We start from the raw sequence: 55258 nt of genomic DNA, 5'->3' as shown, positions 1-55258 counted from the left end.
GGTGTGGAGTGCGATGCTCGTCCACACCGTGTCTGCATCGTCTTCGCCGATTCCGTGGGAGCGGAGGAAGGTGCGGGCCTCGTCGGCGCCGTCGATCTCGAATCGCTGATCCGCGCGGCGGTACTTCGCCGTGAGGCCGAGGTCGTGGAACATGGCCCCGACGTACAACAGCTCGGGATCGAACGCGAGTTTCTGATGTCGGGCTCGGAGTGAGCCGAACAGGAACACACGCCGGGAGTGGTGGTAGATCAACGGGTTCGCGGCCTCCCGCACCAGTTCCGTTGCCTCGTTGACCACGACGGTGTCGGGAATCTCGATGCCTGCGACGGTGTCGGTCATGCGTTTCTCGCTTCCGGAAGTTCTGGTCCGCGGGGGTGCGGCTGATCTACTTCACAGTGACATTGTCAGGCGCGGCGGAAACCGCCGTTCCGGCCCACTTCCGCACAGATCGGGACATGTCCGGTCGGCTGCTCTCAGCGACGGGTGGAGTGGAATTGCTGCCGATACGCCCGCGGCGACACCCCGAGATGCTGGATGAAACTGCGTCGCAAGGTCTCCGGGCTGCCGAATCCGCTGTGCTGCGCCGTGGAAGTCACGGTGTGTCCTGCATCGAGCATGGCTTTGGCGGTGTCGAATCGGATCAGCTCAACGTACTTGGCCGGGGTGGTCCCCAGCTCGTCCTGGAACAGCCTGGTCAGATGCCGAGGACTGACGTTGGCGCGCGCGGCGAGCCGGGTGATGGAGTGGTCACCGGTGGGATCCGCGGCTACGGCATCGACCACCTCGCGGAGCTGTCCGGTGCGTGGCCGCGGCCCGCGCAGGCTGGGGGAGAACTGGGACTGACCGCCCGGTCGCTGCAGGAACACCACGAGTGACTGGGCGACCGCTCGTGCCAGTTCGGTGCCGTGATCGCGTTCGACGAAAGCCAGGGCCAAGTCGATGCCGGCGGTGACACCTGCCGAGGAGAAGATGGTGCCGTCCTCGACGAAGATGGCGTCGGGTTCCACGGTGATCCGGGGATATCCGCGCGCGAGGGTATCGGCGTGCTGCCAGTGGGTGGTCGCGCGCCGACCGTCGAGGAGCCCGGCCGCCGCCAGGATGAACGCACCAGTGCAGATCGAGGCCATCCGGTCGGCGTTGCCGGCCAGCGTGGTGGCCGCACCGGCGAGTTCCGGGCTCACCGGCGTCGACGGAAAAAGGTCGCCACCCATCACCAGCGCGGTCGACAGACGACCTGTGTTTGCGGCATCGACATCGACGGAAATCCGCATCCCGGTGGACGCGGTCACGTCGACTGCCCCGACCGAGCACAACACCAACTCATACGTGGCGCCGAGTCGATTGGCCTCCGTGAAGACCTCGGATGGACCGGCGACGTCGAGCATCTTCACGCCGTCGAACACGAGCACACCGACACGGTGGGGCACATCCATGAGCTCATCTTCCTCGCATCATGTTCTCAATGGACCGCCGGCGCGGACCCGCCACCGACACGTTGGGGGGCTATCGAGTGTTGCCGGTGATACTCGAACATCTGTACAGCAAGACTATTCGGCCTACGGGCAGTCTGCCTCACATCACCTGTCCGACGAGGTGTGCTGATGTCCGGGGTCCTCGTGGTCGTGGACCGGGGGACACCCCGAGGACGGAGAGTGTGCGACGCTCTTTGTCCGGCAACGCGTCGGCCCTCCACTTCTTCACCGCCCGGTAGAGCCACTGGCCCACCTGTTCACCGTCTGCGGTGACATAGTTCGCGGGAACAAGTGCGTTGCCGTGCTCTTCGCGGTAGGCGGCGATGGCGGTGAGCATCCGTCTCCGCTTGGCGTCGGTACGTGACACGGCCGGAAGTGGGACGTCGTCATCGCTCCACAGAAACCCGATCGCGTCGAGTTGCTCGATGCGCTGGGGCGGCAGTGTGCCGAGCATGCGGGCAATGCGCTGGCGGTCCTGCCAACGTCCCAGTCGGAAACCGCATTCGGTGACGTAGTCGGCAGGGACCGGAGTTCGGGGGTGCTGGTGCTGAAAAGCGCGGTAGAGCTGCAGGGCTGAGGCTGCGGGCCTGTTATCTCGCATCGAGATCGCATCCTTGTGAAAGCCGTCTAACGTTATCCGGATAGTCATCACTTCAAGTATGTCAACGAGTTTGACGATCTGTCACGAAAGTAGGCTCGTGTCGCCCCAGGAATGCAATCTCTGTCGGGGAAGCGAGTGCCCGGATGTGGCACTAGTCGTGGATGTCGACGGCGATCCTCGCCGGTTCCGTGAGTGTCGTGACCTGGAACTGCGGGTAGTCGGTACCGAGGCCGACGAACCACTGGGTCCCCCTTTCGTAGTTCGGTGTGAGGTGTACCTCCACGACGCTGTGCGCCGCGGGCTCCGGCAACGGGTTCGGTCCGTTGTACGCAGCGATCCCGCTCTCGGCCGAGGAGTCCGTGTCGAAGAAATAGATCTGCAGGATCGATCGACCGCTGATTCGTGTCGCGGTCTCCTTGCCGCGTTGTGTTGCCTCGGCGACGTATTCGGCGCGCCAGGGCGGCGCGTAAGTGCCGCCGAAGTCGGGTCCGTCGGTGGGGGAGGATCCGGTCGTTGGGGCGGGGCACCTCCGCCCGACTGTGCGCTGGGGACCCTGCTCCACGGGATCGTTGTTCCTTCGACGGATCCCGTGTGCTCGCTGGTCGACTGGCAGCCCGCTGCCAGGGCGATGCATGCCATCATTGCCACGATTGGGATCCGTGTGCGCGTTTCGCCCCTCACGGTCTGGTTATCGCGCGGCATCGACGAGATGTGACTCGGGCGAAGCTAACGAGCAAGTAGCTGGTTCGTGACGCACGCGGTGGCGGAACCCAGTACGGCACGGCACTGGCCGCGCCGGTCGGGCGCATCGACTCGGCAGGCGCGGAAACCTCCGACATCTGGAACGGCTACATGGACGGCGCAATCCGCTCCGGCCGCCGCGCCGCCGACGAGATCCTCGCCGAACCGTCCTGAGCTCCGAGATGGCCCTGCCTTGCGCGGGACACAGTGCCGACGGCCGTCGCCCCCAACTCCTCAGGTGGGTAGCTCCGCCCCGGACTGTTCGGCGGCCATGTACTCGGCGTACCAATCGGGCCAGTTCGGGTCTTCTTCGCCGGTGCGCTCTTCGTGCCCGCCGTGGGCGGCCGCCGCGCGCCGGAGCGCCGCCGCGAGGTCGCGTGCAGAGCCGAACGAGGTGACGGCGGTGTCGATACGCCCGGGAAGCCTGGTGGTGACCTCCTGCAGCACCCAGGCGTTGCCGTCGGGGTCGCTGAACGACGCCAGCGAGAAGTAGCTGCGACGGTCCGGGTCCAGCCCGTCACCCGGGCCGTCCGGGCCGAGGTGGAACAGGGTCACCTCGATGTCGGCGGCGACCAGCTGGTCACGGGCAGCCTCGATGTCGGAGACGATGAGGTATCCCTTGGCGGAACCGGGTGCGGCCGTGGTGAGGTCGGCGCCGAAGTGGATCGAGGCGTCAGCACCGGGCGGGGTGAACTGGACGACGCCGGAGCCCGGCGGTGTGACGTCTTGTCTCCAACCGAGCCTGGTGTAGAACTCGGTGGCCCGGTCGACGTCCGTGACAGGAATGACGACGACCTCCAGCTTCATGTCGACCGACGCGACATGCGTGCGGGTCGAATCGTTGGTCTGAACTTCGTTTGTGCTCACGGGTTGCCTCTCGGGTTGTGTCGGGAATTGATCGGGGTGGGTCCGTCGAGCCACCCACGTTTCGTCGTGTGGTCATCACGAGACGAACTGCTGCCCACCGTCGATGTCGTATGTCGCGCCGGTGAGCGCGGTGTTGCTCATGATGTGGACGGCCAGTGCGGCGACGTCGGCGGGGCCGACGACCCGGCCGATCGGAAGCGTTGTCCGCAATTCGTTCCTTCGCTCGTCCAGTCGATCTCCGAGCAGCGATGCCGACAGTGGGGTGTCGACGAAGCCGGCGGCGATGAGGTTGACGCGAACCGGCGCGAGCTCGAGCGCGAGGGCCGCCGTGAACGGGGGCAGTGCCGCGGTGGCGGCGGAGGCGATCCCCAGTCCGTGACCGATGCGCCGCCCGCCGGTTCCGCCCATGAGTATCAGCGTGCCGCCGGGCCTCATCTTGCTCGCCGCGTTGCGCGCGACCTCGAGCCCCAGCACCACGTGACCGCTGAGTTGTTCGCGCACCTCATCGGAGTCCATCTCGAGCAGGGGCGCGTAGCGTGGGCCCCCGGCCGTGACCAACACATGGTCGATCGGTGTCGGCAGGTCGTGGAAGAACTTGGCCAAGGAGGCCGTGTCGTTGGCGTCGAAGGCCGCGGTGCGTCGCGTGCCGACCTCTGTCGCTGCTTGGGCGAGCCGGTCAGAATTGCGGCCGGTGAGGATGACCTCGGCGCCCTCGGCCCGGGCGCGTCGAGCTGTTTCGAGCCCGATGCCTGCGCTGCCGCCGATCACGACGACGGTTTGTCCGGCCAGTTCCGGTTCGCGCTGGATGGAGACTGGAGTGGTTTCGGTGGTCATAGTTTCTCCGTCGGTAGCGTCGGCTGCCGATGGCCGGGATGGTTGCGAGCACAGCTCCCACGCTTCCTCCTCGGACCTGCCGCAGCCGTCGGCAGGACTGATCGCGACCTCAGGGGACACCGTCGCGACAGCGGCCGCTGGTCGGCGTCCGTCTACGGAAATGCTTCTACAGTCGTCGCGGCCGGGCAAGGGTGGACGCGGAGTGGGTGGATGCGACGACCGTCGTCGCGCGGTGGGTTGGGCTTCCGGGTGTGGGGAGGTCGAGAGCCTCGACGCCTCACGGGTGAGGGAGCGGTCTCGCGTTTCGGGTGTCGAGTATGGCAGTCATTACTGCGATTTCATTGCTCTGGTCACGGATCATCCCGCGTGCGATGCGGCGGATCGGTTCGGATGCAACCACGTCGGTGGCGGCCTCGGCCATGTCGACGCCCCCTTGGTGGTGCCGAATCATGAGCTGCAGAAACAGTGTCTCGGCGTCTGAGCCGCGCAGGCCGGCGAGCCGGGTGATCTCGCTGATACTCGCTGCTCCCGGCATGGGCGCGCCGCCCTGGTCACCCATGGCGTGATCGGATCCGTGGATCCACTGCATCGGATGCGGGGTGGTGAACGGCTCGTCGAAGAGGTTGAACCAGCCGCGCATCGCCGCGATCTCGGAGGTCTGTGAGACGACGATCTGGTCGGCGATGACCCGGATCTGCGGATCGACGTCCCGCGGCAGCGTCTGGGCGATCAGGACGGCCTGCTCGTGGTGCACCGACATGTCCTGTGCGAAACCGATGTCCGCTGATGACAATTGGACCCCGCCGGGGTTCGTGGCGCGCTCAGACTGCAGCCACATTCCGGCGGAGACCCCGGCGGCACCGACCAAGACGGCGCACAGCAACAGGACGAGCGGACGGCGGAACGACGAAGGCGTGGTGTCACTGCCCATAGGTCGAAACCTGATTCACCGGTGGTTGATAAACGGCGTCGTCGAGCTGCAACGCCATGAAACCATTGTCGCTGCACGAGGTCCAGATCTGGTTGCCGTGGAACTCCGGAGGCGAGAAGCACCAGTCCGCGGACAGGTCGCCGAACGCCACCATTCCGGCGCGCGGGCCGAACGCGACCCGCGGATCCGTCTTGCCCTCGAAGACGGCGCGGGCGAGCGGAACGAAATTGAAGAGTGAGACACCGATCAGCGAGGACAGTGCGTGCGGTGAGTTGGTGAGCTGAACGTTCTTACCGGTCTGTGCCGGCGGGTTGTAGTAGGCGATCTCGCTTATGCGGCTCAGATCGCGAACATCGAACACGCGGATCCCGGACGATTCCCAGGAGCACGCGAGCGCGGTCGGGTCGGCTGGGCGGTCGACCACGCAGTAGTGCGGATCGTAGGAGAACACCGAGCCGCCTTGCGACGACCGAAGGTTCGCGGCGGTATTGGCCGGGAGCTGGATCTCGAGCTTGATCTTCTGCACGATCTCGGCGTGCGCCGGGTCGGCGACATCGAAGACCTTGATCCCACCGCCGCCGGTTTCGTCGACGGTGAAGATGTAGGGCTTGTCCCCATATGTGACCGGGATGCTGTGCTGATTGAAGAAGCCGTCGGTCCACAGATAGGTGGCGATCTGCGGGACGGTGGGATATGGGTCGCCTCGTTGCACCGCGCTGATGTCGAGGACGGTGATCCCACCGAGATTCGACAGGTACATCCGGTTCCCGTCCGGGGTGATGCCGAATCCATGTCCGCCGAGTCCGTGCAATCCCTGCCAGATGATCCGCGGCTCGGCCGGGTTTCTGATGTCGATGGCGGTGAGGAATCCCGGTGCGGGGCCGGACACCCAGTAGGTGTTGCCGTCCGGGGAGAAGCCGCCTTCGTGGGAGATGAACGGCAGCGGCATGGTGACGTCGGTACCGGCACCCCGGTTGAGCAACCGGGGGTGGGCGCAGTCGGAAATGTCGTAGACGGAGAAGTAGCCCGTGCCGGCAGCGATCGGCACCGCTGTGGCCGCGAGCAACTTGCGTGCCTTGTTGACCTTCAGACTTTCCCAGGTTCCGCCCAGCATCGCCGGTTCGTTCAGGGTCGTGGACAACGCCGGCTGCGCGGGGTTCGACACGTCGAGCACCTGTACGCCCGGCGTTGTGGGGTTGAGCAGGTTCCCGGGGAAGAACGTGCTGGTGTAGGAGCAGTGGTCGTAGGTCACGGACAGCAGGCCGCCACCGCGATCCTGCAAGCCTCCGACCAGCGACATGTTGCATCGATAGCCCTGGGTGCTACGGCCGTTGTTCCGGTCCTCGGCCGGAACGTCGCCCTGCATACCGGTCTCCGGCAGCGAACCAGGACCGCAGTTCGCCCGCGGAACGGCCGTCGAACCGACGTCGTCGAAGAAGAACGTCTCGGCTGACGCGATGGCAGGCATCGGGCTTGTCGCGACGCCGAGAACGACCGATACCGCGAGGGCCGCGGTAGCCACACCTCGCCGGGCACTTCCTGGTCGCATCCGCGCGATCCTCATCGAGATCTCCCCCTGCAGTGTGGTCTCAATCACGGGAACGCTAGCAACCCGTACTCGAGTTCACATACAAATTGGCCAACTCCGCAGAACTGGCGGACGGCGAGTGGAAGGTATGGCGAGATTCGATGCGTCGGTCGGATCCCTACACTGTCACTCGTGCGAATCGCGACCTTCAACGTCAACGGGATCCGCGCGGCGCAGCGGCGCGGCTTCGAGGACTGGCTGGGCGACCGCGGCCCCGATGTGGTCGCGCTTCAGGAGGTGCGCGCTCGTGCCGAGGCCATCCCGCCGGGGGTGTTCGGCCACTATCACCTCACGTACGACGAGGGCGACGTCGCGGGCCGCAACGGTGTCGCGGTTCTGACCCGGCGTGCGCCTGTCGCAGTTCGGACGTGGAGTGGTACAGCGCTGATGCGTGCGCCGGGTGAAATGCACACCGACAGAGTCGAATTGGATCCGGAGCCGTTGGCTCGGGGTCTGGGAGAGTTCGCGAACCAGGGCCGGTACGTCGAGGTCGACCTGGCCGAGGCGCCGATCACCGTGGCATCGATGTACCTGCCGAAGGGCGGTCTTCCGGCCCACCTGCAGAAGCCCGGACGCATGCGGGAGGCGCCCGACGGCGGAGCACGCTACGACCGCAAGATGCGTTTCCTCTCCGCGTTCGCGCGACAGCTGACCCGCTCGCGGCGCACGGCACGCGCACGGGGAAGGGAGCTTCTGCTGATGGGTGACCTCAACATTGCGCACACCCGTAGCGACGTACGGAACTGGCGGCGCAGCAATCAGGCCGAGGGGTTTCTGCCGGAGGAGCGCGAGTGGTTCGACTCGATCCTGTCGCCGCGCACCCTCGTCGACGTCGTTCGGCGGCAGCATCCAGGCGTCGACGGCCCGTACTCGTGGTGGTCGTGGCTGGGGCAGTCGTTCGTGAACGACATCGGCTGGCGCATCGACTACCACCTCGCGACGCCGGACCTGGCTCGGGCGGCGGTCACGGCCGGCACCGATCGGGATCCGGTGGCCGACCGCCGGATGAGCGATCACGCTCCGGTCGTCGTGGATTACGACTTCTGAGCGGCCCGGGCTCCTCGCACGGCGAGGACAGCCGGAGACTCAGGTGGTCAGTTTCATGGACAGGAAGGCCAAGGTCGCCCCGAACTCTCGGATCTCGCTGGGCTGGTCCGGCTGACATGCCCATTCGATCAGGTCTCGATCGGCCACCAGGTCGGCGGCGCGACGGCGGGATTCTTCGGGGTCGGGCGGTGTTGCCCGGAGCGCATCACCCAACCGGCTCAGGGGTTCGACAAGAGGGATCAGCTCGGAGGGAGGGCGGTTCTCAGGCGTGAAAACCCGCTGAGCGCTCTTGATCACCGTCATCGCCGCGAGCCACGAACCTTCCCAGGTACCTGCCTGGTCATTCGGTGGGTGCATAGCGTCAGCGTAGACATCGTGCGTCGAGTCTCGCGGCGACTGATCTGAAATCGTGGGTTGATCGGTCTACGGCTGGGCGACCACGGTGTTCCCGTTGTCGTCGGAGCAGTTGATCGTGTAACCGATCTCCGCGGATTCCGGGTCTCCCGCGAGGCGGCATTCCCACCCGTCGAAGCTGTACACCGGTTCGCTCTTGTCCGGTGCCGCGAAGTACTTCGTGAGCATCGTGTGCGCCTCGTCGCAGCGGAGTGTGCCCTTCACGATGACCACGGTCGCAGGTTTACCCGTCTCCGGATAGACAACGGGGCCACACTGATTCGATCCGCGGGCCTGCTGGGGGAGCGGGGCCGGGGTGGGCGCGATCTGCGGTGGGCTCGCGCTGGGGAGGCTCACGGGTAACGGGGTGAACTCGAACGCGTAGCCGCTGGTGGAGATGGTGAATCCCTTGTCCGTCGCATCCTCCCTGCAGGAGACGCCGGAGAACTGCACATTGCAACTGAATCCGTCGATCGCCAGCGTGGTGTCATAGGGAAGGACGTTGGCGTTGCCGGGAAAGACAGCCTGGTTCCAGTTCTGGAAGCTCGGCTCCTTCCCCGCCTCGACCGCGATGAGGTTCGCCTCCGCCAGCGGGCCGCCGTCCGGCGAGGCGATCTGTGGAGTCCCCGGCACTCCCAATGGCCCCGCTGTGGGATGAGAGACGCATCCGGCCAGATTCTTCGTGGGAATGATCGCGCACAGCCATTTCCCTGACGGAGTGACGAAGCCGTAGGAATCGGCTTCTGCGTCGCTGGAGGCGTACTCCTTCGCATCGACACCGTTGACCGGTGCCTCCGTTGGCGGTGCCTCGCTGGAGGCACTCGGCGCGGCCGATTCGGTGCCCTCGGTCGACGATGCGTCCTGGGTGCAGGCCGCGAGAAACAGGGACGAGACACCGGCGATCGATGCCAGCGCCACCGCGGGCCGAAGTCGAATCCTGGTCATGCACCACACCCCTTTCTCCTCAGTCTGCCGGATCGATCGGATGAGATGTTCCCACGAATACCGGTGTGCCGCGTGGCATCGATCGATCCGCGTCGACCACTGCAGGCGATAAGGGGCCGGAGGTGTCGAGAAGGTCCACCCAGGTGTCACATCACCCCACCCTGTGGTGATGGTGCCGAATCCGGATCCCTGCGAGGATCGATCCCGTGTTCCTCGAACTGTCCGGACTCGCGGGCGGCACCCGGTGAGTCTTCGCGCGCAGAGCGCGACCGCCTTGGTGACCGCCGCACTGGCTGTCGCGGTGGTGGCATCCGTCGACTGGCAGTTGTGCCGGGGCGTGTTCAGTCCGACGGAATTGGCGTTGTTCGTGATCGTCGGAGTGGTGTTCGTGTCGGCCGGCCTGGTCGCCAAGTGGCACCGGCCGCAGGACAACCTGGGGTGGCTGCTGGTTTTCGCCGGGCTGCTGTGGCTGGTGAAGGGCTTTCGGCTGTCGACGGTCCCGGCCCTGTTCACGGCCGGCGCGGCGCTGACCAACATGTATATCCCGGTACTGATCCAACTCGTGTTCAGTTTTCCCTGGGGGCGGTTGCGTCACCGGTGGGAGCGATGGTTCGTCGGCGGAAGTTATGCGTATTACGCGGTCGCCGTCGTCTCCGAGCTTGCATTCCTCGACACCCACCGCGTCAGCCCGGCCCATCCGCCGTCGTTGAACCTGCTCCTGGTGCGTGACGACCCGAGGGTCTTCGCGGCGCTGCAAGTGATCTTCGGTGCGGTCGGGATCGCCCTCGGTGTCGTTCTGATCGGGGTGGTGGTCGCCCGGTGGAGGTCGGGTTCACCGGCCTACCGGGCCGCCGTGGCGCCACTGTGGATTGCCGCGCTGCTCGGGACCGCCGCCACCGCCTGGACACCGCTGGTCTCCGTGTGGGTGCACAGCCCGCAGCATGCGTGGACGCTGCTTCTGCGCTATCCGTCGACTGCGCTGATCCCGCTTGCGGTGCTGGCCGGGATGTGGCGCTACCGAGTCGCCCGAGCCGCGGTGCGCAACCTGATGATCGAGATCGGTACCGCTCCACTCGGTGACGGCTTCATCGAAGCGCTGCGGGCGGCGTTACGCGACCCGGACCTGGCGTTGTGGTCGTTCTCCCGCGCCCGCGACGGGTATGTGGACGCGCAGGGTCGTCCCCAGGTTCTGCCACCGAGGAACGATCCCCGCGAGGCCACTGCCCTCATCCGTGACGGCGTCCTGGTGGGGGCGTTGGTGTACGACCGGGCGGTCGCCGACCTGCCGAGGCTGCTGGCGGCCGTGCGGGCCGCGACCACCCTGGCGCTGGACAATCAGCGACTGCACGGCGAACTCGAGGCGCAGTTCGCCGAGGTCCGCAGGGCCCGCGAGCTGACCGCCGAGTGCCAGGGGTCATACACTCGCCGGTGCTAGAATCTTGGGCATTGTCGCAGGTCCGGCAGTTGATGTCCTCGCATCTTCCTGTCGGAGTCGCCCGGCCGAGGAGGCCGTCCCATGGCTGAGTCATCGGTACTACCCGCGGATCTCGGCGGCAGCCCAGATCTCGAACGCATCATCCTCGAGCACGCCTATCGCGGCGCGTATCTCCAGCTCGCACTTCGTGGTGTTCTGGTGCTCTTCATCGCGTTGACGCTGGCGTTCGTCCCGCCCATGAACGACGCGGGCGTGTGCGTCGCGGTCCTGATCTGCTACGCACTCTGGTCCGGCGGGCTCGCGCTGTGGACTCGGCGAGGCGGTCCCGGGCCGGTGAACGCGATGTGGCTCGCCCTGTTCGTCGACCTCGCGGTCCTCGGTTGCCTCACTCTGTTGACTGGTATTGCGGCACAACAGAGTTGGACCGCAGACATTCTGAGCAACGGTTTGTTCGTGATCCCGCTGCTGGCCTCCACGCAGCTGCGCCCGGGGGTCTGTGCGTCCGTGGTCGTGCCGACGGTCCTGATATTCCTGGCCGCGAGCTGGGCGACGATGGCGTCGAACGAAGAGCCCTGGTCCTCCATCCTGCTCAGCACGATGGCCCTCGCCGTCCTCGGTGCGGGCGCCGTGATGCTCAGCAGAATTCAACGGTCCAGGGTGCTGACGATCGGTCATCTGGTGCGCGACCGTACCGCCCTGCTCGCGGAGTTGATGGGTCTCGAACAACGCGAACGACGTGCGTTGTCAGAGCAACTCCACGACGGGGCGCTCCAATTCGTCCTGGCCGCGAAGATGGACCTCGACGACCTCACCGGCAGTGCCGACCCCGAGGCGGTCGCTCGCATCACCCACGCACTTACCGAATCCGCAACCCTGCTCAGGGCGACCGTCTCCGAGCTGCATCCCACTGTGCTCGATCGCGTCGGTCTCGCTCGCGCCCTCGGCGATCTCACCCGCTCGGCCCAGGCGCGTGGCGGTTTCGAGGTTCAGCTCCTGACCTCGGAATGGGTCGACGACCTTCGCACGTCGGCTGATGATGTGCTGTTCAGCGCGGCACGCGAATTGCTCAGCAACGTGGTCAAACACGCGCAAGCCGGTACCGTTCGGGTCGAGCTGGCGCGGTGGGGTGAGCATGCCGTCCTCGATGTCACCGACGACGGGTGCGGCATCTCCCGAGAGGCGATCGACCGCAGCCTCAGCAGAGGCCATATCGGATTGACATCGCACGAACTCCGTGTCGTCGCGGCGGGAGGCAGCTTCTCCGTCCACCCCGGACCTCGATCCGGAACGGTTGCGCACATCGAAATGCCGTTCGAGATCGTGACAGCACCCGATTTCCTCACCACCTCGGCGCACTAGCAGATCGCGGGTCGCCGAGGCCGGGATTCGGGCTACTCGACGCCGAGCATCACCTCGGTGGATTTCACGAGCACCGTCGCACCTACCCCCGCCTTCAGGCCGAGTTCCTCGACCGCCTCCTTCGTGATGGATGCAGTGACGATCTGCTCGCCTCCGTCGAGCTTCACTTTCACCGTGGCCATCACACTGCCGAGAGTGACCTCGGTGATCGTTCCGGCGAGCTGGTTCCTCGTGGACAAACGCATCGTGAACCTCCATGTCGGGGCACGTCGTTCCGACGCTAGCCGCAACCACTGCGGAAAGGGAGAGGACCGAACCTTTCGGATCAATCGGATGTGACAGCGGACGGGCTGGGTTCGAGGAGGGCCGTGACACAGGTCGGACCGAGACCGATCTCCGGCCACCCCGCCGAGATCATGATGTCGTGCGGGCGTGTACACGTTCCGAGCCAATAATTCGGCTCCGTGCGGTACGCAGGCACCCCACCCCACTTCAGCGGCGAGCCGGAGCGCGGAAGGTAGGGGTCGGCTTCGCCCGCCACGGAACCCAGCTGCAGTAGCACCGACAAATACGACCACTGGGTGTCGGGATCGGTCGGATCGGACAGCGTTCGTGTCTCGTGATGCGCACGTTCGGCGGCGCGCCCGGTCGCGGTCAGCGCGAGCCGGACATGGATTCCGGACGAGAAAGCGATGATTCCCAGCAAGTCGAGGGTGATGTGCGTTTTGGACGCGAGAATGGTGGGACCGTGCACTGCGGTCCCACTGGCTGCCGGCGGCGCGAATGCCGGCCAACGCACTCTGCGCATGCCCACGATCGTGCACCTCCATCGAGGCGGAATCAACGTGCCACGCCCGCAGCGCCGCGGTGTTGTCGACGCCGCTTATCGTGGATGGGGTCACAGGCGGTGTGGGACGGGTCAGAAGGCGGCGAACTCGCCGTGCTGGCCTATCGGGGACCCGAGCCCTCGCCGACGACGTTCGCCCCGGGAAGGGGTTCGCAACCCGGGTATGCCGCCGCCATCCGCCGCATCGAGGCCGAAGCCGCGTTGGTGCAGGTCGTCAACGAGCGCCTCGGCCATGCCGGCGACGACGCACTTATCGTTCTCGCCAGGCATAGTCGGCGGTGCGCCCGGGCGACACCGTTGCCCGCCTCGGCGGTGACGAATTCGTGGTGGTGTGTGAGGACGTCGCAGGTGCACCGGAGGCGGGGGCAATTGCCGCCCGGATCACGGGAAGCCTCGCCGACCTGAACCGGGCCGAATCTCTCGACTGGCCGATCAGTGCCAGTATCGGTGTCGCACTGTCCGATCCGGAGTGCACCCGCGAAGAACTCGTCCGCCGGGCGGACTCGGCGACGTATCGGGCGAAAGCTGCGGGGCCGGGCGGCTACGCGCTCTACGACGGCACCTTCTAGGACGGCAGCAGAGCCCGATCGGTGCACAGCGGCCGACGTGGCAGGAAGTCGCGGCCGCCGATAGGCACCCTAGGGAGGGGAAATTGTCATCTTGACGCGGATCCCGGCCCGTCGAATACTTTCTGGACAGGGCGGATCCCGTCGACCTACGACGAAAAGACTCCGCTTCGCCCTTGTGACAGAAAGATATTCGCGTCGTCGACTGCTCGTGAACGCATCGGCGTGTCTGGTCGACCTGCATCAGAGGTGAAAGCGATGAACACGAGTGTGCACATGGGCACGAAGCCTGCCCGGCTCGGCGGGCGTCGCCGCGACGTCGTGGACGTCGGACGGAATTGAGGCGCCCGATGGCCGATTTCGACCCAGATGCGACCCAGGCGGCGGCGGTCCGTGCAGTCGGCCACGGGATCGTGGCCGAGTTGGACGCTGCCGGGTTCGCAGGTGCCGAGGAAGTCGGCCGGGGCGGGTTCGGTGTCGTGTACCGCTGCCTGCAGCGTTCACTGGGGCGAATCGTCGCGATCAAGGTGCTGACCTCGGACCTGGACCCCGAGAACCGCGAACGCTTCCTGCGGGAGGGGTACGCGATGGGTGGGCTCTCCGGTCACCCGAACATCGTCAACATACTGCAGGTTGGCGTGACCGACGCCGGTCGCCCGTACATCGTCATGCACTATCACCCCCGCGATTCACTGGCGGTCCAGATACGCCGGGAAGGTCCGCTGCCCTGGCCGGAGGCGATCAGCATCGGGGTGAAGCTGGCGGGAGCCCTGGAGACGGCGCACCGCACCGGTACGCTGCATCGCGACATCAAACCCGCGAACATCCTGCTCACCGCCTACGGCGAGCCGCAGCTCACCGATTTCGGCATCGCGCACATCGCCGGCGGGTACGAAACGGCCACCGGCGGGTTTACCGGGTCACTGGCATTCACCGCGCCGGAGGTGCTGAACGGGGAATCGCCGACCGCGAGGTCCGACGTCTACGGACTGGGCGCGACGATCTTTTCACTGATCGCGGGGAGGGCGGCGTTCGAGCGGAAGACCGGGGAGGAACTCGTTGCGCAATTCGTGAGGATCAGCAGCCAACCGGTGCCGGACCTGCGCGCCCAGGGCATCCCGGACGGCGTGTGCGCCGTGATCGAGAGGGCAATGGCGACGAATCCCGCTGCTCGGCCGGGGTCCGCCGAGGAGTTCGGACACGAACTCCAAGCCGCTCAGCGACACATCGGTCTGCGTTCGGACGCGATGGCGCTGGCACCCCTGGAGGCCGCGCAGACGACTGAGGAGCACCCGTCGGATTCCGGTGCCGATGGATACCGTCGAATCCGCTACGAAGGTTCGGACAGCGGTCAGCGTCCGTGGGGCGAACCGACCCAGCAGCTCCAGCCGGATTCCCATCCGTCGGGACCGCCGTTCTGGCCGCCGAATGGCCCGCCGCCCTGGCCACCGACCGGAGAATCGGGCAGCATCGGAGAGTCCCGCACAGGTCGGCACGCGGTCCTGACCGTCCTGGCACTGGTCGTCGCGCTGGTGCTGGCCGGCGGCGGGTACCTCGTGCTTCGAGAAACCACCGGCCCAGGCACCGCACGACCTACCGTGCAGGACGCCGGCGCTTCTCCTGCCGTCGACCCGACCGCGGCGTGGCGACCGGTCGAGGATGCCCGTGTTGCCCGCCAGCAGACGGCAACGACCGTCGCGGACGGGACGATCTGGGTCTTCGGAGGGTTGGACGAGAACGGCGTCTCCGCCCAGCAGGAGGGCTATGACCCGGCCATCGACACCTGGAAGGCCGGCCCCGACCTTCCGGTCCCGCTCAATCATGCGATGGCTGTCACCTACAACGACGAACCCGTGCTGATCGGCGGTTGGAAAGCGGAAGGTCAGAACCTGACCGCTGTCGATTCCGATCGGGTGATGGCCATGCGCGACGGCCGGTGGGTGGACCTGCCGCCGCTGAACGCACCGCGGGCAGCTGGGGCCGCGGCCGTGGTCGGCGACAAGATCGTGGTCGCGGGCGGACAGGCGAACGGTCAACTGGTGGCGACGACCGAGGTGTTCGACGGCACGAAGTGGACGACCGTCGCGCCTGTCCCCACACCACGCGAGCACCTGGCCGGGGTGTCGGATGGTACGTACTTCTATGCGATCGGTGGGCGGGATCTGGCGTCGGACCAGAACACCGCCGCGGTCGAACGGTTCGATCCTGCCGCGGGAACGTGGACGACGTTGCCCGCCATGCCCACTCCTCGCGGCGGGCTCGGTGCGGCGTTCATCGACGGCCGCATCGTCGCGGTCGGTGGTGAAGAACCGACTCGGGTGCTGTCGACCGTGGAGGCCTACGACGTGGTCGCGGGAACGTGGTCGCAACTGCCGGCTCTGCGCACACCGCGGCACGGGATGGCGGTCGGCGCGGTCGGCAACACGGTGTATGCCGTCGGCGGCGGTATCAAACCGACACACGCCGAATCCACTGCTGTGTCCGAGGCCCTCCAGCTCGCGCCACGCAAGACCCAGTGGGCGCCGGCGTGGCGTCCGCTGAAGGATGCGCCGATCGCCCGTCAGCAGACGGCGACGGCCGTCGCGGACGGCACGATCTGGGTGCTCGGCGGACTCGACAATGCGGGGTCGACCCCGAAGGTCGAGGGGAACGACCCCGCCATCGACACCTGGAAGGCGGGCCCCGACCTTCCGGTTCCCCTCAATCACGCGATGGCCGTCGAGTACGGGGGCGAGTTGGTGGTCCTCGGAGGCTGGGTGCCGGAAGGTCCGAACCTCACCGGGATCACGTCGGACCGGGTGCTCGCGCTGCGGAACGGCAAGTGGATGGATTTGGCGCCGATGAACGAGCCGCGGGCGGCGGGGGCCGCGGCCGTGGTCGGCGACAAGATCGTGGTCGCCGGGGGACAGGCGGACGGCGCATTGGTGGCGACGACCGAGGTGTTCGACGGAACGAAGTGGACGACCGTCTCGGACATTCCGACTCCACGGGAGCATCTGGCCGGGGTGTCGGATGGTACGTACTTCTATGCGATCGGTGGGCGGGATCTGGCGTCGGACCAGAACACCGCCGCGGTCGAACGGTTCGATCCCGCCGCGGCAACGTGGACGACGTTGCCCGCCATGCCCACTCCTCGCGGTGGGCTCGGTGCGGCGTTCATCGACGGCCGCATCGTCGCGGTCGGTGGTGAACAGCCGACCAAGGTGCTGTCAACCGTCGAGGCCTACGACGTCGACTCGGGAACCTGGTCATCATTACCGCCCATGCCCACGGGAGCTCACGGGATGTCGGTTGCAACGGTCGGTCACACCGTCTACGCCATCGGCGGTGCGTTACGGCCCACCCATGCGGAGTCCACCGCGACTGCACAGGCACTGGATTTCTGGTGAGAGTGCCGGCGTCGACGGGTCGATCATCCACCGGTCACGCACGCTGAATGTCTTCTGTCCGTGTAGTTGTGCTCAGTAGAGGGGGACTAGACTTGTCGTTGGAGGGGCGAGGTTCGCAGGATGCGGGCCGGGTAGGAAGTGGTTCGTGATGAAGGTGACGGCGAAGGCCACCCGTTGTGGCGGCTGGTGGGTGGTGGAGGTCCCGGGAGTCGAGGCGGCTCTCACCCAGGCGCGGCGGCTCGATCAGGTTTCTGCCATGGTGGCGGATGCTGTGCATCTGGTCGAGGATGTGCCGGCCGAGGACGTCGAGGTGGTCCTCGACTACGAGATCGGGGATTCGGCGGCGCTCATGGAGGCCCGAGCGGCCCACTTGCAGGTCGAGTCCGCCGCTCACGCGCAGGAATGTGCAGCGCGGGCCTCGCGGGCCGCGGTGGCGCATCTGCGCCGATCGGGGCTGTCGGTGCGTGATATCGGTGTCATCCTCGAGCTGAGCCCGCAACGGGTCTCTCAGCTCGACCGAGCAGACGCTCGTACTCGATGACAGTGCGAGCGGCGGGTGCATACTCCGGGCCGTGATGTCGGTCTCCGAGTATGGTCCCGGTACTCGTGCTGTCGCTGAGGATTTCGATGTCCGACACCATCAGGATGTTCCTCGCCGGCGACGTGATGACCGGTAGGGGCGTCGACCAGATCCTCCCCTTTCCCGGCGACCCGGAGTTGAGGGAGCGTTGCGTCCGCGATGCCCGCGAGTACGTCGCGTTGGCGGAGAAGCGAAATGGTCCGATCCCCGGCCCCGTCGGGTTCGGGTGGCCGTGGGGTGAGGCGTTGCCGATCCTCGACGCTGCGGAGCCCGAGGCCCGCGTCGTCAATCTCGAAACGACCGTCACCACGTGTGCTCGATTCGCGTCCAAGGGAATCAACTACAGAATGCATCCGTCGAACCTGGGGGTGCTCACCGCTGCGCGGATCGACGTCTGCGTACTGGCGAACAATCACCTACTCGACTTCGGTGCCGATGGTCTCGTGGAGACCCTCGACGTGCTGGCGCGCAACGGCGTGCGGACCGTCGGAGCGGGGCGCACCGTGGCACAGGCGTGGTGTCCCGTGGTCGTGGAGACCGGACGGGGTCGTCGGCTGCTGATCTGGGCCGCAGCACTGCCGTCGAGTGGGGTCTCGTCGCACGGGGCGGCACGCCGGGGTCGGCCGGGTGTCGCGTACCTTCCGGAACCCACGCCCGCCGAGGCAGACCATGTCCTCGACCGGACGCGGCTGATACGGAGGAACACGGACGTGGTGGCGGTCTCTCTGCACTGGGGTTCGAACTGGGGATACGACGTGCCGGACGCGCATGTCGAATTCGCGCATCGACTCGTCGACGGTGGTGTCGATGTTGTCTTCGGGCACTCGTCTCACCACCCGCGGCCGGTCGAGATCTACCGCGGCCACCCGATCTTGTACGGCTGCGGCGACCTGATCAACGACTACGAGGGCATCGGGGGACACGAACGCTTCCGCGACGATCTGCGGCTGCTCTATCTGGTGACGCTCGACGCGCGCACGCACGAACTGCTCGAGCTACGAATGGTGCCGATGAGGTCTCGGCAGATGCAACTGCACCGCGCGTCGAGACGTGACACCGAATGGCTGCGGCGGGTTCTCGACGGGATCAGCCGCGACTTCGGCACCCGCATCGATGTAGGCGACGACGTTCTCGTCGCCCGCGCGAACCACGCGAACTAAAGACCGGCGGGGTACCTTCCGCGGCGCCCGAGTCGAAATCGGGCGCCGCCGAAGAGCGGAATCAGGTTACCGATCAGCGTCGACGCCGCCGCGAATCCAGTGCTGGATCCGCCAGATCACGTTGTACAGATTCCACGGTGCGACGTCGTAGGTATCCCACGGCTGACCGACGTGTGCGGTCCATTCGGGAATCCGCCCACAACAGATCCGGTGATCGAACACGGAATAGAGGGCATTGCAGAATGCAGTACGCATCAGGTTTCTCCTGAGTCGGGGCGGTCCCGGACCGGGACTAGCCTAGGTGCGTTCTGCGCATACGAGCACACTACCGGGCTCCAACGAGAACCTATGGCCCCCACCGCCTAGAATTTCGGGTGCACGGACCCGCAGACGCGGTAATTTCGATCGGCGGAGAGTGGCAATGCAAGTTGGAGCGCTATTCGGCAGATACCGGCTGGACCGTTCGCTGACGGTGGATGTGAGCGGCGAGGTCTGGGCGGCGTTCGACACCGTCATGTTCCGGCAGGTCGTGGTGCGGGTGCTGCCGCCGGATGCTACCGAGGACGACGAATACTGCGATCGGTTCGAACGGGAAGCCGGGATCGCGGCGCAGATCCGGAACCCGCACATAGTGCCGATCCACGACTTCGGGCAGGTCGGAAACCGGCTCTTTCTCGCAACGCCGGTCACCCAGGGCACGAACTTGCGGACGATCCTTCAGTCCACCGGACCGATGGAGGTATCGCGCGCGGTCGGCGTTGTCGAGCAACTGGCGTCGGCGCTGGAGGCCGTGCGCGTGGCCGGGCTGGTCGAGCAGGAAGTGTCGTCGGCGAACGTCGTCGTGCAGGACGGGGGACTGGTCCAGCTCACGGACGTCGGGCTCCCCACGATTCTCGGGGCCGCGTCGGGCGTCTACGGTCTGACCTGCGTGTTGTACGAGTGCCTCACCGGGGAGGTGTTCCCGACCTCGGCGATCCCGACGCCACCGGTCGGCATGGCTGCCGTGATCGCACGCGGAACGGCGGCTGACCCCGCGCGGCGCTATCGGTCGGTGGGCGAACTCGCCGCCGCCGCTCGTGTCGCGGCGCCACCGCAACAGCCTGCCGTCGTGCCCGCTCCTGCGACCCCTCCGATCGACCGGAACCGCCGCCTGATCGTCGCCGGACTTGCGCTCGCCGCGATCGTCGCTGTCGCGATTGTCGGGGGCGTGATCATCGGATCGGGAACGTCATCGCCTCACGTCGCCGTGCCTACGCCGTCGTCGAGCGCGGCAAGGCCGGCATCGCCGTCGTCGTCACCGTCCGCCATGGCGAACCCGACCGCTGCCGAACAGGAGCCGCCGGTCCAAGCACCACCACCGACGGAAACACCGGTTGCGGAGGCTCCCATTCAGGAGGAAGCCATACCGACTCCGGCGCCGCAATCACCACCGGTAGTGCCGGCACCCGCACCCCCTCCGGGAGCATCCGCTCCGCAGGTGCTGCCGTGCTATCCCGGTTACGAGCACACCCCGCCCCCGGACGGCCCGTGCCTCCCACCCGGCTCGCCACCGGCGAATGCCCCGGCACCCGTGCCTGCCCCGGCACCAGCGCCCGCCCCAGCCCCGCAGGTGCTGCCGTGCTATCCCGGTTACCAGCACACCCCGCCCCCGGACGGGCCGTGCTGGGCTCCCGCGGGCCCGTGAAGTCTCACCGAAGATTGTCGGCGGCGATCCAGGTGTCGTAGACCTCGCTGACCGCTGCAGCGATCGCCGGACCGTGCAGTGTCCGCGCGGCTCGTGATTGTTCGATTTGGATTCCGCCGGCAGCGTCGATGGTCAGGCGGTTGACCAGGTTGGATGCGGATTCACCACTATGTCGTTCTCCGCGTTCGGCTACGCGAACACAGATACCGCTTCCGTCGAGTGCCTTCGCGATCGCGTTCCGGACGTCCGACTTGAGCCGCGCGGGAGCGCGGCCGCCGATGAGGACGTCGTTTCCTCGGTAGCCGTGAAACGACAGCGCCCACCGGAATCGTCTCGCCGACAGGGAGCGTAGAAGCGGAAAGCTGTGCACGCTGAGATCAGTCGAGGAAATGTGCCATGCACGATAGGCATTGCCTACCGGTCGCCACCCTTTACACACCCACAGTGTCGAATCGCGTGATCCGAGCGAAGCGACGACCTGTTCAGCTTGCTGATCCGTTCGGGTTTCGATGGCGCCACCGTGCGGTGCCAGGACCACGAGACGGTGATGTCGCCCGTCGTCTTCGAGCCGCTCGATGAACTCACCCCCCATTTCGGCCTCTTCCTCGGTCATCGCGGAGGCGGTGCACCGTCGGTCGAGTGTCACCGTCTGTCCCGGCGCCGCGCCGAGTCGACGACAGCCCCCCGCTGTTATCCGGATGGTGTCGATCTCGTCCACATCGGTATCCGGGAGCAAAGTGAACAGTGCGGTCGTTCCCCCGTGGCTCACGCGAGCCTGCTGACGCGGCTCCGCTCCCATCCGAGTCAACATCCGCGGGTGAATTCCGATACGTTCGGCGGCGGATGCCCTGGTGGAGCGATCGTGACGGACTGCGAGGCGCAACGGCATCGAAATCTGCTGAAACGGACGCTGTTCGAACACCTTTTCAGGTTAGGCTCGAATCCGTTGTGGGTGCGGTCGAAACAAAAAACCGCCACCGATCTCGAGGTGCGAATCCGGTGACTCGATGAGCCCCCTTGTCGGCAGTCCTCGCGCGGCGAAGACTCGAATCCATGAGCAATAAAGCAGTGGTCAGTCTTACCACCGGTCTCGAGGACGCCGAGAAGGTGACGGTTGCGTTTCTGGTCGCGGTCGGCGCGGCAGAACAACAGCGCGAGACGCTGATGTTTCTCACGAAAGAAGCGGTACGGCTGGCGCTCGACGGCACGATTCAGGGCGTGGCCTGCGAAGGTTGTCCGCCGCTTCCCGATCTGGCGGCGCGGTTCGCGACCGCGGGCGGCATCTACATGGTGTGTCCGATCTGCTTCGAGGCCAAGCACCTCGACAAGGACGCGCTGGTATCCAATGCCGAACTCGCCGGGACGGTACCGATGTGGAAGTGGATCGGCGACGAAGGGGCGGTGACCTTCAGCTATTGACCGGCGGAACGACCGGGAACCGGTCCAGTTACACTGCGCGCGAGGGTGATCGAGTCGATTCGATCAGGGATCACGGGGGACAGGACCGGCAGTGACCGACCGCTACGTACTCGTCGACACCGACGCCGGCGTCGACGACGCTCTTGCGCTACTCACCATTGCACAGCACGCCGGAGCCGAAATCGTCGGTGTCGGAACCGTGTTCGGTAACTGCACCGAACGGCAGGCCGCGCGGAACGCCCTCACCGTTCTGTCCGTCGCCGGCATGCGCGACGTTCCGGTGTGCGTCGGACAATCACGCCCCGGGCCACCACCTGCCACCATCTCCCCACACGGACTCGACGGACTCGGGGATCGCGGATATCGGCCGCCACCGGGTGTGGGCCCGGCGCCCGAGTCCGCCGTCGATCAACTGCTCCGCGTCGCGCAGGACCGGCCCGGTGCGGTGGACCTGCTGTGCCTGGGTCCGCTGGCCAACATCGCCGCCGCCGTCACACGCGACCCACGGATCCTGACCCGCTTCCGTTCGGTCACCATCATGGGCGGAATGGGACCCGTCTCCCGCAGAGAGGTCGAGGCCGCGGAACAACCACAATTCCTCGAGAAAGGTGACACCAATACCAACCACGATCCAGTCGCGGCCAGGGTGGTTGCTGCAGCGCCGGGGCAGATTACGTGGGTGGGAATGAGTGTCACCGGCCGGCTCCGATTGGCCTGGGCCGATCTCGTCGCTCGTTCCGCGGTGGGAAAGACGGCGACCTTCGTCCGCGACATCACCGAGGACTATCACCGGTACTGCACCGGCACATATCGCTCCGAGGACCCGATCTACACCGCGCACGATTCCGTCGCGGCCGCCGTGATGCTCGACCCCACGGTTATGCTGTCCGCCACCGACGCCCAACCTCGGGTGTATCACGACGAGGACGGCCGGGCCGCCGTGTGGGGCGTCAGTCCGGTACGGGGGCCGGCGCATCGATTCGTGACCGACCTCGATTACCGTTCGATCGGAGCGCGGATCACCGCCACGCTCGACGCAGATCCTCCCGGATCGGACCCGACCGGCTAGCAGCGCCCGTTCGTCACCTGCCGGTGTTCGACACGGCATCGACGGACCTCATGCGACGGCGTCGAGCAGATGCAGTTCCTCCGCCACGATCAGATCGACCTCTTCGCTGGTCAGTCCGGACAACAGATGTGCCGCCAACATCGCTCTCACCTCCTCATGTGCTCCTACTTATTCGTCGAATCGGCGATCGCGATATCGACAAACCCGGCACACTTTCGGTAGGTGAATTTCGGCTTCGACCGCAGGAACCCGATCTCGTCCGACGTGATGCGGAAATGTCCGCCGACGCGGTTACTTGCCGTCGACCGGAACGGCGTCCGGACCCGGTGCGGAAGGATCGAATGGCGGCGGGTCGGCCGGATCGAATCCGCCCCGCACCGTCGAGCAGGTTGCCCCCGGTTCCGGGTAGGTGTTCGGGTTCTGTCGCAAGGCCGTGAGGAAATCGGAGATCCGCGGATCGGTTACGTCGTCGAGTTTCAGTTGGTGACCCCACGACTGCAGGGACACCGCCGAGTCGAGACCGGGGTACGGCGACATCAGGGTGTACGGTTCGCCCTCGACGTTCGCTGCCAGAGCTGCGATGTCGTCGTCGTCCAGCCGGTCCGGGTCGTAGGTCACCCACACGGCGCCGTGTTCGAGGGAGTGCACGGCGTTCTCGCTACGGATCGCTTCGGGATAGACAATGCCGGTGCAGGTTGCCCAGTACTGGTCGTGGGCACCGCCGAACGGGGGACTCTGGTCGTAGGCCACTTGCTGCGGTGCCTGCACATGGTCGGCGGGCGGATAGTCGACGGTGACGATCCCTTCGATTCCCAGTGACGGGTCGGGATTGTCCGCGCTCGGCGAGAAGTCGCGGGCTTCGCGGCCATCCTCGGCTCCGGAGGTCAGCACGTAGGCGACGACGGCGACCGCTCCCACGACGACCACCACGGCGGCGAGCAGCAGCCAGGGCAGGCGCCGCCGCATTCCCGGGGACGGTCGAGATTTCGGGTCCTCACCGCGGTCGTTCGTCATTGCCGATCCTTCGTCTCACCGGGCGCCCTGACCGCGCATCCCATCTGCGAAGCATGGTAGTAGACCGTGAGGCAACGCCCGGCTCTGTGATGATGCGGCGATCTACCGTCGGGCCATTGCTGCGATACGCAGATCGCGGGTCCGCGCCTGGTGCGCGATCATCAGGATCCGCGCCTTCTCGGCGTCGCCGCTCTGCACGGCGGTCAGGATCTCGCGGTGTTCCGTTTCGATCTGCTGCAGATTGGACGAGGCCTGGGCTTCCTCCGCGTCGTAGACCCGCAACTGAGCGTCGAGCCGGTCCATCAGCTGTGCGATGGTCTGATTGTGGGCCGCGCTGCGCAGCGCGGTGTGCCACTCGTTGTGCAGCGCCAGGCTCGTCGCGGGATCGGGTGATTCGATTGCCTGCTCGAACAACCGGCTCAACCGCGCCAGGTCCAATTCGGTGTGGCGGGTCGCGGCGGAGTAGGCGATCGCGGACTCGAGCGCGATCCGTGCCTCGCAGATCTCGAGCACCTCCTCGGGTGTGCGCTCGCGCACCCGGTACCCTCGCGGCGCCTGGACCACCAGGCCCTCGTATTCGAGCCGCTGCAACGCTTCCCGCACCGGGGTACGGGACAGTCCCAACTCCGCGCCGATGGTCGCCGGGATCAACATCGTCCCGGGCCGGTCGGCGCCGCCGGTGATGCGCTCACGCAGCTGCTTGTACGCCGATGATTCTCTCTCCACCGAGCTCCCCTGTCCGGGCACGAACGCCATGCCACGGAGCAAGCCTTACCAGAGGCGAGCAACCGAAGTAAAGGGTTTGAATCCATGTGTATACAGATGCAGACAGAGATGTGCAGTCATTCGTAAGCTCCTCCGCGTCAGGACAAGGAGAAGCCATGAATATCCACTCAGCGCGGCGAGTTCGCAGCCGAGAATCAGCATCCGCCGGATCGGACGTCGTCGGGAATGACTGAGACGCAACTTGCCGCACCGCGCCCCACCCGGGCAGAACCGACGGGGGAGGATCGCCGTCGGCCGCAACGTGCCGTCACGCGCCGGCGACTTCAACCGTCGGTATTGCTGCCGTGGGTGGTGCCCGTCCTCGTGATCCTCGGCTGGCAGTGGGCGTCCTCGGCCGGGGCGATCTCACCCTCCGTCCTGCCTCCGCCCAGCAAGGTCCTGGCCACGGCAGAGCAGTTGTGGACCGCCGGTGAGTTGCAGAGACACCTGACGGTCAGCCTGCGCCGAATCCTGATCGGGTTCACCCTCGGAGCCTCGATCGGACTCGTACTCGGCTTCGTCGTCGGACTATCGAGAATCGCCGAGGGGCTGGTGGACCGCACCCTGCAGATGTTGCGTGCGCTTCCGCACCTCGCCCTGGTCCCGCTTCTGATCGCGGCGTTCGGTATCGGTGAACTCCCGAAGGTCGTGCTCGTCACGCTGGGGGTGATCTTTCCGGTGTACCTCAACACGGTCGCGGGAATCCGCACCGTCGATCCCAAACTCGTTCAACTCGGCGAATCCTACGGGCTGGGTCGAGGCGCCCGAATTCGCGACATCATCGTTCCCGGAGCCATGCCGATGATTCTCACCGGCATCCGCTACGCACTCGGCGTCGCCTGGTTGACGCTGGTGATCGCCGAGACGATTGCAACCAGTGAGGGCATCGGCTTCCTCGCCCAGAACGGCCGGGACATGCTGCGCAACGACCGCATCGTCCTCGCGATCCTGCTGTACGCCGTCGCCGGCCTGCTCGCCGATCAGATCACCCGGCTGATCGAAGCCCGTGTCCTGCGCTGGAATCCCCACTACCAGGGAGGAAATCGCTGATGCCTGCCACCAACCTCGTCGGCCTCGATCTGGTCGGCATCGGGCACCGATACCGTGACACGACGGTTCTCCACGACATCGACCTGACCGTCGAGCCCGGTGAGTTCGTCTCGTTCCTCGGCCCCAGCGGGGTCGGCAAATCCACGCTTCTGCGAATCATCGCCGGGCTCGAACAACCGACGCACGGCGTCGTCGAATCCACCGGCGGTACCTCGGGCGGAACCATGTCGCGGATGATGTTCCAGGAGGACCGTCTGCTTCCGTGGCGCAACGTCCTGGACAACGTGCAGCTCGGAACTCGGCACCAACGCGAGCGCGCACTCGAGCTACTGTACGATGTAGGCCTGGCCGGGCGTGAAAAAGATTGGCCGTCAGAGCTTTCCGGAGGGCAGCGTCAACGCGTTGCGCTGGCACGGGCGTTGCTGCATCAGCCTGACGTCCTCTTGCTCGACGAGCCGTTCGGCGCCCTGGACGCGATCACCCGCGTGGCGATGCAGCAACTTCTCGAACGCGTCCTCGCCGAGCAGCCGCGGACGGTTCTCTTGGTGACCCACGACGTGGAAGAGGCGCTCGTGCTCTCCGATCGCGTGCTGCTCCTCACCGACCAGGGCATCACCCGCGATCTGAGGATCCCGCACGCCCGACCACGACACCGCGGGGACGCCCAACTCGCGGCCTGGAAGGAGGAGTTGCTCGACGGACTCCTCCAGGCAGACAACGCCCTCTCGTCTCTCTAGCCCCACTTCCCGAGTCCCACTTCCCTGGTCCCATTGGAAAGGCCCTCACCCTCATGTCACCCCGCGTCACTTCACAACTCCGTGCCCTCGATCGGCGAGGATTCCTCAGGGCCGCCGGCGCCGGAGTCCTGGGCTTGTCGGCCCTCTCGCTGACCGGCTGCGGTGCATCGGCATCCGGCGCAGCGGGCGGTCCGCTGACCGAGGTGCGATACGCATTGATCGGCGACGGGAAGGCCGAGCCCGGCACGATCCTGCGCAACAACCTGGGCGGATTCGACCTCGCCAAGGATCTGGGCGTCCCCGTGCAGTGGCCGTCGGGTTTCCCGGCTTCGCTGCCAGTGATGGAGGCCGTCAAATCGGGAAGTGTCGACTTCTCCTTCGCCACTGCCACCGCGGTGATCTACGCCATCGGCGGTGGTGTGCCGATCGTTCCGCTGGTTGCCTATCCACTTCCCGCCAACGAGGTCGACATCCTGGTGCCGCAGGGATCGGACATCACGTCGGGTGCAGATCTGCGAGGGCGCAAAGTCGCGGATCATCGCGGCACCACCGGCACGTACAGCTTGGTGAAGTATCTGGAATCGGTCGGCCTCACGCTCGAAGACATCGAGTACGTCAATCTTCCTGCCGCAGACGCGGAGGCCGCCTTCGCGGAGGGCAAGGTCGACGCGTGGATCAGTTGGCAGCCCACCATCGAGTTGGCCAAGCGGAAACACAATGCGGTCGCTCTTCCCGACGTGAAGACGTACGACTACGCCTTCTTCGTCGCGAGTGAGGACTTCGCATTCAACCACCCGGATGCCGCCGCCACACTCGTCCGGAACGTGCGCGATGCGCAGCGCTGGATCGACGGCAACCCCGAGGTGGCGGTCTCCGCGTTCGCCGAACTGGGTGGTTTCGGGAACAGTGATCTCGAGGAGCAGGTGTATCTCGACCTGGTGAAGGCGAGACGTCTGTCCTATTCCGGTGCAGGCGAATTCACTGCGGTCGATGCGGCGGCGATCAACGGAACCCAGGATCTCGCGGACAACTTCCACGACCTCGGCGTGTACCCGGACCGAGTCGACGTGACAACCTGGTTGCAGGATTCGCGTTTCGACTCGATCAAGTCAGTTATCGCTCAGGCTCTCGCGAAGTAGGTATCACCGCACATGTCTCCCTCTCGTATGCATCTGGCCGCCTTCGTCACCGCGGGCCCCGGTCGGCCCGGCGGCTGGCGGTACCCGGGATCGGTTCCCGGCTGGCTCAGCGCCGGCTACTACCAGAACATCGCGCGCACGCTCGAAGACGCACGTTTCGATCTCGCGTTCTTCGCCGATATCCTCTCGGTGCCCGACCGCTTCGGTGGCAGCACCGATTCCCAGCTACGCAACGGTGCACTCGGCTCGATGCGACTCGACCCACTTCACGTGCTGTCGTCGATGGGTGCGGTCACTTCGCATCTCGGTCTCGCAGCCACGGTCTCCACCACGTACGCGCAACCGTTCACCGTCGCGCGGTCCTTCGCCACCCTGGACCACCTGACCGAGGGACGTGCCGCCTGGAACGTGGTGACCTCCTTCCAGGTGTCGGAAGCGCGGAACTTCAACCGGGACGAACAGTTTCCCCGTGACCAGCGATACGAGCGGGCCGACGAATTCCTCGAGGTCGCAGGGAAGCTCTGGGACAGCTGGGAGGACGACGCTCTCGTCCTCGATACCGAACAGCCGCTGTTCGCCGATCCGGATCGAGTACACCCGATCCGTCACAAGGGTGACTGGTTCACCGTGCAGGGGCCGCTCAATGTCCCCAGGCCTCCGCAGGGCTACCCGGTGGTCATCCAGGCCGGCGCGTCCGCGAAGGGAAAGGACTTCGCCGCACGGTGGTCCGACGTGATCTTCTGCAGTCACGCCTCCCTCGAATCCGCGCAGGACTTCTACAAGGAGATCAAGGAACGGGCCGCCGCTCACGGCCGCGACCCCGAATCTGTGAAGATCCTCCCGTCCATCGCGCCCGTCGTCGGGGCCACGACGGCGATCGCGCAGCAGACATTCGAAGAACTCTTCGACCTGGTACCGCCCCTCGGTGGATTGTCCACACTCGCGTACCACTTGGACGTGGACCTGTCGACGTTCCCACTCGACGAGCGACTCCCCGACGTCGAGGTTCCCGGCGTCGAAGGCCACTACCAGGAGGTCAGGGAGATGACCGAGCGGGAGGGGCTGACGCTGCGCGAGCTCGGGAAGCGCTACGGCGGTCGCGTCGAAGGTGGATTCATCGGCACTGCAACAGAAGTCGCCGACGGACTCGGGGAATGGTTCGGGCAGGGGGCCTGCGACGGGTTCATGGTGCAGGCTCCGTACCAGCCGGGAGGATTCGAGGACTTCACCCGTCACGTGGTTCCCGAGCTGCAGAAGCGAGGACTGTTCCGCAAGGAGTACGAGGGGAGCACTCTGCGCGAGAACCTCGGACTACCCCGAGTGCAGAGCGGGGAGTGGGCCAACCGGGTGCGTCGAGGCGCCGAGGCCGCACTGTGAGTTCCGGCGTCGCGGAAGTGTCCGGGCACACGGTGTCCGGGGTGCCTGGACGATTCATTCTCGATGCCCGCGAGAACCACCTCGTCTCGGATTCGAGGTTCGGCCCGGCCGAGGCAATCCAGGCCGGTGAACTGCTCCTGGCAGCGATCGTTTCGTGCGCAATGGCGAACATCCAGTCCAACGCCGAGGCCGACGACATCCGCGTCGAGCACATCGAGGTCCACGCATCCCATCGGCGGGGTACGGCCGACCCGACTCGCTACGACTTCACCGAAGTGCGCATCGAGATTCACGGGGTGGACCAGCCGACGGCCGACTCACTGGCTGCGAGATTCGAGTCGTCCTGCCCGATCTACAACACCATCAGGCGGGGAAGTGGAATCGAGTTGACCGTCACTGCCCACTCCTAGCCTGCCCGCTTCGATCGCACTTGAGTGCCGCAGAAGGTTCAGAGTGAGGGGCGCGGGCGGGAGATCGCGGTGTCGATCACGGCGACGATGTCGCGCTGTGACACCGTGTCGCCCGCTCCCGCAGTCTGGGCTGCCTCGATCAGATCATCGGTGAGGCTGTCGAACAGCAGCGCCGTGCGAGGGTCGGTTCGGTGGCCGGGATTGTCGAAGGCGTGCAGCGCATCGACCGCGTCGCGGTACCGGCCCAGCCCCTCGGGCGCCGTGCTCACCTGCATCGCTTGCACGTTCATCGTGCTCAGCTCCGAACCAAGCTGTTGGACAGCCGGGCTTCGTTCACTGCTCGACTGGCAGGATCGCAGCGGTACTGGCCGGTGGTGGTGTGCCGGTAGCCTGGGCCGTCCTTGACGACGGCGTGCCCGCAGTAGCGGCATTCGTGACCGGACTGCCCGATGCGGATGGTTTCGATGGTCGGGTACGTGTTGGTGCTCATTGTTCTCGTTCGTCGGTGTGGTCGGTGGTGTCTGTGAAAGTGGGGTTGAACGACTCAGGTGGACTTCGCGGCGCCACTGCCGTGGGCGGCCGCGTCATGCGTATTCGGCGAGGGGTTCGGCCGAACCGACGTGGGAGCGCTCCAGAGCTTCCCAGACGAGGTCGTAGCGCTTGAGGGTCATCTCGTCCGCGTTCGCGAGCAGGGCGTCGAGGAGCGAGTGTGGGTCGTCCTGCCAGGAGTGGAGCGCGGCCGCGACGGTTCTGTTGGTGAACAGACCCGATTGAGCAAGGGCGTGACTCCACTCGTCGAACAGACCGCTGTAGATGCGTTCGACGGCGTCGTGGTCGAATCCCTCGGCGACGAAATCACGCGCGAAGGTTGCCGTGACGTAATCACCGCAGGTAATCGGTTCTGCATTCATCGGTGCGAGCACCCTCCGTCAGTGGCGGCGTCGGACCAACGGGCGACCCCGGTTCGTGAGTATGAGACAGGTCACATCGTCGCCCACTACGGGGAGATGGCGCATCGGCCGAATCACCGGGGGGTATACCTATCTTCTGGTCCTCGCGGCCCTCGTCGGGCGGGGACAATGACCGTTCTTCCTGGTCACGGCCTCTCGACACCGAGCACCAGTTCTCGCTGCTGTCCGATGCCGATGCCGATGCCGAAGCCGATGCGCCGAACCACGGTGCCCGGCTCGCCGCAAGGACCGTACCGGGGTCGCGGTGGCCTTGCTGCTGCGCGCGGCCGGAGTCGAGCCCGACGACATCGTCGCCGCTACGAATCGACGAACCGGCACATCGACATGCCATTCGTCCGCGGAGATTCAGCGACTCACGGCGACTTTCGTCCGGTCGTCGTGCAGCGCATCGGTGATCCTGCTGCACCCGCCCTCGCGGCCGAGCGCCGTCCTGCCCAACAGCACCAACCCCCACGGGCCGATCACCCAGATCGGCCAGGGGTAGATCATCACGCCGGTAGCGAGCGAAACGATGCCCCAGATCGCGATGTTGATTCCTCCGGCGGCGAGCCAGGCGAGCCACTCGATCCGCTGGTGACCCGGGATGCGACGACGCGACGGGTGGGCCGTCGGTGCCCTGGGCGGCGCGAGGGCAACTGCCTGGGGTGCCGACGGAAGATCACGCAACACCTGATGCGCCTGCTGCTGGGTCGTCGACTGGTACACCTGTGCCACCCGCTGGTCGAACTCGCCGATGGTCAGTCGCCCCTCGGTGAGATGCCGTCCGAGTTCTCCGACGACCTGCTCGCGTTCGGAATCGGATATCCGGATGTTGTCCGCGTACTGCATCGGACCCTCCTCAGCGATGACATTCCACTGTGGAATGTCGCTACCACTATGATCGATATGCCACAGTGGAATGTCAACCCCCGACTGCGCGAAGGACCGTGCCATGGCTGAACGTCCCCTCAACGCCACTGCGGCATCGCTCCTCGGGTTCCTGCACGAGGGATCCAAGACCGGGTGGGACCTGGTGGTCACCGCGCAGGAACGAATCGGCAAGTTCTGGTCGATCACGACCAGCCAGGTGTATCGGGAGCTCGCCGCAATGGAGCGTGGAGGGTTGATCGAGGCGGGGGAACGGGGCGCCCGAGAGCGCAAGCCCTACACGCTCACCGAGGACGGTCGCCGGGCGTTCGCGGAGTGGATCGAGCGCGACCCCGGGCCGGAGAACATCCGGTATCCGATGCTGCTCACCGTCGCGTTCGGTGCGCACCTTCCGCCCGAGCGGTTGGCCGCGATGCTGGACTCGCACCGCGCAGCGCACGAAAGTCAGCTCGCCGAGTACGAGCGTGACGCCGCGGTCCACGGTTCCAACCGATTCGCACTGGCCACGCTCGACTTCGGGATCGTGTACGAACGTGCGGTACTCGAATGGTTCGATCGCGTCGGAAACCGTCTGGGGCAGGAAAGTCGCTGACGGCGCCGCTGCTCGCCAGGTGCGGGTCTCGGAGTCAGCCGATCACGCCGTCCTCGGCAACGACAACCGTTGGCAGGTCCACCCGTTGCGGAGCGCCGGCTTCATCGCAGATCACGGTGACGAACGCCGGAAACACGATTCGCCACGAGCCGCCGACGGGCGACAACGCGCTCGCGGCGAAGTCGGCCCACTCCCTCGGCAGCAACGTGACTGGTTCTTCCTGCAGCCATTGCGGCGTGGGGATCCGGCGATTCTGCTCTTCGGCGGGATCGACGACGAACCGCACGTCGGTGGCGGTGCCCGTTCCGACGTTGCGGAGCCGGAACCGGTCGACGGGGCCACGGATGCGCTGGACTTCGAACTCGACGTGCTCCGGCTGTGGGAATGCTCGCTGCGCGGCTTCGGCGATCCGGGTCAACGCGGTGACCTGTTCGAGCGCCACGTCCAGCGCAACTTCGGCCTCACGCCTGGCCTGATCGGCGAGGGCTGCCTTCCGCCAGGCTGCGGCTGTGGTGGCACCGAACAGCACCGCAGCCGCCGCGCCGACCCACGATGCGGTTTCCATGCGCGGAAACTTACCCGAACGCATCTCGGGGAGGTTCGCTGGTGACGTCTGCACGAGCGGCGACGCGCGGGGCGACGGTCAGGGGTTGACGGAGAGGAACACATAGGCAGCCAGCAGCACCAGGTGGACGCCACCTTGGAGGCGGGTGGCACGGCCCGGAACCACCGTCAGCATGCCCACCACCACGGTGATGGCGAGCAGCACCACCTGGGTGGGACCGAGGCCGAGCAGAAGTGGTCCGTCCAGCCAGATCGAGGCAACCGCAATGGCCGGAATGGTCAACCCGATGCTGGCCATCGCCGATCCCAGGGCCAGATTCAAGCTTATCTGGATCCGGTTTCTCTGCGCCGCCCGGACCGCGGCGAGGGTTTCCGGCAGAAGCACGAGCAGCGCGATGACCACACCGACGATGGATTGTGGCAATCCGGCATCCTCGACTGCGTCCTCGATCGTGGGGGACTCGACCTTCGCCAATCCCACGACTGCGCACAGCGCCAGCACCAACAGCGCGAGGCTCATGCCCGCCACCCTGCCCGACGGGGGTGCCGCGTTCCGGTCCTCGACGTTCACAGGTTCGTCGGGGATGACGGGCAGGAAGAAGTGTCGATGCGGTCCGGTTTGGGTGAGGACGAACATCCCGTACAGAACCAGCGAGGCCACTGCCGCGAATATCAACTGAGCCGAGGAGAATTCGGGGCCCGGCCGGCTCGTCGTGAAGGTCGGCAGCACCAGGCTCAGGGTAGCCAGCGACGCTACGGTCGCCAGTGCCGCGCCCGTACCTTCCGCATTGAACAGCGCAACCCCGTATCTTCGTGCGCCTACGAACAGCGACAACCCCATGATTCCGTTGACGGTGAGCATCACAGCCGCGAATACCGTGTCGCGGGCAAGTGAGGCCGTCGCCGGGCCACCCGAGATCATCAGCGTCACGATCAATCCGACCTCGATGACGGTGACGGCGACAGCGAGAATCAGCGATCCGAACGGCTCACCGACCTTGTGTGCAACCACCTCGGCGTGATGAACAGCGGCGAGCACTGCACCGACCAGCACCACCGCCACGACGAGCGCCAGAACCGTGCCGATGTTCCGGCCCCAGGTCACGCCCAACACCGCAACGGAGACCGGTGGAATCACCAGCGGCCACTCTGCAGTGACCGAACGCCACCCGAACGCCATGATTAGACCTTGCCAGCTCGATCCGCTCGGGAGGACCGCAATGCGGAACCCGCATCACCCATCCGCGGCGAGCCAGCGGTGGGTTGGGTCCGGGCCGACTGGCTTCGGGTGAGTGCGGCTCGCGTGGCGGCCTCAACCGTCATCACGATGAAATCGCGTCGGCGCGAGTCACGGTCGCGGCCACGCGGAAGAGGTGGCGAAAACAGTCGGTCTGCGGTCTGGAGAGCTACCCAGCCGTCGACGAGGGTGATCACGGTGATGAGCAGTTCCTGGGCGTCGCTCTCGGAAAGTTCGGGGACAGCTTCCCGCGCGCTGGCGACTATCGCCTGAGCGTGCTTCTGTCGCGATGCTTCCGCGACAGGTGCCTCGAGTTCGAGTCCTTCCCAGAACAGCAGACGGGTGAAAGTGGGGTGCTCGCGTTGGTAGTCGAATCGGCGACCGGCGTAGTCGGCGATGGCGACGACCCCGTGACCGGACAGCTCGACAGCGGCAAGCGTGGTTGCGAGTTCATGTTCGAGGACCGCGCTGAAGAAGGCTTCCTTCTTGCCGAAGTACTGGTAGATGCGCTCTTTGTTCACGCCTGCTTTCGCGGCGATCCGATCGACACGGGCACCGGCCAGCCCGAACGAACTGAATTCTGCAACCCCGGCCTCGATGAGGAGTCTCTTGGTTCGTTCGGTATCCCACGCCACGGCTGCATCCTACGACAACTCCAACTGTCTGGTTGCAATCTGCATGTCCAGCCCCTACGGTCAAGGCAACTGAATAGTTGGAGTTACGAGAAGGGCTACCTCAGGATGGAATCTCTTGCCCTCGCATCTACGGTGTTCGAACATTTCGCTCCGACGACCACGAGGCGCCGGCCTCCGCGAACGGAACGTGTCGACGGGCGCGCTCGGGATCTCGTGCCGGCGAGGGCCCCGTCCATCCACTTGCGGGTGGTCGTCACTTGGGTGTCCATCTTCCCGCTCGTCACGTTGGGTATGACCGTGATGACCTTGTCGGGCCCGATCACAAGCACCTGGCCGACATGGCTGCGGGCTTTGTCGCTCACCGGTGTCGTTGTTCCCACCGCGGTGTACCTCGTGGTGCCGCGCGTGCTTGATTTGTCAGTCCGGTGGATGACCTGGCGGTGCCGACGCTCTGCCGCTGCTGAGTCCTGTGAGAGCCTGCAGGCGGCACGCGCGATGCGCTCGCACTCGCATCAGTATTGAGCCGACCGGGTGGAGATCATGCGGTGCACTTCCTGGGTCGAATATCTGGCAGGAGGCAATCGAGCGTGCGGCGGTGCCGGCCGAGCGTCCGTCGGAAGGCCGCCGCCCTGAACGCAGTGCCGATTGCGGGCCGGTCCCGCTGCAATCAGTGGGGCGTGGCACCAGGCGTCGGACCGATGCGTTCGCCGGTATTTCCGCGTGCTGACCAGGAACGATCGCTACGATGAGGCAAGTACTTGCGTCGGAGAGGGTGCCGAGTTGTCGCTTTCGCGGACGAGAGGCTCGTGCGAATGAACCGTCGCCGATGGTCTCTTCGTAGGGCCGCTCTGGTTGTGGGTCTCGCCGCGACTCCACTGGTCTGGTGTCCTGGTGCGGCCACAGCGGCGCCGGTGTCGGCGCCGTTTCAGATACCCCGCGTGTGGGCTTCAGGGACTTTCGGCTATTGCTTCCCCGCCTGTATCGACGTCCCGGCTGCGGTTACTGGCGATGCGCCGGGGGTCGTGACGTTTCATGACCCAGCACTCATGGAAACCGTCGTGCTGTGGGTTGGCTGGACCAACCTGTCCAACGGAACATCGGGTGTTGCTTCCGTGACCAAAGACAAGCCTGGGGTTGCCCACACCGGTACCGGGGTTGTTACCGCCTCCGCCATGGGGAACCTGGTCGAGTACGTGGGAGCAAGAGGCATCTTCTACGTGCCGTAGGGGAGTCGACCAACTGCTTGTCCCTCATTTCTCGCTGCGGCCGGCTACCACTGGACGCGCGAATTCATGTCGGAGGTGCGAGGTACGTTCTCGTTGCGACGAAAGAGGTCGCCACTCACACTCAACGTAACCGAGGCAGTCCGGCTCGGGTGGATGCGAGGTGCAACCGCGCCTCGTATCTCGAGGGAGTGGCGACCTCTCTCGGCTCGCCACCATCCAGCTCGCGTGTTTCAGGCCGTTCCGCCGTGCCGGATCAGGCCGGCTCGGCGGCGATCCGCCCGGATTTCACCGCGGCGACCAGTGTTGCGTGGTCGGCTTCGGTTTGATCGGCGTAGCTGACGGCATACCGCCCGATCACCTCGTCCAGTTCCGTGTCGTTGGCGAAGTAGCCGGCGAGCACCCGCGGATCGAGCGAGCGGGTGTGTGCACGCGCGAGCAGGGCGCCTGCGAGCCGGCCGTAGTCGTCGAGATGATCTTGCTCGAGACCGGTTGGATCGATGTCCCCTTTGAGGTTTCGGAACTGCCGCACGATGAAAGGGAGGCCGTCGATGGTCGTCCAGCCCAGCAGAATGTCCGATTCCGCCTGCACCAGCCGGGCGCCGTGCACTATCCGCTTGCCCTCGTGTTTCGGCTCGTCGACCGGTAGGTACGCCGATAGTGCGGACGGCCGGGCCTGCTTCAGTTGAAGTACGAGCACCTCGTCCCGATTACCGTGCAGGAGGGCGATATAGCTGCGCAGACCCACGCTGCCGGTTCCGACGATCCGGAACGCGACGTCGGACACGGCGAATCGGGCGATCAAGTTCCTGCGGGACTCGCGCAGTGAGTCGACATACAGTTCCAGACCGTCGGTCACGGCGTCGGCGGTTGCGCGATCGACGTGGGTGAGGACCGGCGGGTCGTCGATGAACCGTCGTCGGCGGATCCCGGTCTCGTGATCTTCGAGGTGGGCGGTCCACTTCGCCGCGACCTTCTCGCTGGTATTGCGCCGCGCCTTCTGCGCGGCCTTGTCGAAGTCGTCGAGCAGAGCGTCGGCCTTGGCCCGCTCGAGCACCGACTTGTCCGGGAGCGCGTTCCACGACTGAAGGAATGGCAGTTCGGCGAGATCGCGAATGGTGCGCCGATACGATTTGACGGCGTCTTCGGCGGCCTCGATGCAGCCGTTCTCGGACACACCGCCTTCGCGTCCGGCGAGGACCAGGCTCGCGGCGAGGCGTTTGAGATCCCACTCCCACGGACCGGGGAGGGTTTCGTCGAAATCGTTGATGTCCATGACGATGTGACCGTCCGGTGTGCCGTACAGGCCGAAGTTGGCCGCATGCGCGTCGCCGCACAACTGCGCTGTCAATCCGGTAACCGGAGAGTCTGCGAGGTCGGCCGCCATCAGGCCGGCGGCGCCGCGGAAGAAAGCGAACGGGGAGGCGATCATCCGACCGATTCGCAGCGGGATCAGATTAGCCAGCCTTCCTCGATTGCTGGCCTCGACGAAATCGAGCACATCCGGCCGTCCCGCGCCGACCGCGGCGCTCTCGTGCGCACTCGACGGCACAGTGGCTCGCAACGCGTAGCCCCGCGCGAAAACGTCGTCCGCCTCGATCTGGGTTCGCAGGTCGACGGCTCGCGCTCGATTCTTCGTCACCTCGGCGACACTATCCCAGGCCCTGTCACCGTGTACCTCGTCAGCATTCGCTCGCCGCCGTCTTCGCCACACGACATTGTGGCGAAAGAGTGGTTATGCTTCGGTTTCCGGTGGTCGGCAGCATCCGGCGCCGGAGACACGTTCCGGCGGCATCCCGTGCCGCCGGGCCTTCCTTAACGGAGGAACGTCATGTCCGCTGAATCCGTCGCCGCCACCCCCGAGCCCACCGGCGGCCACATCCGATTGACCTCACACAGCGGCGGTGTCGGCGCCCTGCCGATCCACTGGGGAGCACCCACGCCGTCCGAGCGCGGACCGGTGGTCGGTACCACCACCAACCGCGCCCACCGCAACGTGATCGGAACGCACAGCGGCTCGTACAGCATCTACCGGGCACTGGCGGTGGCGTCGGGCGCGCTGTCGCGTCATCACAAGGCCGACCTCACCGACACCGCGCCCACGAACATCATCGGCCCGTACCCGCAGTGGAGCGAGCCCGGCAAGATCGTGAGCCTGGACCCGTGGGGTGCCACGGTGGCCGAGGTCTTCGCCGCCGAGTTGGCGGCCGGTCACGACATTCGCCCCAGCATCGCTGTCACCAAGGCGCATGTGATCCTGCCGGAGGTCATGGAGGCCATCCAGAAAGGTCGCCTGCACCCAGACGGCCGCTTCCTGCTGCCCAGCGGTGCTGCGCTGGTAACCAAGGCGGCGATCGAGCCGGTCTGGCACCTGCCGGGTGTGGCGGAGCGCTTTCACTGCAGCGAGACGGATCTGCGCCGCGTGCTGTTCGAGGAGACCGGCGGCATGTACCCCGAACTCGTGACGCGCTCGGACCTCGAGGTGTTCCTGCCCCCGATCGGGGGTCAGACCGTGTACATCTTCGGCGACGCTCGTGACCTGGCCGATCCAGGGGTGGAGCTGACCGCACGCGTACACGACGAATGCAACGGCTCGGACGTGTTCGGTTCCGACATCTGTACCTGCCGCCCGTACCTCACGCATGCGATCGAGGAGTGCATCCAGGGTGCGCAGCGCGGTGGCGTGGGCCTGGTGGCGTACTCCCGCAAGGAGGGCCGTGCGCTCGGCGAGGTGACCAAGTTCCTTGTCTACAACGCGCGCAAGCGCCAGGTGGGCGGCGACACCGCCGATCAGTACTTCGCCCGCACCGAATGCGTGGCCGGCGTGCAGGACATGCGCTTCCAGGAAATGATGCCCGACGTGCTGCACTGGCTGGGCGTCAGAAAGATCCACCGCCTGGTCTCCATGAGCAACATGAAGTATGACGCCATCACCGGCTCGGGTATCGAGGTCGGGGAGCGAGTGGACCTTCCCGCGGACCTGATCCCGGCCGACGCGCGCGTGGAGATCGACGCCAAGATGGCGGCCGGCTACTTCACGCCGGGCGCTGTGCCGGACGCTGACGAATTGGCGAAGGTCAAGGGCCGGGAGTTGGACGGATGAGCGTGACCGGCGTCGGTCCCGTTCTGGACACCGGGCGGGCCGAGGGTGCGGCCGCGGCTCTGCGTACCACGTCGGCCGTGCGGGAGCGCGCGCGACAGCTGCTGTCCCGTGCGCGCGAGGGCGATTCACTCTGGTTCGGCGTCGACGACGACGCATTGGAAGCGGCCGCGGCGGAGGTCGCCGACGTCACGCGTGCCCGCTATCCCGACCTGAAAATTCCGTACCACAGCCGCTGGCGCCATTTCGAAGCCGGCGGCGTGGACCGCAAGGCCGCGCTGGATGCACGGCTGACCGCGCTGGACGCGCCGGGCCGCGCCCGCGCCATGATCGACCTGGCCGTGGTCAGCGTCCTTCTCGACGCAGGTGCCGGTCCCGACTGGCACTACCACGAGGTGCACGGCGGGCAGCGCTTCGCCCGTTCCGAGGGCCTGGGCGTCGCGAGCTGGCACGCGTTCCTCAGCGGCCTGTTCGCGAGCGACGCGGCGCACCCGCTGCAGGTCGATGCTGCCGGGCTGTGCGGTCTGGACACGGACCGGCTGGCCGAGGTGTTCCAGGCCGGCCCATCCAACCCGTTGGTGGGCCTCGAAGGTCGCGTGCTGCTGCTTCGGCGGCTGGGCGAGGCGCTCGCCGCGCAGCCCGAAGTGTTCGGCACGCACGGCCGGCCGGGTGGCCTGTTCGATCTGCTGGTCGCCCCACAGGGTGCCGCCACGGCGACGGTCGCCGCCCACGACATCCTGTCGCAGCTCCTGACGTCGCTGTCGGGCATCTGGCCTACGGGCAACGCCATCGACGCCGAACCGTTGGGCGACGTCTGGCGCCACGACGCGGTGGCCGGTCCGGGCTTGACGCGGGGCTGGATGCCGTTTCACAAACTGTCGCAGTGGCTGAGTTATTCGTTGCTGGAGCCCTTCCAATGGGCGGGCGTTCGGGTGGTCGGGTTGGACGAGCTGACCGGCCTGCCCGAATACCGCAACGGCGGTCTGCTTCTCGATACCGGTGTGCTCCGCCTGCACGATCCGGCCTGGGCTGCACAAAACTGGACGGCCGGAGACGAATTGGTGGTCGAGTGGCGCGCGTTGACGGTAGCCCTGCTGGACGAACTGGCCCCGCTGGTGCGCGCACGTCTGGGCGTGGATCCCGGAGAGATGCCGCTGGCCTGCGTCTTGGAGGGCGGCACCTGGGCGGCGGGCCGCGCGCTGGCACAGCGCTCGCGGGGTGGGCTGCCGCCGCTGAACATCGTCAGCGACGGCACGGTCTTCTAGAAGAAACGAGGACGACTACATGGGCATGGTACACGTGATCGAGCACCCGCTGGTGCAGCACAAGCTCACGATGATGCGCCGTAAGGATGCCTCCACCAACAGCTTTCGTCGGCTGGCGAACGAGATCTCCGCGCTGATGACGTACGAGGTCCTCCGTGACATCCCGATGCAGGAGATCGACGTCGAGACACCGCTGGAATTCACCACCGGCAAGGTCATCGACGGTAAGAAGCTGGTCTTCGTCTCCATTCTGCGCGCGGGCACCGGCATCCTGGACGGCATGCTGACAATTGTGCCGGGCGCGCGCGTCGGCCATATCGGTCTCTACCGCGATCCCAAAACCCTCGGAGCCGTGGAGTACTACTTCAAGATGCCCGGCGATCTGCAGGAGCGCGACGTGGTGGTGATCGACCCGATGCTTGCCACCGGCAACTCCGCCGTGGCGGCAGTGGAGCGGTTGAAGGAATGCGGCCCCAAATCCATCAAGTTCGTCTGCCTGCTGACCTGTCCCGAAGGCGTTGCCGCCCTGCACAAGGCGCATCCCGACGTCCCGATCTACACCGCCGCCGTCGACCGTCAACTCGACGAGCACGGCTACATCCTGCCCGGCATCGGGGACGCCGGCGACCGTCTCTTCGGCACCAAGTAGCAGGCGCCGTCGTCACGGGGCAGTGGATTCCGGCACCTCGAGTTCGGTGTCCGGGGGTGTGGGGAATCGCAGCGCGAGCGCTGTCTTGATTTCGATGTGACGCAACAGGAAGGCGCGCTCGTCGAGCCGCTTGCGCCGCAGCCAGCCGGTGACTTCGTCGTTGCACTTACTGGCGTTGCACGAGCCGCAGGCCGGGGCGATGTTGTCGAGGGTGTAACGCCCGCCGCGGGACAGCGCCTGCACGCAGTCGCGTTGCAGCGGCTTGTCGGTCGTGCCGCAGTATGCGCAGCCACCCCACGCCTCGGTGAGCGCACTCCACTGCTCCGCGGTGAGGTCGTGCTCGACACTCTCCATCCGACGCTTGCGTTTACGGGCGCCCCTGGCCCTGCGACTCCGGTTGACCGCCATCGCCCCAGCCTAGGACTCGGGACGGGTCAACCGGCGACAGGGGGACGCTCTGTTCGAAGCTGAACACGTTCTCCGGGTCGTAGGTGGCCTTGACCTCGCGCAGCCGCTCGCGGTGGGAACCGTAGTACTCGCGTTCCCAGTCCGACGCGGCGGCGTTGGGCACGTTGACGTAGGCGCCGTCGCCATAGGGGCGCAGCGCCCGCCAGAAGTCGGCCGCCCAGCCCAGTGCCGTCGAGTTCAGGGCGGGGTCGTTCCAGGCGGCCCCCGGTTCGCAGTAGAACAGCGCGTCGCGGTGCGGGAACGCGGACCCGCCGGGCGGAGCGTGCCGGACGGCACCGCCGAAGCTCGAGCAGAAGAAATTGCTCGGCGGGCTGGGCGTGTTGGCCATGTAGTGGACGATCAGATCGATCGCCTCGTCGGGGAAAGGCCGGGTGACGAACTGCGAGTAGAACTTCCAGAGGGCGACGTCGTTCGGCCCCCTGTCGACGTCGCCGTACACGGTCTGCCAGGGGCCCTCCGTCACGGTCACGTCGGGATTGCCGATCGCCAGCAGCGACCGAAGTTGGTCCTCGAGTTCCCGCCGCGCACCGCCGAACAGCAGCGCAGACAGTTCGACCGCGGTGGAATCGACCTCCAGCGCGCTGGTCAGCCGCTCGTCGGCGACCGGCGCGTCGCGCTGCCACACGCGAAGCAGGGCGCCCAGGTCGTCGTGACCGGTCCACCTCGCGACGAGGAATGTGACGTTCGAGTGCTCGTGCAGCCTCAATGTGTAGGACGTCGCAATCCCGAAGTTGCCGCCGCCCCCGCCACGGCACGCCCACAGCAGGTCGGAGTTGCTGTGCTCGGTGGCCTCCACGACCTTCGCCGAGCGCGCGCCGTCGGCCACCACCACCTCCGCGGCGAGCAGGTTGTCGCACGCCAGACCCATACTGCGGGTCAGTAGTCCGAAGCCACCACCGAGAATCACGCCACCGAGACCGACGCCGCCCTCCGAGCCGGTCGGAACGACGAAGCCGCGTTGCCCGAGAGCCGCGACCGTCTCCTGCTGCGTCAGCCCCGTCCCGACGGTCGCGGTGCGCGTCGCTTCGTCGATCACGATGCTCTTCATCCGACTGACGTCGACGACCAGCCCGCCGTCGATCGACGACCAGCCCTCGAGGCTGTGGCGACCGCTGCGGGCACGCAGGGCGATGCCCTCCGTGCGAGCCCAGCGGACCGCGTTGACCACATCCTGCGTGTCACAGCAGAACACGATCGCCTCGGGATAGCGGGAATACAGGCGGTTCCAGCCCACCCGCGCCGCCTCGTAGCCGGAATCGCCGGCACGCACCACGTCACCGGTGAGCACGGTGGTGGCAGTCAGGGGCTTCATCTGTCGGTCAGTGCGAGAAGACATCGGCGTCTCCCGGCTCGGTGTCCAGTACCTCGCGTTTGAAAATCAACAGGTACGCGAAGTACAACCCGCCCGCGAGGAGCAACCCGACCGCAATCAGGATCGAGGTCAGTGCACTCGAGGGCGACACGATCACGAACAGCACGACCGCCGACCACAGCAGCGCACCGATCGCGACCGGCAGCTCGAAGCGCCCGAGATCGAACGCGCCCTCCTTACGATCCAGTCGCCTCCGCACCGCAAGATAGAGGAGGATTATCGCGCCGTAGAGGACCGCCGAGATGACCGTCCCCACCGTGAGCAACTCCAGCAGTGCGCCACCGGGCAGCACGGCCATAAGGACGACCCCGACGACGACGATCATGATGGTCGCCGGAATGGGTGTCTGCGTGCGCGGGTTGACCCGGCGCATCAACCGGTAGGCAGGGAAACGCGCGTCGCGCGACATCGCGAACACCATCCGCGAGCAGGTGGCGAGGGTCACCATCCCGGCGCCGAAGAATGCGAACGCGATCGCGACCAGGAGGGTCCTCTCCATCACCGGACCCAGCTGATCGCGCAGGATCGCCGCCACCGGGGTGTCACTGGCGCTCACCCGGGGGATATCTTTGATCGCAATCGTGAGCGCGATCAGGAACACCAGTCCCAGCACAGCCGCCGCGACGACCGATCCCACGATCGCGCGCGGGACGCTGCGAAACGGATCCTTGGCCTCCTCAGCCATATTCGCCGCGGAGTCGAAGCCGACGAGCGTGGCGAGCCCCATGATCATCGCAGCCATCAACCCGCCGCCGACGGCGAAGTAATTGGGGGCGCCTTCGGTGATACCGCGCGAGGTCAGGTTGCCGACCGAGCCCTCGCCCGAGATCGCCACGGCGGCGAAGAGCCCGATCGCCAGCACCACCACGATCACCAGTTCGAGCCCGACCGCGCCCGACGTGATCAGCCCGACGAGGCGCGTGGAGAACACGACGAGCACCGCCTGAACAAGCACCACCACGAGCGTGATCACGCGCGCCGTGTTCTCGTCGGGCTGCATGCCGAACAGCGGCATGAGCGCGGAGCTTGCCATCGCGTTGTCGACCGTCACCACGCCGAGTGCCAGGTAGCAGAAGGTGAGCCAACCGAACAACCAGCCGATCTTCGGGTTGGCCAGCCGCGAGGCCCATTGATAGGAGGAGCCACTGAGTGGGATGCGGGCCGCGAATTGGGCGATCACCAGCGCCACCAGGGTCTGCCCCAACGCCACGATCACCCAGAGCCAGATCCCCACCGGTCCGGCGTCTCGGAGTACGTCATCGTAGGTGCCGAAGATCCCGACCGCCACCGAGATGAACGCGAACGAGACCGCGAACACCTGAAAGGAGCCCAGCGTTCGCTTCAGCTCCGGTTTGTAACCGCAGTCCTGACATTCTTGATCGGCGATCTGCGCGCCCACCACGTCTTCTGCCGTCATCTGGGCCGCCTCACGTTCGATCGGGAACTTGCGGGGTAGTGAATCGCGATAGAGACCCGTCACAGCGAGACCCGTTCCGCGATCAGGACGAGACTGGTCTGTTTCATCCTCCTCCTCGCGGATACGGATGTCATCGATGGTTCGTCTCTCTAAATACTCCGAGATGCGCACGGGGCGCGTCAGCGCACACGTCTCGGCCGCCGAGGTGAATGGCCCCGGCGGCCGCAAGAGAGTGCTGTCGATCCAGAGTGAGTCGGTGTCGACCGTGTGTCACATCCAGGGCATGTCGGGATCGAGCGAGTGGGAGATCACCCCGTCGTCGGGCTCGAGGGGGTAGTAGACCTGGTGGATGGTGGCACCCTGCTGGGAGTCAACGGTCGCGGCGGCGGGGCCGTAAAGAGTTGTGCCGCCGGGCTCGACCAGCGTGGTGCCGGGCTCGACGAGGGTCACCTGCGGGGGCACGTCTTCGTCGGGGGCGTCGCAGGCGACCATGGGCCACGCGTTTGCGCAGCCGATTCGGTCCCTGACCTCGACCTTGTACGGGGAGAGTCCGGATTCGGGGGAGACGACTTGCGGGAACGTCGACTGGGCGGGTGCGGCGGCAGCAGTGGCGCTCTGGGCCATGAACATTCCCAGTCCGAGGGCGGCGCCCGTTGCGGCTGCTGCGGCGATGCGTGTCTTCGTCGAGTTCATTGCGTTTCTCCTGAGTGTGGTGTGTGAATTTCCGTGTCCCTTGTGGACGAACACCAGTCTTCGCCGGAAGGGGGGTCCGGCACCGCCCCCTGAAGGGGTGGTCGGCCGTCCATCCAGGGGTGGATGTTTGCACCCCGGGGGGTGTTCCGAAGTCACGAAAGAACAGTGGTCTGCCGCGGTCGGCGACGTCAGAGGTAGAGGTCGACGAGGGTACTGATCACCGACCAGTGCGTGGTCCGTGCCCGCACGGTCCTCAACTCGGGGTAGACGACGCGGAAGGTGCGCGCGAGGGCGACGCTGAGTCCGCCGGTGATGTCGGCGAGCCCCGATCGGGTTTCGGTTGCGAGGATGCCGTCGAGGGGCGGGTAGTCGGCCAGTCGTTCGACGATCGGATCTACCCGGAGGCCGGGTCCGAGCTCGCGGAACAATCCGATATTCTCCTGCAGGCCTCGGGTGATCGGCAGGTCGGTGGGTTCGACGATGTGCCGGTGCTGGGCGGCCGCGCTCTCCTGCGCGACGAGGAGCAGGTCGTAGAGTTTCGCGGTGACGACGTCGTCGAATCGGTGAAAGTCCTCCCGGACGACGCCGAGACTGGCGACGTCCCGGAAGATGTCCGCGAACTGGTCGAACGTCATGAGCGTCCCACGGCTTCCGGCCTCCGCACGTTCCATGAGGTGATCATCCTCCGTGATGCGGTCACACATCCGACGAACCGCGCGCAAAGGATGCTCGGTCCGGAATCCCGTTGTCCGGCACGACGTCCTGCGTCCGCTGAGAGTGCTTCCCAGTCCGGGCCCACGGGAGGGAACCTGTCCTGCGGGGGCGGCGCATGGGTTGTGCAGGACCACGACCAGCGAGTACAGCGAAAGGTATGACGTCGACGAACTGGACGCGGTGGTTGCCGTTGGCGGCCGTCGCGGTGTTCGTCGTCGTGCTCGCGGCGAGCGGGATGGTTCCCGCCTGGCCGGGACTGCTGCACCTGGTCGCGCTGCCGCCGCTGGATCAGTTCGCGGACCTGCGACTTCTGCTGGTGCGTACCGCCTCGTGGCCGCAGTTCCTGGTGCTGCTGGCCGTGGTGTCGGCCGTGCGGGTCGTGCTGATGGCCTGGCTTCTCGGTGGACTCGATGCCCGACGCCTCCGCTTCGCCGCGATGTTCTACGCGGCGGCGTTCGGCCCGATCCTTCTTGCGACGCTCGGTGACGCGACCGCCTACGCGGCGCTGTACTCGCGGGCGTTCTGGCCGGCGGTGGCGCTGGTCGGACTGCTGGTCTTGATACTCGGCCCGGTCCCGTGGCAGGGCGGGGTCACCGTGCGCGGGGCGATGGCGCGGGCGTGGCGCCGCGGCCTGCGGATCGAGGTGATGGTGCCGTACTGCGCGGCGGTCCTCGGGCTCGGCGTTCTGGCCGACCGGGCCCCGGCCCTCACCGTGCTGCTCGTGCCGGTCTCGGCTGCGGCGACGGGACTGACGGTGTGGGCGATGGACCGTGAACCGGTTACCCGGCCCGTCGCGGCGCTTGCTGCCGTGCTCGTCGTGGTGACGGCGGCGTCGGTGATCTTTGTACGGACGCGAGGATATGACGATCCGGAACCCGCGCCGCGGCAGGCCGGTTCACTGTTCCTGATGTCCGGAATCAATTCGCGTTCGGGGCAGGGGAGCATCCACCGGGCCGACGTGCACCGGCTGGGTTACGAATGCGATCAGGTGTACTACTTCTCCTACGCCGGCCCCGGCGACGGGCAGCCGCAGCGCGACTCGACGTGTCCGATCAGATCGGGTGCCCCGTACGAATCTGCCGACACCCAGCGCCCCGTCGAGGAACAGGTCGCGTTGTTTGCCGAACAGACCGCGAACCTGCAGCGGCCGTTGACCGTTGCCGCACATTCCCACGCCGCCTGGATTGCGTGGGACGCGGTTGCCACCGGGCGGGCGCGGGTCGATGTGCTGGTGCTGGTGGGCGTCTTTCCGGAGACCCCGCTCGGCTTTCCACCCCCGGATGGCGATCGACGGGGCAGGGTGTTCGGCGACCTGTTGCGGTGGGCGGCGCCGGTGACCGACGTCGTCTTCTTCCACTTCGACCCCGACACGCCCGCGGCGCGGGAGCTGCTCGGCACCGCGGGCAGCGCACAGGCCATTCTCGACGAGCCGCTGCCCGGGGAGGTGCGTGTTCTGAGTATCACCTCGGCTGCCGATCTTCCCCTGATGCCGCACGGCTGGCGGCTCGACGTCGAACGCAATGGCTGCCCGGTCCGCGCCGCACACTCGTCGCTGCCCACCTCGGCTGCCTTCGAGGACGAGGTGATCCGGTTCCTGGACCACCGGGATCCTCCACCGTGCCCGATGTGGCGGGATTGGGGTGCGGTCGTGATGCACGCGTTCGGGTCACCGCCGAGTGGGAGCTGACAGACAGCGGTGCGACCCAGCTGTCCGGACCGACGACACCGAATTGTGTCGAAGCGGACGAAGCGATTTCTCGGACGCCGGAGCACGCCGCGGAGTTAAATGGAATGACGCAGGCGTAATGGATTTCGGCAGCGAGTAAGCCCAACTCAAGGTCCGCCGCCGCCCGCTCCGGTCGCGTCCTGACCGTGCGGGAGGCATAGCGTCGGGGTGCGCGATGATCGAAGCAGTGACAGGGCTCCTTGCGAGGAGAACCGAACCCGCCGATGCCCGATCCGACCCGCCCGAACACATCGATCACGATGCACGTGTCCGCGGTGTCGCAGTCGGAAGACTCCTGGCGGTGGCGGCGTTGACACCAGCGCAGGCCGCACTACTCGTCGCGGATGCGCTCCATGAGCTCGAACTGGCGCGCGGCGAGGGGCCCTACCCATTCCGCCTCCGGAACGTGACGGTGTCCGATGCCGGTCATCTCACGATCGAGTGCGCGGGCAGTGCGTCCCGGCGAGACATGAACGAGGCGGTGGTCGAACTTCTCCGAAGCATTGCGACGAACTGTCGCGGTTCGGCCCTGGCCGACCGGTTGCACGAATCGCTCGCCGAAACAACAGATCTGGATGCGTTGGTGCACCGGGTTCGTCAGGCGATCGCACCCGATGTCGACCCAGCCGAGGAGAGAAGGAAACGCTGCCAACTTGCCGGGCTCGTCGCGGCCACCACGGGACGGCCGCGTCCTGACACCGAGGTGGTGGGGGAGCGGACGGACGTCCGGGACTGGCCATATGTGGCGGCCGGTTCCACCCTCGCACCGTCAGGCTGGTTTCCGCCGGTCCGGAATCCGTGGCATCGCAAAAGGAGACGGCCGTCGCGGCGGCAGGGAGCACTCGGCCTGATCGCGATCCTGATACTCGTCGCTGCAGCGTGGATGGCTCCCCGGGTGTGGTCGGAGCTGCGCCGGGGATGGGACGCCGTCCTGAATCCCGTGAATCCCTCGGAGCAGAATCAGATTCGGCCCGTATCGCCGCCTCCACCGGAACCCCAGGCTGACCAGCCACCGTCGGCGACGATCGATGTCGGCCGGCCGCCGCCGCCCGTCGACATCGGTGCCCCCGGCAGTGCGGGGCCGATCACCCTCGTCACGGTCACGCGCGCCAACGGGGAGTGCCTGCCCGGGCAGGCGTGCGCGATCCGAGTCGACATTCGCCTCGATCCGGCAGCAGCTGTCGGCGCCGTGACCTGGCGGGTGAACGTGTACGACCGCTGCTCCGGCGAGGTGCGGCCCACCAGTGACGTGACGCTGCCCGTTCAGCCAGGGTCACAACAGGTTTACGGCATCGTCCGGACCGATCTGCCGCCGGGCGCCGCACTCGCCGTCGCGGCCGTCACCAGCGCCCCGGCGACGGCCGCGTCCGAGTCGCTGCTGGTGCCTGCCGAAAACGCTCGCTGCTGAGCGGCGGGGGGAGGGGTGGGATGCACGACGACAAGCACGACGACAAGCACGAATCCGACCCGTGGATCGTCGGTGCGGCGATCGTTCTCGTCGTGCTCGGCCTTCTGAATTTGCTCTCGACAGGGAAGACGGCAGACGCTGTTCGCCACACGCTCTTCGCCGTTGCCGGTCTGGGCATCATGTATGTGGTGTCCCGCCTGCGGATGAGTGATCTCCGCGCCTTCGGCTGGGCAGTGTTCACCGTGGCGACCGTGTTGCTGGCGGTCGTACCGTTCGCGGGGGTCGCGACCAAGGGTGCTCAACGCTGGCTGGACTTCGGCGTATTCACCGTCCAGCCGTCCGAGCTGGCCAAGCTCGCCCTGGTTCTCGTGCCCGCGAGCATGCTCGCCGGTGGGTTCACGCTGGCACGATTCGTCGCGACCTTGGCGATCGTGGGCGTACCCATTGCACTCGTCGCACTCCAACCCGACCTGTCGACTGCCGTCGTGCTCGTCGCGACGGCGGGATTCATGCTCATCCTCGCCCGAGTCCCGCTTCTGCCTCTGGTTCCGCTGTTCGTGCTGGGTCTCGCGTCGCTTCCGCTCGCCGTGCTCTTTCTCCGCCCCTACCAGCTCGAACGGGTCCACGTGTTCCTGTCGAGCAACGCCGACCCTGCCGGCGCGGGATGGGCCGAGCTGCAAGCGAACATCGCGATCGGCAGCGGTGGCCTGTGGGGGCTGGCGCGCGACCCGATGTACGCGGTGCGGGCCGAGTATCTTCCCGAATCGGAGCACGATCTCGCGTTCGCCAGCCTGGTGTACGGGTGGGGTTTGATCGCCGGCCTGGCTGTCGTGGTGGCAACTTCGGTCATCGTGTGGCGGGCTGCACTCTCCGCGCGCACGGCGCGCACTCGCGAGGCCGCACTCGTCGCGGCAGGAATCGGCGCGTTGTTCGGCATCCACGCGCTGGTGTCGATCGGTCAGAGTCTGTCGCTGCTGCCCCATACCGGCATGCCGATTCCCCTCTTCAGCTACGGGGGCACCGCCGCCATCGTCGGTTTCGTCGCCATCGGACTGGTGCTCGCGGTGCGCCGAGACGGCGTCGCGCGACCGCTGTGGACCCCGGATCCCCGACGGCGGCGCCGCCCGCGCGGAATGTCGGCGGGCACCCTGACGATGACCGCGGCACTCGTCGCGATGTCGGTGTTCGCCTGGCAGTTGCAACACGACCGGGGTGCGGAATTCCGGGCGATGAGCGACCAGCAGATGATGCGGTGCATCCGCCTGCCCGCAGAGCGCGGACTGATCCTCGACCGCAACGGTGTTCCCCTGGCGGTCAACGTGGCCGAGTACGCCGTTGCGGTGGTCGCCCGGATGTTCGACGAGCACGACGACGACGCCCGGAACCGGTTGGCCGCGGTGCTCGCCCGGTCTCCCGACGAGGTCGCGGACCTGATCGATGCCGGTGGCGAAGGCGAGTCGCAGGTGGAAGTCGGCCGAGTCGCGCCCGACCAGGCGCGGCGCATCGTGGACGCGCGACTTCCCGGTGTCCTCGTGGTGCCTACCGGCCGCAGGCAGTACCCGTACGGTGCCGTTCTCGCCTCCGTCCTCGGGCACGTCGGGGTCGCCGACGCCGACGACATGGAACGCTGGCCGCATCTCGCGCTCGGGTCACGCGTCGGCAAGGCGGGACTCGAGAAGCAGTACGACGCTCTGCTCCGCGGCAGCGACGGCAAACAGTGCATGTATGTCGATCCGTCCGGGCATCCGGTGGCCGCCGGCGAACGGGTGGACCCGGTACGGGGCCACGATCTGCGCCTGCACCTCGACATCGAAGTGCAGAACCTGGCCACCGACGCACTCGTGGAGGCGATGCGCACCAGCAAGGGCGACCTCGGTGCCGCAGTCGTGATGGACGCGCGGAACGGAGCCGTGCTGGCCCTCGCCAGTGTCCCGGGGGCCGACAACAACGTCTACGGACCTCCGGCCGACCTCGTCGCCCTCGCGGCGCAGAGTCAGACCCCGGGGCCGAGCCCGTTGCTCAACAATGCCACCCAGACCGCCGTCCCCCCGGGCTCCACCTTCAAGATCGTCGTCGCGGCGGCGAATACCCGATACCCGGTGCTGTCGCCGGACGCGGTGATCGACACCGGCGCCGCCTACACCTACGGCGGCCACACCTTCCGGAATTGGCAACCGATGGGCCCGCACAATCTGCTGCAGGCGATTCAGTGGTCCGACAACGTCTACTTCTACAAGCTCGGTGAACTCCTGGGTCCGGAGAGGATGGCGGACGTCGCGGGCCAACTCGGCGTCGGCATGCGGTCCGGGATCGACCTGCCGGGCGAGGCCGAGGGGTTCCTCGGCACCCCGGAGAACGTCGGAAGCATCGGGGCCACCTGGTATCCCGGGTCGACGCTGTTGATGGGTATCGGACAGGGCACCGTCAGCGCGACCCCGATACAGGTGGCGCGCTGGACGTCGGGGATCGCCACCGGCGCGATGGTGACGCCTCAGCTCGCCGCGGCGTACGGGTCGGAACTGACCCCCATCCCGACAGCGGAGCCTCAGCGTCTGCCCTTCGCGGACTTGCTCGGTCCCGTCCGGGCAGGCATGCGGGCGTCCGCGTCGGCGGGGACCGCCGGGCAACTCGCGGACCTCCCGGTACCGGCCGGCGCGAAGACCGGCACGGCGGAGGACCCGTCGGCGCCCGGAGAAGGACTGAATGCCTGGTTCTCCGCGGTCGCGCCTTTCGACGCCCCCCAGATCCAGGTGTCGGTGCTGATCCGCGGTGGTGGCTTCGGGTCGGCGACGGCGGGCCCCGTGGTCAAGAAACTCCTCGAGCACTACTTTCCGCGACCGCCCGCCCCGGCGCCGACTCGGTGATCAGGCGCTGTAGGCGGCAACCACCTCAGGGTGCACCAGACACGCCGTAGCGCCCTCGGCGACGCAGGTGAGTGGGCGCTCGGCGGTCTTCACCGGGAATCCGAAGGACTCTTCGAGCAGCTGGGACAGCCCGCGGAGCAACGCCCCGCCACCGATGACGAGCAGCCCTTCCGACATCACGTCACCGATCGCCTGGGCGGGGAGGTCGTCCAGGCATTCCGTCAATGTCTGCACGATTCCGGTTGTCGTCGGCCGCAACGCCTCCACGATCTCCTCGGTCTCGAGTGTCACCAGGCGTGCGCGGCCGGTCACGGCGTCGCGGCCCTCGACGACGAGCGACTGCCCCTCGGCGCTGTCGGGTTCACCCAGCTTGGCACGCTCGGCGGTGAGTTCGCCGACGACGATCTTGTGCTCTGCCCTCAGGTACTGGTACAGCGCGTTCGTCAATTCGTCGCCCGCGACACGGCAACTACGGTGAGAGAGAATGCCACCGAAACAGATGGCGGTGACTTCCGAAGTGCCGCCGCCGATATCGACGACGAGGTGTGCGCGTGGTTCCATGGGGTTGATTCCGCAACCGAGCGCACCCGCCACCGGCTCCGGTACCAACCCCACTTTCCGCAGACCGGCCTCGTGGCCGACCTCGAGCAGTGCGCGGCGTTCGAGCGGGGTTGCGCCCGCGGGGACCGAGATGACGGCCTTGGGCCGCAGACCGTATCGCCTGGCGGAGGAGACCCGTTTGATGACGGCCGTGACGAACGCCCGCGCCGACTCCAGGTCGACGATCACCCCGTCACGCATCGGTCGAACCGGCGTGATTCCGATTGGAGTGCGGCCGACGAGACTTCGCGCCTCCGTGCCGATCGCGAGAGCACGGTGCGGATCCTTCGTTCGAACGAGCATGAAGGACGGCTCGTTCAGTACGATGCCGTCGTCGGGAGTTCCGACGACAGTGTTGGCAGTTCCGAGATCGATACCAAGTCCACCCACGTCGGCCTCCAGAGGGATTCCAGCGAGATGATCCTGATGTTACGCAGCCGCAGCGTCGTTCGGAAGATATCGCGTGACACCAAAGATTCCCGGTAGCGATCAGGAGGGCCGCGGGATTTCCTCGGTGCGTCATCGTGTCCGCTCCCACGGCCAGGTCATCAGGGCCCACACGACGAGAATCAGTGTCGTCGCGGTCAGTAGGTACACCGGCCAGGGACCCAGAACGTCCAGAAGGGTCGCGGTGGCAGGCTTTCTGTTGAGGAAGCCGTAGTTGGTTCCGGCGACGCGGTTGAACGTGAAGGTCACTGCCGCCCAGACGACGGTGACCAGGACCGTGAACCGGTAGCTGCGCCACCGGGGCCGCATCCCTCGACCCCACGTCAGATAGATGGCCGCCCAGACCACGAGCAGGTGAATCGCCCAGAACGCGAGGAACTGATAGTGGGGGAAGTCCGGACCGGTCAGAACAGGCGAGATCAACGCCTGGGTGCTCAGCACGAGTCCCCAGTAATACGTGAGCGCGTAGGCCCACTGCGCCCGGGACCACAGGGCACAGGCCGCCGCCACGGTCGCGAGATCGGTCAGGCGCAGCGGTACCGAGCCGCCGATCGTGGGCGGAATCGAGAAATGAACCAGTGTCGCGCCGTATATCGCGGCCGTCAGCACCGCAAGGACTCGGCCCAGGCGCCGGGCTTGCGATACGGTTCGCCGTCGTCCGAGCCGGACCAGAACCGCGGCCCCCACGACGAACAGCGCGATCATCGCCCAGTACGACGGGCCGTACGCCGTGAATTCCCTGTCCGATGAGAACACTCTCGATCAGCTCCGCACTGTCGTCACACGAAGTCGAAAACCGGTGGGAGAACGCCGACCATCAACGCCGCCCACATGCCGAAGACGGGAAGGTAACCGGTCTGCCAGCGTTCGGTGGAGCTGAATCCGCGGTGGCCGCGCAGGAACCCGAGAATGAGATGAGCTGACCACGTCAGGTTGACGAGGAGGACCAGGTTCATTCCGAGTGCCGCCACCTTGTTCGGGGTGAAGCCGAATTCCGCGATGCGAGTCAGCATGGCGAACAGCATCAGCAGGTCGACCGCGAGGGCACTGACGACGAGGACGAGTTGGAGGCGGTCGAATAGGTCGGGCGGCAGGTAGGGGTCACGGGCCGAAATCGCGTACAACAGCAATCCCAGGACGACGACGAGAATGAGATCCATGAGGATCAACAGGTTTCGGTCGACGTCGACGACGCTGCCGGTCGTCGCGAATGCCGTCAGCAGCACCAGCAGCATGAGAGTCGTCAGCGGGGTGAACACGCGGGTGAGGACTGGGGCGATGTTCTCGACCACATTCTGCTTCGCCTCCACGAGCCACGCGGCGACGATGACCGCGCCTGCCGCCCCCAACGGCAGCACCCAGTCCTCGATGAACCACTCGGCACTCAGGCCGAGTGCGTCGAACGCACCGATCGTCAGGCCGATGAGGACGCCGCCGCCGAGGGCGAGGAGGGTCAGGTAGACGACCCATTCGCCGGTGAAGCGGATGAAGTCCATTCGCCGCCGGTCCGATCGCCACTGACCGCCGACATACGCTAGGCCGACGGCGAACCACAGCGCGATCGGTGCGTGGATCGCCGCGATCACCTCGGTGGAGCCGTTCGATGCGAACGGGAAGACGTTCAGCAGTACCGCCGCCAGCGCGAACGGCACCAGCAGTACCGCGGCGAGGCGGGGTGTCACCTGCCGCTTCCAGGCGAAGTATCCGGCGAGGAACGGAAGAACGAACAGACTGAGGTTGCGCGCGAGGTCCTGCTCGCCGAGCGTCGCCACGCCTGCCTTGACCGACAGTGCCGCGCCGACGGCGAGCCCGAGAACGACGAACAGCTCACGTGTGGCGCGAGTGCCGTCGCCGTCCGACGCGGCGGGCATGAGGACGAGTTGCTTCCACAGTCGATCGGAGTGCTCGCGAGCGAACTCGCGGGAGATGTCGTCGACGTTGCCCATGCGTTTGACCGCGACCAGGAAGGCCTCGTCGGTCCTCAGCCCAGCGGCGGACAGGTCCGAAATCTGATCACGGAGATGGTCTTCCATCTCGTCGGTGTCGGCGGCGGATATCGCGTGACGGCGCTCGACGTAACCCCGCCACTGGCCGATCTGCGATTCGAGCTCCTTGTCGGTATCCATCACGACCATCCTTGGGCGGAGGCTGGGGGTAGCTGGACGGAGCGCCACACCTGGCTCAGAGCGTCCGCGACGACGTCCCATTGGGCGCGTCGTTCCGCGAGCATCTCCCGGCCCGCAGCGGTGATCGTGTAGTGCTTGCGCCTTCGCCCGCTGTCGGAGGCACCCCACGACGCCGACACGTATCCCAATCTTTCCAGGCGATGCAGGAGGGGGTACAACATTCCGTCGGTCCACTGAATCCGTCCGCCGGACAGGTCGTTGACTCGTTTCAGAATGGCGTACCCGTACGACTCGCCTTCCGCGAGAATTCCGAGTACGAGGGGAGTGGCCGAGGCTGCCACCAGATCTTTCTCGATATGCATAGAACCCCTATCCCTAGATCTGCTAGTCATCAAGCTAGCAGATCGGATCGCGGGTCGGTGCGCAGCTCGCGGAGTCGAAAGCGACAACCTGGGGTTGACGCTTGCTGTGCGTCAACCTAGAGTTGACGCATGGAGAATTCGGATCGCACGACCCCGCCCATCCGACTCGACGAGCTCATCGACGCGATCAAGAAGGTGCACGCCGAGGCCCCGCTCGAGCAACTCACCGACGCGGTCCTCGCCGCAGAACACCTCGGTGAACTGGCCGACCATCTCATCGGCCACTTCGTCGACCAGGCCCGCCGCTCGGGGGCATCGTGGACCGAAATCGGCAAGAGCATGGGCGTCACGAAGCAGGCCGCGCAGAAACGGTTCGTCCCCAAGGATCCCGGGCAGGCCTCCGACCTCGACCCGAATCAGGGATTCAGCCGGTTCACTCCGCGCGCACGACAGGTGGTTGTGGTCGCGCAGAACGAGGCCAGGGCGGCACACAACGCCGAGATCCTGCCCCAGCATCTCGTCCTCGGACTCCTGGCCGA

At 66.5% G+C, this 55258-nt stretch carries 58 protein-coding genes and 1 pseudogene (2 of these 59 cut by a window edge); 26 read left to right on the top strand and 33 right to left on the bottom strand.

What is annotated here, in order from left to right; all coding sequences use genetic code 11:
* The 4 genes from PSR88_RS01445 to PSR88_RS01430 form a co-directional block, all read right to left on the bottom strand.
* On the bottom strand, nt 1–339 hold the 5' portion of the coding sequence (locus PSR88_RS01445; protein WP_016881128.1) for an HD domain-containing protein. The gene continues 300 nt to the left of window position 1, outside the view; the window shows 339 of its 639 coding nt (coding positions 1–339); its start codon is at nt 337–339; its stop codon lies off the left edge, out of view.
* A 134-nt stretch (nt 340–473) separates the two neighbouring features.
* Nucleotides 474–1433 carry a GlxA family transcriptional regulator gene (locus PSR88_RS01440; protein ID WP_016881129.1) on the bottom strand — a complete coding sequence of 320 codons (960 nt, stop codon included), beginning with the start codon at nt 1431–1433 and terminating at the stop codon, nt 474–476.
* Nucleotides 1434–1572: 139 nt separating this feature from the next.
* A complete protein-coding gene (locus PSR88_RS01435; protein ID WP_009472859.1) occupies nt 1573–2073 on the bottom strand; it encodes a helicase associated domain-containing protein in 501 nt (166 codons plus the stop codon).
* Between the two features lie 151 nt (nt 2074–2224).
* Nucleotides 2225–2635: a hypothetical protein gene (locus PSR88_RS01430; RefSeq protein WP_016881130.1), complete on the bottom strand. Its 411-nt coding sequence runs from the start codon at nt 2633–2635 to the stop codon at nt 2225–2227.
* A gap of 197 nt (nt 2636–2832) precedes the next feature.
* Between PSR88_RS01430 and PSR88_RS01425 the strand changes: the two are divergent.
* Nucleotides 2833–2988: pseudogene (locus PSR88_RS01425) on the top strand (FAD-dependent oxidoreductase); the annotation flags it as partial.
* Nucleotides 2989–3048: 60 nt separating this feature from the next.
* Here PSR88_RS01425 and PSR88_RS01420 read toward each other — a convergent pair.
* The 4 genes from PSR88_RS01420 to PSR88_RS01405 all read right to left on the bottom strand — a co-directional run bounded on the left by PSR88_RS01420 (nt 3049) and on the right by PSR88_RS01405 (nt 7010).
* Nucleotides 3049–3681, bottom strand: a complete 633-nt coding sequence (locus tag PSR88_RS01420) for a VOC family protein (protein ID WP_016881132.1) — start codon at nt 3679–3681, stop codon at nt 3049–3051.
* Nucleotides 3682–3756: 75 nt separating this feature from the next.
* Nucleotides 3757–4515, bottom strand: a complete 759-nt coding sequence (locus PSR88_RS01415) for an SDR family oxidoreductase (protein ID WP_016881133.1) — start codon at nt 4513–4515, stop codon at nt 3757–3759.
* A 277-nt stretch (nt 4516–4792) separates the two neighbouring features.
* Nucleotides 4793–5446, bottom strand: a complete 654-nt coding sequence (locus PSR88_RS01410; RefSeq protein ID WP_016881134.1) for a DUF305 domain-containing protein — start codon at nt 5444–5446, stop codon at nt 4793–4795.
* A complete protein-coding gene (locus tag PSR88_RS01405) occupies nt 5436–7010 on the bottom strand; it encodes an LVIVD repeat-containing protein (protein ID WP_029538481.1) in 1575 nt (524 codons plus the stop codon). Before PSR88_RS01405 ends, PSR88_RS01410 begins: the two co-directional genes overlap by 11 nt.
* A 156-nt stretch (nt 7011–7166) precedes the next feature.
* Between PSR88_RS01405 and PSR88_RS01400 the strand changes: the two genes are divergently transcribed.
* Nucleotides 7167–8081, top strand: a complete 915-nt coding sequence (locus PSR88_RS01400) for an exodeoxyribonuclease III (protein WP_009472852.1) — start codon at nt 7167–7169, stop codon at nt 8079–8081.
* Between the two features lie 39 nt (nt 8082–8120).
* Here PSR88_RS01400 and PSR88_RS01395 read toward each other — a convergent pair whose 3' ends face one another.
* Together PSR88_RS01395 and PSR88_RS01390 are read right to left on the bottom strand one after the other, a co-directional pair.
* The gene (locus tag PSR88_RS01395) at nt 8121–8384 is read right to left on the bottom strand and encodes a hypothetical protein (RefSeq protein WP_237723911.1); all 264 of its coding nucleotides are present in this window, start codon (nt 8382–8384) and stop codon (nt 8121–8123) included.
* A 120-nt stretch (nt 8385–8504) separates the two neighbouring features.
* On the bottom strand, nt 8505–9419 hold the full coding sequence (locus tag PSR88_RS01390; RefSeq protein ID WP_011593577.1) for a hypothetical protein: 915 nt from the start codon (nt 9417–9419) through the stop codon (nt 8505–8507).
* Between the two features lie 244 nt (nt 9420–9663).
* Here PSR88_RS01390 and PSR88_RS01385 point away from each other — a divergent pair, with 244 nt between their 5' ends.
* Nucleotides 9664–10854, top strand: a complete 1191-nt coding sequence (locus PSR88_RS01385) for a hypothetical protein (protein WP_016881136.1) — start codon at nt 9664–9666, stop codon at nt 10852–10854.
* An 81-nt stretch (nt 10855–10935) separates the two neighbouring features.
* Entirely contained in the window at nt 10936–12213 is a 1278-nt protein-coding gene (locus tag PSR88_RS01380) for a sensor histidine kinase (RefSeq protein ID WP_016881137.1), read from the top strand.
* A 32-nt stretch (nt 12214–12245) separates the two neighbouring features.
* On the opposite strand, the gene PSR88_RS01375 is transcribed toward PSR88_RS01380, so the two are convergent.
* Nucleotides 12246–12458: a molybdopterin-binding protein gene (locus PSR88_RS01375; RefSeq protein WP_016881138.1), complete on the bottom strand. Its 213-nt coding sequence runs from the start codon at nt 12456–12458 to the stop codon at nt 12246–12248.
* 80 nt (nt 12459–12538) lie between these two features.
* The gene (locus tag PSR88_RS01370; protein WP_016881139.1) at nt 12539–13021 is read right to left on the bottom strand and encodes a hypothetical protein; all 483 of its coding nucleotides are present in this window, start codon (nt 13019–13021) and stop codon (nt 12539–12541) included.
* A gap of 317 nt (nt 13022–13338) precedes the next feature.
* Between PSR88_RS01370 and PSR88_RS01365 the strand changes: the two genes are divergently transcribed.
* From PSR88_RS01365 to PSR88_RS01350, 4 genes are all read left to right on the top strand, one after another.
* Complete coding sequence (locus PSR88_RS01365; protein ID WP_011593572.1) at nt 13339–13629, top strand: diguanylate cyclase domain-containing protein; 291 nt, start codon at nt 13339–13341, stop codon at nt 13627–13629.
* 347 nt (nt 13630–13976) lie between these two features.
* Entirely contained in the window at nt 13977–17015 is a 3039-nt protein-coding gene (locus tag PSR88_RS01360; protein WP_016881141.1) for a serine/threonine-protein kinase, read from the top strand.
* Between the two features lie 148 nt (nt 17016–17163).
* Nucleotides 17164–17556: a hypothetical protein gene (locus tag PSR88_RS01355; RefSeq protein WP_016881142.1), complete on the top strand. Its 393-nt coding sequence runs from the start codon at nt 17164–17166 to the stop codon at nt 17554–17556.
* Between the two features lie 86 nt (nt 17557–17642).
* Entirely contained in the window at nt 17643–18755 is a 1113-nt protein-coding gene (locus PSR88_RS01350) for a CapA family protein (protein ID WP_029538484.1), read from the top strand.
* A gap of 66 nt (nt 18756–18821) precedes the next feature.
* Here the strand turns inward: PSR88_RS01350 and PSR88_RS01345 are convergent, their stop codons facing one another.
* A complete protein-coding gene (locus tag PSR88_RS01345) occupies nt 18822–19010 on the bottom strand; it encodes a hypothetical protein (protein WP_009472838.1) in 189 nt (62 codons plus the stop codon).
* A gap of 166 nt (nt 19011–19176) precedes the next feature.
* On the opposite strand from PSR88_RS01345, the gene PSR88_RS01340 reads away from it, so the two are divergent.
* Nucleotides 19177–20439 (top strand): serine/threonine-protein kinase, encoded by a 1263-nt coding sequence (locus PSR88_RS01340; protein ID WP_020476757.1) that lies wholly within the window; start codon nt 19177–19179, stop codon nt 20437–20439.
* 4 nt (nt 20440–20443) lie between these two features.
* On the opposite strand, the gene PSR88_RS01335 is transcribed toward PSR88_RS01340, so the two are convergent.
* Complete coding sequence (locus PSR88_RS01335; protein ID WP_237723916.1) at nt 20444–21031, bottom strand: poly-gamma-glutamate hydrolase family protein; 588 nt, start codon at nt 21029–21031, stop codon at nt 20444–20446.
* Here PSR88_RS01335 and PSR88_RS01330 point away from each other — a divergent pair.
* From PSR88_RS01330 to PSR88_RS01320, 3 genes are all read left to right on the top strand, one after another.
* The gene (locus PSR88_RS01330) at nt 20927–21442 is read left to right on the top strand and encodes a hypothetical protein (RefSeq protein ID WP_237723921.1); all 516 of its coding nucleotides are present in this window, start codon (nt 20927–20929) and stop codon (nt 21440–21442) included. The genes PSR88_RS01335 and PSR88_RS01330 overlap by 105 nt on opposite strands.
* Before the next feature lie 50 nt (nt 21443–21492).
* Nucleotides 21493–21858: a peroxiredoxin gene (locus tag PSR88_RS01325; protein ID WP_011593566.1), complete on the top strand. Its 366-nt coding sequence runs from the start codon at nt 21493–21495 to the stop codon at nt 21856–21858.
* 91 nt (nt 21859–21949) lie between these two features.
* Nucleotides 21950–22927, top strand: coding sequence for a nucleoside hydrolase (locus PSR88_RS01320; protein WP_016881146.1), 978 nt, complete (start codon nt 21950–21952; stop codon nt 22925–22927).
* Between the two features lie 291 nt (nt 22928–23218).
* Here the strand turns inward: PSR88_RS01320 and PSR88_RS01315 are convergent, their stop codons facing one another.
* Both PSR88_RS01315 and PSR88_RS01310 read right to left on the bottom strand, forming a co-directional pair.
* Nucleotides 23219–23941, bottom strand: a complete 723-nt coding sequence (locus PSR88_RS01315) for a DUF3105 domain-containing protein (RefSeq protein WP_016881148.1) — start codon at nt 23939–23941, stop codon at nt 23219–23221.
* A gap of 102 nt (nt 23942–24043) precedes the next feature.
* On the bottom strand, nt 24044–24667 hold the full coding sequence (locus PSR88_RS01310; RefSeq protein WP_011593563.1) for a GntR family transcriptional regulator: 624 nt from the start codon (nt 24665–24667) through the stop codon (nt 24044–24046).
* A gap of 225 nt (nt 24668–24892) precedes the next feature.
* Here PSR88_RS01310 and PSR88_RS01305 point away from each other — a divergent pair, with 225 nt between their 5' ends.
* From PSR88_RS01305 to PSR88_RS01285, 5 genes are read left to right on the top strand one after another with little or no spacing between them, the layout of a single operon-like run.
* A complete protein-coding gene (locus tag PSR88_RS01305; protein WP_011593562.1) occupies nt 24893–25756 on the top strand; it encodes an ABC transporter permease in 864 nt (287 codons plus the stop codon).
* Nucleotides 25756–26493, top strand: a complete 738-nt coding sequence (locus tag PSR88_RS01300) for an ABC transporter ATP-binding protein (protein WP_011593561.1) — start codon at nt 25756–25758, stop codon at nt 26491–26493. The genes PSR88_RS01305 and PSR88_RS01300 overlap by 1 nt, the downstream gene beginning before the upstream one ends.
* Before the next feature lie 53 nt (nt 26494–26546).
* On the top strand, nt 26547–27632 hold the full coding sequence (locus PSR88_RS01295; RefSeq protein ID WP_016881151.1) for an NrtA/SsuA/CpmA family ABC transporter substrate-binding protein: 1086 nt from the start codon (nt 26547–26549) through the stop codon (nt 27630–27632).
* Between the two features lie 12 nt (nt 27633–27644).
* Nucleotides 27645–29009 carry an LLM class flavin-dependent oxidoreductase gene (locus PSR88_RS01290; RefSeq protein ID WP_029538487.1) on the top strand — a complete coding sequence of 455 codons (1365 nt, stop codon included), beginning with the start codon at nt 27645–27647 and terminating at the stop codon, nt 29007–29009.
* The gene (locus PSR88_RS01285) at nt 29006–29419 is read left to right on the top strand and encodes an OsmC family protein (protein ID WP_011593558.1); all 414 of its coding nucleotides are present in this window, start codon (nt 29006–29008) and stop codon (nt 29417–29419) included. The genes PSR88_RS01290 and PSR88_RS01285 overlap by 4 nt, the downstream gene beginning before the upstream one ends.
* Before the next feature lie 38 nt (nt 29420–29457).
* On the opposite strand, the gene PSR88_RS01280 is transcribed toward PSR88_RS01285, so the two are convergent.
* The 4 genes from PSR88_RS01280 to PSR88_RS01265 all read right to left on the bottom strand — a co-directional run bounded on the left by PSR88_RS01280 (nt 29458) and on the right by PSR88_RS01265 (nt 31218).
* Complete coding sequence (locus tag PSR88_RS01280) at nt 29458–29709, bottom strand: hypothetical protein (protein ID WP_011593557.1); 252 nt, start codon at nt 29707–29709, stop codon at nt 29458–29460.
* A gap of 5 nt (nt 29710–29714) precedes the next feature.
* Nucleotides 29715–29909: a hypothetical protein gene (locus PSR88_RS01275; protein ID WP_009472825.1), complete on the bottom strand. Its 195-nt coding sequence runs from the start codon at nt 29907–29909 to the stop codon at nt 29715–29717.
* Nucleotides 29910–30003: 94 nt separating this feature from the next.
* Nucleotides 30004–30330 (bottom strand): hypothetical protein, encoded by a 327-nt coding sequence (locus PSR88_RS01270; protein WP_011593556.1) that lies wholly within the window; start codon nt 30328–30330, stop codon nt 30004–30006.
* A gap of 405 nt (nt 30331–30735) precedes the next feature.
* On the bottom strand, nt 30736–31218 hold the full coding sequence (locus PSR88_RS01265; RefSeq protein ID WP_029538488.1) for a DUF1707 domain-containing protein: 483 nt from the start codon (nt 31216–31218) through the stop codon (nt 30736–30738).
* Between the two features lie 103 nt (nt 31219–31321).
* On the opposite strand from PSR88_RS01265, the gene PSR88_RS01260 reads away from it, so the two are divergent.
* Entirely contained in the window at nt 31322–31849 is a 528-nt protein-coding gene (locus tag PSR88_RS01260; protein WP_016881154.1) for a PadR family transcriptional regulator, read from the top strand.
* 34 nt (nt 31850–31883) lie between these two features.
* Here the strand turns inward: PSR88_RS01260 and PSR88_RS01255 are convergent, their stop codons facing one another.
* The 3 genes from PSR88_RS01255 to PSR88_RS01245 all read right to left on the bottom strand — a co-directional run bounded on the left by PSR88_RS01255 (nt 31884) and on the right by PSR88_RS01245 (nt 34285).
* Nucleotides 31884–32414, bottom strand: a complete 531-nt coding sequence (locus PSR88_RS01255) for a hypothetical protein (RefSeq protein ID WP_237723913.1) — start codon at nt 32412–32414, stop codon at nt 31884–31886.
* A 78-nt stretch (nt 32415–32492) separates the two neighbouring features.
* Nucleotides 32493–33593 carry a calcium:proton antiporter gene (locus tag PSR88_RS01250; protein ID WP_009472820.1) on the bottom strand — a complete coding sequence of 367 codons (1101 nt, stop codon included), beginning with the start codon at nt 33591–33593 and terminating at the stop codon, nt 32493–32495.
* Between the two features lie 2 nt (nt 33594–33595).
* Nucleotides 33596–34285, bottom strand: a complete 690-nt coding sequence (locus PSR88_RS01245; protein ID WP_009472819.1) for a TetR/AcrR family transcriptional regulator — start codon at nt 34283–34285, stop codon at nt 33596–33598.
* Nucleotides 34286–35331: 1046 nt separating this feature from the next.
* On the opposite strand from PSR88_RS01245, the gene PSR88_RS01240 reads away from it, so the two are divergent.
* Nucleotides 35332–35511, top strand: a complete 180-nt coding sequence (locus tag PSR88_RS01240; protein ID WP_009472816.1) for a hypothetical protein — start codon at nt 35332–35334, stop codon at nt 35509–35511.
* A gap of 253 nt (nt 35512–35764) precedes the next feature.
* On the opposite strand, the gene PSR88_RS01235 is transcribed toward PSR88_RS01240, so the two are convergent.
* On the bottom strand, nt 35765–37150 hold the full coding sequence (locus PSR88_RS01235; RefSeq protein ID WP_029538490.1) for a DUF2252 domain-containing protein: 1386 nt from the start codon (nt 37148–37150) through the stop codon (nt 35765–35767).
* 189 nt (nt 37151–37339) lie between these two features.
* Here PSR88_RS01235 and PSR88_RS01230 point away from each other — a divergent pair, with 189 nt between their 5' ends.
* Genes PSR88_RS01230 through upp form a run of 3 tightly spaced genes read left to right on the top strand, consistent with a single transcriptional unit; the run spans nt 37340 to nt 40522 of the window.
* Nucleotides 37340–38611, top strand: a complete 1272-nt coding sequence (locus PSR88_RS01230) for a GTP cyclohydrolase II (RefSeq protein ID WP_016881157.1) — start codon at nt 37340–37342, stop codon at nt 38609–38611.
* Nucleotides 38608–39873, top strand: coding sequence for a URC4/urg3 family protein (locus PSR88_RS01225; protein WP_016881159.1), 1266 nt, complete (start codon nt 38608–38610; stop codon nt 39871–39873). The genes PSR88_RS01230 and PSR88_RS01225 overlap by 4 nt, the downstream gene beginning before the upstream one ends.
* 19 nt (nt 39874–39892) lie before the next feature.
* Nucleotides 39893–40522: a uracil phosphoribosyltransferase gene (gene upp / locus PSR88_RS01220; protein ID WP_016881160.1), complete on the top strand. Its 630-nt coding sequence runs from the start codon at nt 39893–39895 to the stop codon at nt 40520–40522.
* Nucleotides 40523–40534: 12 nt separating this feature from the next.
* Here the strand turns inward: upp and PSR88_RS01215 are convergent, their stop codons facing one another.
* The 5 genes from PSR88_RS01215 to PSR88_RS01195 form a co-directional block, all read right to left on the bottom strand.
* Entirely contained in the window at nt 40535–40876 is a 342-nt protein-coding gene (locus PSR88_RS01215; RefSeq protein ID WP_016881161.1) for an HNH endonuclease, read from the bottom strand.
* A gap of 13 nt (nt 40877–40889) precedes the next feature.
* The gene (locus tag PSR88_RS01210) at nt 40890–42302 is read right to left on the bottom strand and encodes an FAD-binding oxidoreductase (RefSeq protein WP_016881162.1); all 1413 of its coding nucleotides are present in this window, start codon (nt 42300–42302) and stop codon (nt 40890–40892) included.
* Between the two features lie 7 nt (nt 42303–42309).
* Nucleotides 42310–43779, bottom strand: coding sequence for an APC family permease (locus tag PSR88_RS01205; protein WP_029538492.1), 1470 nt, complete (start codon nt 43777–43779; stop codon nt 42310–42312).
* A gap of 270 nt (nt 43780–44049) precedes the next feature.
* A complete protein-coding gene (locus tag PSR88_RS01200) occupies nt 44050–44472 on the bottom strand; it encodes a hypothetical protein (protein ID WP_011593545.1) in 423 nt (140 codons plus the stop codon).
* 188 nt (nt 44473–44660) lie between these two features.
* Nucleotides 44661–45143, bottom strand: a complete 483-nt coding sequence (locus PSR88_RS01195; RefSeq protein ID WP_009472807.1) for a DUF1931 family protein — start codon at nt 45141–45143, stop codon at nt 44661–44663.
* Nucleotides 45144–45343: 200 nt separating this feature from the next.
* Between PSR88_RS01195 and PSR88_RS01190 the strand changes: the two genes are divergently transcribed.
* The 3 genes from PSR88_RS01190 to PSR88_RS01180 all read left to right on the top strand — a co-directional run bounded on the left by PSR88_RS01190 (nt 45344) and on the right by PSR88_RS01180 (nt 51184).
* Nucleotides 45344–46873, top strand: a complete 1530-nt coding sequence (locus PSR88_RS01190; protein ID WP_029538494.1) for a membrane protein — start codon at nt 45344–45346, stop codon at nt 46871–46873.
* A gap of 214 nt (nt 46874–47087) precedes the next feature.
* The gene (locus tag PSR88_RS01185) at nt 47088–48320 is read left to right on the top strand and encodes a hypothetical protein (RefSeq protein ID WP_016881165.1); all 1233 of its coding nucleotides are present in this window, start codon (nt 47088–47090) and stop codon (nt 48318–48320) included.
* Nucleotides 48321–48340: 20 nt separating this feature from the next.
* The gene (locus tag PSR88_RS01180; RefSeq protein ID WP_016881166.1) at nt 48341–51184 is read left to right on the top strand and encodes an FtsW/RodA/SpoVE family cell cycle protein; all 2844 of its coding nucleotides are present in this window, start codon (nt 48341–48343) and stop codon (nt 51182–51184) included.
* On the opposite strand, the gene PSR88_RS01175 is transcribed toward PSR88_RS01180, so the two are convergent.
* The 4 genes from PSR88_RS01175 to PSR88_RS01160 form a co-directional block, all read right to left on the bottom strand.
* Nucleotides 51185–52174, bottom strand: a complete 990-nt coding sequence (locus PSR88_RS01175; protein ID WP_009472803.1) for a rod shape-determining protein — start codon at nt 52172–52174, stop codon at nt 51185–51187. It lies immediately after the preceding gene.
* Nucleotides 52175–52303: 129 nt separating this feature from the next.
* On the bottom strand, nt 52304–52987 hold the full coding sequence (locus PSR88_RS01170) for a TIGR02206 family membrane protein (RefSeq protein WP_016881167.1): 684 nt from the start codon (nt 52985–52987) through the stop codon (nt 52304–52306).
* A 23-nt stretch (nt 52988–53010) separates the two neighbouring features.
* Nucleotides 53011–54357: a permease prefix domain 1-containing protein gene (locus tag PSR88_RS01165; protein WP_016881168.1), complete on the bottom strand. Its 1347-nt coding sequence runs from the start codon at nt 54355–54357 to the stop codon at nt 53011–53013.
* On the bottom strand, nt 54357–54719 hold the full coding sequence (locus PSR88_RS01160; RefSeq protein ID WP_009472800.1) for a PadR family transcriptional regulator: 363 nt from the start codon (nt 54717–54719) through the stop codon (nt 54357–54359). The genes PSR88_RS01165 and PSR88_RS01160 overlap by 1 nt, the downstream gene beginning before the upstream one ends.
* 129 nt (nt 54720–54848) lie before the next feature.
* Here PSR88_RS01160 and PSR88_RS01155 point away from each other — a divergent pair, with 129 nt between their 5' ends.
* A protein-coding gene (locus tag PSR88_RS01155; protein WP_009472799.1) for a Clp protease N-terminal domain-containing protein crosses the window boundary here: on the top strand, nt 54849–55258 show its 5' portion. Its footprint extends 334 nt past the window's final position; only the first 410 of its 744 coding nucleotides appear in the window; it begins with the start codon at nt 54849–54851; the stop codon falls past the right edge of the window.

This window comes from Rhodococcus sp. DK176 (assembly GCF_038447315.2).
GTDB lineage: Bacteria > Actinomycetota > Actinomycetes > Mycobacteriales > Mycobacteriaceae > Rhodococcus_F > Rhodococcus_F jostii_A.
The sequence above is the reverse complement of the archived record's forward strand: the minus strand, read 5'-3'. Positions and strand labels throughout refer to the sequence as shown.

What these genes read in the sequence shown, in the direction of transcription:
- PSR88_RS01265 (WP_029538488.1), bottom strand. Translation starts at nt 31,218, where the DNA reads ATGCAGTACGCGGACAACATCCGGATATCCGATTCCGAACGCGAGCAG.
- PSR88_RS01360 (WP_016881141.1), top strand. Translation starts at nt 13,977, where the DNA reads ATGGCCGATTTCGACCCAGATGCGACCCAGGCGGCGGCGGTCCGTGCA.
- PSR88_RS01185 (WP_016881165.1), top strand. Translation starts at nt 47,088, where the DNA reads ATGATCGAAGCAGTGACAGGGCTCCTTGCGAGGAGAACCGAACCCGCC.
- PSR88_RS01300 (WP_011593561.1), top strand. Translation starts at nt 25,756, where the DNA reads ATGCCTGCCACCAACCTCGTCGGCCTCGATCTGGTCGGCATCGGGCAC.
- PSR88_RS01165 (WP_016881168.1), bottom strand. Translation starts at nt 54,357, where the DNA reads ATGGATACCGACAAGGAGCTCGAATCGCAGATCGGCCAGTGGCGGGGT.
- PSR88_RS01195 (WP_009472807.1), bottom strand. Translation starts at nt 45,143, where the DNA reads ATGGAACGTGCGGAGGCCGGAAGCCGTGGGACGCTCATGACGTTCGAC.
- PSR88_RS01160 (WP_009472800.1), bottom strand. Translation starts at nt 54,719, where the DNA reads ATGCATATCGAGAAAGATCTGGTGGCAGCCTCGGCCACTCCCCTCGTA.
- PSR88_RS01280 (WP_011593557.1), bottom strand. Translation starts at nt 29,709, where the DNA reads ATGAACGTGCAAGCGATGCAGGTGAGCACGGCGCCCGAGGGGCTGGGC.
- PSR88_RS01305 (WP_011593562.1), top strand. Translation starts at nt 24,893, where the DNA reads ATGACTGAGACGCAACTTGCCGCACCGCGCCCCACCCGGGCAGAACCG.
- PSR88_RS01210 (WP_016881162.1), bottom strand. Translation starts at nt 42,302, where the DNA reads ATGAAGCCCCTGACTGCCACCACCGTGCTCACCGGTGACGTGGTGCGT.
- PSR88_RS01275 (WP_009472825.1), bottom strand. Translation starts at nt 29,909, where the DNA reads ATGAGCACCAACACGTACCCGACCATCGAAACCATCCGCATCGGGCAG.
- PSR88_RS01190 (WP_029538494.1), top strand. Translation starts at nt 45,344, where the DNA reads ATGACGTCGACGAACTGGACGCGGTGGTTGCCGTTGGCGGCCGTCGCG.
- PSR88_RS01435 (WP_009472859.1), bottom strand. Translation starts at nt 2,073, where the DNA reads ATGCGAGATAACAGGCCCGCAGCCTCAGCCCTGCAGCTCTACCGCGCT.
- PSR88_RS01205 (WP_029538492.1), bottom strand. Translation starts at nt 43,779, where the DNA reads ATGACGGCAGAAGACGTGGTGGGCGCGCAGATCGCCGATCAAGAATGT.
- PSR88_RS01415 (WP_016881133.1), bottom strand. Translation starts at nt 4,515, where the DNA reads ATGACCACCGAAACCACTCCAGTCTCCATCCAGCGCGAACCGGAACTG.
- PSR88_RS01405 (WP_029538481.1), bottom strand. Translation starts at nt 7,010, where the DNA reads ATGAGGATCGCGCGGATGCGACCAGGAAGTGCCCGGCGAGGTGTGGCT.
- PSR88_RS01255 (WP_237723913.1), bottom strand. Translation starts at nt 32,414, where the DNA reads ATGGAAACCGCATCGTGGGTCGGCGCGGCGGCTGCGGTGCTGTTCGGT.
- PSR88_RS01410 (WP_016881134.1), bottom strand. Translation starts at nt 5,446, where the DNA reads ATGGGCAGTGACACCACGCCTTCGTCGTTCCGCCGTCCGCTCGTCCTG.
- PSR88_RS01390 (WP_011593577.1), bottom strand. Translation starts at nt 9,419, where the DNA reads ATGACCAGGATTCGACTTCGGCCCGCGGTGGCGCTGGCATCGATCGCC.
- PSR88_RS01440 (WP_016881129.1), bottom strand. Translation starts at nt 1,433, where the DNA reads ATGGATGTGCCCCACCGTGTCGGTGTGCTCGTGTTCGACGGCGTGAAG.
- PSR88_RS01395 (WP_237723911.1), bottom strand. Translation starts at nt 8,384, where the DNA reads ATGACGGTGATCAAGAGCGCTCAGCGGGTTTTCACGCCTGAGAACCGC.
- PSR88_RS01200 (WP_011593545.1), bottom strand. Translation starts at nt 44,472, where the DNA reads ATGAACTCGACGAAGACACGCATCGCCGCAGCAGCCGCAACGGGCGCC.
- PSR88_RS01225 (WP_016881159.1), top strand. Translation starts at nt 38,608, where the DNA reads ATGAGCGTGACCGGCGTCGGTCCCGTTCTGGACACCGGGCGGGCCGAG.
- PSR88_RS01315 (WP_016881148.1), bottom strand. Translation starts at nt 23,941, where the DNA reads ATGACGAACGACCGCGGTGAGGACCCGAAATCTCGACCGTCCCCGGGA.
- PSR88_RS01355 (WP_016881142.1), top strand. Translation starts at nt 17,164, where the DNA reads ATGAAGGTGACGGCGAAGGCCACCCGTTGTGGCGGCTGGTGGGTGGTG.
- PSR88_RS01325 (WP_011593566.1), top strand. Translation starts at nt 21,493, where the DNA reads ATGAGCAATAAAGCAGTGGTCAGTCTTACCACCGGTCTCGAGGACGCC.
- PSR88_RS01180 (WP_016881166.1), top strand. Translation starts at nt 48,341, where the DNA reads ATGCACGACGACAAGCACGACGACAAGCACGAATCCGACCCGTGGATC.
- PSR88_RS01380 (WP_016881137.1), top strand. Translation starts at nt 10,936, where the DNA reads ATGGCTGAGTCATCGGTACTACCCGCGGATCTCGGCGGCAGCCCAGAT.
- PSR88_RS01370 (WP_016881139.1), bottom strand. Translation starts at nt 13,021, where the DNA reads ATGCGCAGAGTGCGTTGGCCGGCATTCGCGCCGCCGGCAGCCAGTGGG.
- PSR88_RS01250 (WP_009472820.1), bottom strand. Translation starts at nt 33,593, where the DNA reads ATGGCGTTCGGGTGGCGTTCGGTCACTGCAGAGTGGCCGCTGGTGATT.
- PSR88_RS01345 (WP_009472838.1), bottom strand. Translation starts at nt 19,010, where the DNA reads ATGCGTACTGCATTCTGCAATGCCCTCTATTCCGTGTTCGATCACCGG.
- PSR88_RS01340 (WP_020476757.1), top strand. Translation starts at nt 19,177, where the DNA reads ATGCAAGTTGGAGCGCTATTCGGCAGATACCGGCTGGACCGTTCGCTG.
- PSR88_RS01240 (WP_009472816.1), top strand. Translation starts at nt 35,332, where the DNA reads ATGGAAACCGTCGTGCTGTGGGTTGGCTGGACCAACCTGTCCAACGGA.
- PSR88_RS01290 (WP_029538487.1), top strand. Translation starts at nt 27,645, where the DNA reads ATGTCTCCCTCTCGTATGCATCTGGCCGCCTTCGTCACCGCGGGCCCC.
- PSR88_RS01295 (WP_016881151.1), top strand. Translation starts at nt 26,547, where the DNA reads ATGTCACCCCGCGTCACTTCACAACTCCGTGCCCTCGATCGGCGAGGA.
- PSR88_RS01230 (WP_016881157.1), top strand. Translation starts at nt 37,340, where the DNA reads ATGTCCGCTGAATCCGTCGCCGCCACCCCCGAGCCCACCGGCGGCCAC.
- upp (WP_016881160.1), top strand. Translation starts at nt 39,893, where the DNA reads ATGGGCATGGTACACGTGATCGAGCACCCGCTGGTGCAGCACAAGCTC.
- PSR88_RS01215 (WP_016881161.1), bottom strand. Translation starts at nt 40,876, where the DNA reads ATGGAGAGTGTCGAGCACGACCTCACCGCGGAGCAGTGGAGTGCGCTC.
- PSR88_RS01270 (WP_011593556.1), bottom strand. Translation starts at nt 30,330, where the DNA reads ATGAATGCAGAACCGATTACCTGCGGTGATTACGTCACGGCAACCTTC.
- PSR88_RS01335 (WP_237723916.1), bottom strand. Translation starts at nt 21,031, where the DNA reads ATGGGGGGTGAGTTCATCGAGCGGCTCGAAGACGACGGGCGACATCAC.
- PSR88_RS01350 (WP_029538484.1), top strand. Translation starts at nt 17,643, where the DNA reads ATGTCCGACACCATCAGGATGTTCCTCGCCGGCGACGTGATGACCGGT.
- PSR88_RS01260 (WP_016881154.1), top strand. Translation starts at nt 31,322, where the DNA reads ATGGCTGAACGTCCCCTCAACGCCACTGCGGCATCGCTCCTCGGGTTC.
- PSR88_RS01375 (WP_016881138.1), bottom strand. Translation starts at nt 12,458, where the DNA reads ATGCGTTTGTCCACGAGGAACCAGCTCGCCGGAACGATCACCGAGGTC.